This is a genomic window from Janthinobacterium sp. EB271-G4-3-2, from assembly GCF_020858035.1.
GTDB classification, from domain to species: domain Bacteria; phylum Pseudomonadota; class Gammaproteobacteria; order Burkholderiales; family Burkholderiaceae_D; genus Janthinobacterium; species Janthinobacterium aestuarii.
This window is the reverse complement of record NZ_JACYMG010000012.1, coordinates 172,505-221,254: the sequence shown is the minus strand read 5'-3', so window position 1 is coordinate 221,254 and position 48,750 is coordinate 172,505. Positions and strand designations below refer to the sequence as shown.

Here is a 48,750-nt window from a genome sequence, read left to right as displayed (position 1 = left end):
GACAAAGCGTTGTGTTTGTCAGCTGCGAAGAAGGAAGAGTATGAAGCATTTCACTACATCCGTCAACTCCTTCTTTTTCTCGCCGTACTCGGCATTTGCATGCGTCGTTCAGCGAGGGGGCGAATTATAGCCAAGGTGCGGCGGCTCCGCAAGAGCCATTTATGGCAAGACGAACGATTTCACCAAGGTCAGCTCGCCGGCGGCCCGCATCGGCACCTGGAAGCTCTGCAGCTTTTCACGCGGCGTGCCTTCATTGGTGATGATCGATATGCGCGCGACGGTCAGCATGGCGCTGTTCTCGCCGCTGCCGTAGTAATTGACGTAGGCGTGATAATTGCCCTTCAGGGGCGCCGCGCTGGAAAAGATTTCCGGGCCATAGCCGGTCGTCACGTCCACATCCAGCGCGCCGCCATCTTTCAAGACGCGGTTACCGTACCAGGCGTGGCCGCCGTCCGGCGTGACCACATGCAGATCGAGGTCGGTACCGGCGCTGTCCCACGACAGCACGATGCGCAAGCGCGCCTGCGTCTTGCCCTGGTAGCTGTCGACAAACTGGGTGCGCGCGCGACTCCTGCCATCGGGCGAGCGCACTTCCACGCTGTTCGAGCCGCTGCCGAAGCCATACGGGCGGCCGTAGCTGCCGTCTTCGCCCACTTCCATCGGCATCGCCACGCCATTGACCACCAGGGTGGCGGGCTTGCCCTTGACGGCGCCCGCGATGCGCCCCCGTATCTGCGCCGTCTCGGCCTGGCCCGGCTGCAGGTTGACCGACGCGGCGGGGTAATTGACCGCTTGCGTATAGTCCTCGCGCGCGCCGGCCGAATTGCGCCAGCCGCCCTTCGGTGCATCGATGGTGACCTGGGCCTGCGCCCACAGTGGCAACAGCATTAGCGGAATCGCGCAACGGATATAAAAACTCACAGAGCCTCCAGGTTAAGGTCGACGAGCCGGCGTGCCAGCCGCTCGACATATTCTTCGTCCTGTCCACGCGGATGACGGCGCAGGCCAAGGTGTAAATATTCATGGGCCAAGGTAATGCGGTCTTCGCGCGTGGCCAGCGACCGCATGAAGATACGGTTGCGCGACTGCTCCGAATACGGCGCACCGCTCTGCAAGGCGCAGACCAGCGGCGCTTGCGGCGGCGCCTCGTAGCCGGCCTCGCGCAGCAACACGCGCTGCCAGCGCGGCACGGACCGCGCCAGCCAATCCTCGTTCTGCGCCAGGCGACGGCAACGCGCGCCGGTATTACCAAAGGTACTCAGCGCGCCGCCGGGGTAAGCCGCCGCCAGCAATTCATCATAGTACTTGCCTTGTTTCGCCTGGCGCACCGCCTCGCTCCACGCCATCGTGCCCTCGGACGCCTGGTTACTGTGATAGCGCACGGTAACGCCATCGACGATCAGCTGGTCGGTCCACCGCGCAATCGCCAGGGCCGCCGGCGTGGCGGGGCTGGGACTGACACGCTGGGTGGCGCTGCTGTCGGCGATCTGCTGGCAACCCGCCACCGTCACCGCGTTCTGCTGCAGATACGTGCGCGCGGCAATCGCCAGCGCCTTGGCCGCTTCCGGCTCGTTGGCGTTCGCTTCGCGGTCAAGCACGCGCGCCACATATTCATTGACGCCGAAGCGGCCGCGCAATTGCGGACGGCCGCCCTTCTCTTGCAGCAGCATCAGCTCGCCGGTGCTACGCAAGGCAAGATTCTGGCCATTGTCGAATTGCACATGGTAGCGGCCATTGAGAGGCCCAGGTACGGCTACGCCACGTTCGCCGCGCACGGCGCGGATCGGATAGCGCTTGAAATAATCGACCACCACGCAGCCGCCATCGTCTGCCGCACCCACTGGCGGCAGAGTGGCAGCCAGCCTGGGCGCCCACTGCTCAAAGACATTGCTGCTGCCGCCCGCGCCGCCAAACCAGATCGGCGTGCCGTCGGCCAGCCAGCCGGCCGCGCCGCCGATACGTTGGTCTGCCCGGCGCTGCGCGTGCCAGGAATACGTTTTGACGCGCAACTGGCTGCCGAACCAGCGGGCAGTGCCGGCGCCGCGTCCATCGAGCACCACGCGCAGCAGCGCCGCTTCGGCGTCCACGCGGCCGGCGGCCGGTATGCTGCCCAGCGCGCGCAGCAAGCTATCCAACCGTACCAGCCGCCCAGGCGAAAGCTGCGCAGGGTCGGACAGCCAGGCAAAGTCGCCTGCGGGCGCCGCACCCAGGCGGCCGGTCCAGTACTGGCGCCATGAAGCCGGCGCGATCATCAGGCGCTTGGGCGAGAAAAACGGGCCGCACGATTGCGCCAGTGCCGCGCCGTGGCCGATGCTCTGGCCCGCATCGCAGCAATACACTTCTTCCGGATCGCGGCCGCCGCAGCGGTAATCCGGCATCGCCACCTTGTTATCGCTCGCGTACACATACACGAACAGTTTCCACAAGCTGGCCAGCGGCACTTGCCGCGCACCGTCGAACGGCGGTGGCGCCGCACCGCCCTGGCGCAGCTGCCGCACTTCGATTTTGCCGTCGCGCCACCAGGCCACATCCAGCGAGGCTGAAAAAGCGGGCGTCGCCAGCAGCGTGGCAAGCATCAATGCCGGACGTGCAAAGCCCATCACTCGACCTTCAGCGCGCGCGTGGTCTTGCCGCCGCCTTCGAAGGCTTTCTGCTCCGGCTGGTACATGCGGTAAAAGCGCGCCGGCGGCAGCACATAACTGCCCTTCTGCGCAAAGCGCAGCAAGTGGCGCACGGTCACGTCACCTTCCATCGGCTCGATCGGTACAGCGTAGCCGTCACGGCGCTCGGTGTGGCGCGCGCGTTCCAGCGCGGCCGGCTTGTCGCCCGCCATGACCATGCCCCAGGTCGTCGATTCGACCATGGCACCGGGCGGCAGCGCCACTTCCAGCAAGCCAAAACGGTGCTTCGCACCCGGCCCCGCTTTCAAGGTGATTTCATCGAGGTAGAGCGCGTCCGTGCTGAGCGCTTCGCCCGGCTTGACCAGCTCCGTCGTGTAGCCGCCTTTGCCCGCCTTCATGCGCAGGATGCGGCGCTCGACGGCGACCGGCAAGGTTTGCGCCTCGGCGGCGTGGCTGTCGTACTGCAGCACGGCCACCGTGCCCGCAGGCGCGGGCGCAGCAAGACGCAGTTTGTCAGGCATGCCCTTGGTGTCGCTCCAGCGCCACAGCGCCTGGCCGCTGCGGCTGTCGCGCTTTTGCCAGGCGCCGTCCAGCGCGACGGCCGGTCCCTTGCCAAACGATGCGCCACCCAGCTTCTTTTGCACCCATAGCAAGGTCATCGCGCGGTCCAGGGTCGGCATCTCGGCGCGCACGCCGGCCAGCACCGCCTCAGCCTGGGTAGCCGGCACTTCGCCGGCCAGCATCAGCAGGGCTTGCGCCACCGGCGCTTTGGACTCGCGCAGCACCTGCCACGAGCTGGCCACCTGCAGCTGCAGCGAATGCGGCAGGGCGATGCCGTTCTGGGCGGCGATCAGCGCCACCAGGCCCAGCGACATCGCTTGCGCTTCGCGGTCAGACGCTCCGCCCAGCAGCAGGCTGCTCGTGTCGCCAGGCTGGCGCGGCTTGCCGCCCAGGATGGCGATGGCGCTGTCGTCCACCAGGCCGGCCGCCAAGGTCTGCGTCGGTAACCCCATCTCGTGCGCCATCCACAGCACCAGCGCGCGGTCGCCCATCGCATCCTTCAAGCCATGTTCGCTGTAGACGGCCAGCAGTTTATTCCAGTGTTCGGGCGGCAGCTCGATGTGCAGCGCGCGTGCCGCGTACCAGTCGGCGTAATAGGCGTAGGCCGTCATCAAGGCATTGCCGGCCGTGGCGTTGCCCCACCAGCCGAAGACGGCGTTCGGGCCGGCCATCGATACCAGGCGCAAACGCTGCGCCGTCAGCAGCGTTTGCAGGGCGCCGGCGTCCGGCCCCAGGCTTTGCGTGGCCAGCGCCAGTGGAATCAAACGGCTTGCCGTCTGCTCGACGCAGCCATACGGATAGTCGATCAAATCGTCGGCGATGCGCGCGAACTGGCTGGCTGCTCCTTGAACGAACGAAACGCGGATATTGCGCGCGTCCGCCGGCAGCTTGAGCGGCATATCAGCGGTGGCGCCATCGAACGGCAGCACCAGCGAGCGCGGGCTGCTCCAGGCGGCGGGCAAGGTGTGCATGGCCGTGTCGAGCGCATCGACCACTTTGCCGTTCTGTTTCAGCTCCAGGCGCAGCGGCCCGCTACCTCCCGCCAGCGGGAATTCGACGTAGTTGACGCCCGGTTTGGCGGACAGTTTTTCCGTCTTCGGCTGCGCCCCGCCGGAGAGAACGACGTCGAGCGCCTGCTCCTTGCCCGTCTGGTTGAACACGGCCACCGAAGCGCGCGGCGCATCGCCGGCGCGCATCCAGTCGGGCGCCGTCCACTTGGCATAGAAGTTTTTATCGGAACGCAGATAGGCAGTGCGCTGGCCGACGCGCCCCTGTTCATCCATCGCGCGGCCCGTGATCCTCCAGCGGGTCAGCGCGTCGGGCATGGTGAAGCTCACGCGCGCATTGCCATTCGCGTCGGTCTTCAGCGATGGCGCCCAGTACGCCGTATCGATATTGTCGCGGCGCGGACGTTCGAGCACCTTGACGCCACGCTCGTTGTAGTTGTGGCGCGCGGGCGCGCCGGCAGTGCGGCCCTGCGCCATGTCGTAGCTGATGAAGGACAGGCTGGCCGTCGTGCGCACGTTGTTGCGGCGCGGATGGTAGAAGAAGTCACCGATATCGGGCGCGATTTCCGGCTGCAGCACATAGATCATTTCATCGACCACGCCCAGCGCCACCAGGGTGCTCAATGGCTTGCCATCGAGGGTAGCCTTCACATCGAGCGTGACCTTCTCGCCCGGCTGGTAGACCTCCTTGTCGCTCTTGAACTGCAGCGCGATGCGCGGCTCGATCACTTGCAGGCCGGCGTTCTCGAAGACGAAATCGCCATTGCGCGTGTACGCCACCGAGAACGTCATGTTCGGGCCATGCTCTTCTTTTACCGGGATGCGCACTCTCCACTGCCGCGGCGCCACGCGCTTCGCCTGGTACCAGTCAGCGGCGCCGGCCATCAAGCCATGGTGTTCCACCTTGTCACGCTCGAGCGTCAACAGCGCCTGGTCGACCTTGTCGGAGAACGTGATCAGGGCTTCGGCCGTGTCGCCCGGACGATAGCGGGCGCGGTCCAGCACGATCTCGATGCTGCCCGGCGTCGTCTGCACGCCATCGCCGGCAACCCAGTGGCTGGCGGCGGCCAGCAGGTTGCCCCGTTCGTCGCGCAGCGCCAGCTGATACGAGCCGGAGGCGGGGAATGTCACGTCCCAGCCCTTGGCGTTTGGATCGAAGGCGCCGTCGGTCTTACTCTGTTTTTCCAGCTGCACCATCTCCCAGCGCACGGGCTTGGCCGCGCCCTGGCCATCGGCCAGCAAGTCGAAATGCACGGCCTGGCCCGGATCGGAAAACTGGCGCGTCGCCTTCAGCTGGTAGCTGCTGCTCGAGCGTTCGATCATCAGCTCGCGCGTCGCCTTGACGCGGTAGGCCGCGCCATCGGTCGCCAGCACGGTCAAGATGTAGCGCGAGGGATCGGCGGCGGGCGGCAAGCTGAAGTCCACATTGCCGCTGCCGTCGCTCGTCACTTCCTCGGTCTTCAAGGCCACCGGGAACAGGCCGCTGTAACGCAGCTCCCCCTCGACCATGGTGTTTTGCTGGCCGCGCAAGGACAGGGTCATCTTCGCGTTTTTCACCGGTTTGCCATCGGGGTAGCGCAGCGCGATGCTGCCTTTGACCGCCTCGCCCGTCTTGAATTCCGGCTTCGATGGCTGGACGTTGATTTCAAAATGCGGCTTGACGTATTCGGCCACGCGGAAAGCCGCGCCATACACGCCATCCTTGTAGTTGAAGCGCAGTTCATAGCCGCCGGCCGTGGCTTCCGTGGGCAGGCGGAAGCGCGTGTCGGCACCCGTGTCGCCGGACAGCTGCAGCGTTTGCGTCAGCAGCGGCGTGCCGTTCGGATTGAGCACCGTCAGGCTGACCGGCGCCGCGCTTGCTGCCTGCGAGTTGCGCGCGGAGGTAAATTCGCGGCCCAAAAATTTGACGTTGACTTCATCGCCAGGCCGATACAAGGGCCGGTCCGTCACCGCATAGATCTTGGTGTTATAGATCTCGCTGTCATAGTAAAAATTCTCGGACACGAACACGCCGCCGGCGCCGTCCTGGCCCAGAACATATGTGTGTTCCGGGCTGCCGCGTTCGAGCGAGGCGACGCCATCAATGCCCGTCACGGCCGACTGCAGCACGCCGGTACCGTCCGTCCACGCCACATTGGCGCCCGCCACGGCGGCGCTGTTGTCGCGCCGCGCCGTCCATACCAGCATCTGGCCGGACGATACCTTGGTCACAGCCACCGTGTCCGACACGAACACCAAAGTGGTGGCGCGGTGTTCGCCGATGATCGCTTCGATCAGGTACAGGCCCGGCTTGCGCTTGCCCAGCGGGATCATCACGTTGCCGGCGCCGGCGACGATGAAGTCGCTGCTCGAGCCATCGAGCTTGACGCCTTTGGGCGGCGCGATGGCCTTGGCTTGCCAGATCGGATAGCGGAAGCTGTCGACCAGCTCCATGCCCTTGATCGGCTTGTACTGTGGGTGGTTGGCGAATACGGTGCGCCGGCGGATCGCGTCATTGGTCGCCAGCTGCGGCTGTTCTTTTGTCACCGCGAGGCGCGCCTCGCCGGAAAACAGCTTGCGCCAGGCCAGGCGCGACTGCTTCCACCAGCTATCCCACAGAAAACTCAAGGTGTTGGCCAGGCCTTCGCCCTGGTAATTGCCCTCGACCTGGATGCGGTGCAGATTGCGCTGTTTTTTGAGGAACTCCATCGGTTCGGGCACACGGTAGACGACGATGTCGGCGCCCGAATACGCTTCCAGGTTCATGCGTCCCATGTCGCGGCCCGGTACCTCGAGGCGCACGCGCGCTTCATCAAGGCTGCCGTAACTGGCGTCCGACAGCAGGAAGAACGGCTCGCCCTTGAAGGTCGTGTAATTGCTTGGTTCGCGCTGCTGCGCGGAGGCGCTGCCCAGCATGAGCAGCGCCAGAAGGCCCATGAATAACAGCTTCATGACAAAAATCGGCTTCATGATAAAAACGCCAGCCGGAACACCCCGGCGAAATTGGGATTGTTGACCACAGGTTGCCACCGCGTGTCCTTCCAGCTCGTGAGTTCTTTGATATCGACGGTCCGCAGACCATTGTCGTCGGGGGTGACGGTGCCGGTGTGGTAGGCGATGCGCGCTCCCATCCAGACCATCAAATGCTGTTCGTCTCCCTGGTCGAAAAACAGCAGGTCGCCGGGCAGCGCCTGGCTGATTTCGCGGGCGATGAAACGGCTGTTGTGCTGCACCAGCGCCAGCGCCGTGACGAAGTGGCCGACATTGCCGCCTGTCTGCACCCAACGGTTGCGCAAGGCGGCCTGAGCCGCGCTCAATTCCAGCTCGGGCGGCAGGCGCCGGTCGCTGGCGATGCCGTTCGCATGCAGCCACTTCGCGTCATGCACGGTGAGCGCCTCATTGACGGCAAAGCGCACCAGGCCGGCGCAATCGCGGTGCGTCCAGCGCGGCGACGGCCCCCGTTCGATCTGCGCGTTGACGATGCGCAGCATCCAGGCCTGGAAGGCGCGGCTTTGCGCCTGCGACAGCTGCACCTGAGGGTCGGCAGCCGCGCGCAAGGCCCAGGCGGGCATTGCCACGGCGGCGGCGCAAGCCGCCAGCCAGCGCAAGGCGGCACGGCGTCCAGGACAAAACGTCATCGCCCGGCCTCCTGCCATTCCAGCGTTTCCCACGACGTACCGCTGGCCGGCTGCCGCTTGAGCACCATGCGCAGCGGCGGATATTTTTTCAAGGCGTTCAGGCGCGGCACCAGGTGTTCGTTGGCGGCCGCGCGCAAGACCTGTTCGTTATTCGCCGGCAGGGTATCGAAGGTTTCCAGCTGAATCAGCCGGGCCAGCGAGGCCGGTGCGATCAGGCCGATCGTGCGCGCGCCATCGGGCAGCAGGTCGCTGGCGGCCGGCGCCTGCTTGCGGCGCACGGCCAGCACCTGGTCCACCAGCTTGCCGTCGGTGGAAAAGACAACGGTATTGCCGGCCACGGCCAGCGCCGGCGTGGACTGGCCCAAGGCCGTGGCGACGCTGCGTTCCCAACGCGTGGCGCCATCTTTACCTGTCGTTTTGCGCACGGGGTCCTTGCCGCCGATGGCCGCCTCGAACAGGCTGCCATACAGAGCGTCATCACCGGCCTGCGCACTGCGGGTGGCAACAAAAACTGGTGTATGCAGGCGTGAAGTGCCATACCAGCAGGCTGCGGCGGGGCCTTGCAAGTGCCCGGCCAGCGGCGCCACCGGCTCCGATGTCTTGCTGCCCAGGCGCTTGAGCACGGGCTGCAGCGCGGTCCAGTCGACCGGCACGCTGAAGCAGGCGCTCGGGTTGTGCGGCAGCACGGACCACAAGGCGCTGCTGTCATAGCCGCCGTTTTTCAGCTTGTCGGCATTGAGCAGCACCTTCGATTGCCAGGCGCCCTGTTGAAAATCGAAGCGCAGCGCTTCGAGCGCGCCAAAGAAAGGCTGGTAGCCGAAAGACAGGAAGTCCGCCTTGACGGCGATGCTGTGGCCATCGGGCGCGGCGCCGTCGAGATGGAATTGCGCATGAAAGACGTTCTGTTTCGCCGGCTCCGGCGCCAGCAGGCTGGCCACGGTGTTCTCGGCCGTGCCATCGCCATGCTTGCCGTCGCTGCCGCCATACAGCATGCCGGGATGGGACAGGATGACCAGGCGCTGGCCATGCGCAGCAAACAGCAAGGTGCGCTGGTAGGCATAGTTCAGCGCATACACGGGCACCTGGCCGCCATCGACGCGCAAGCTGCCGGCCACGCGCATCTGCGTATCTTTCAAGGCGATCTTGCCCGCTTCCTCCAGCAACCGCGTGAGCTGGCTGCGCGACACGGCGATGGCAAAATGCTTGAGCGAGCCGTCGGCGTCGCGCCACAAGGCCACTTCCGCCGGCTGGTCCAGCACCATGCGCAGCAGCTGGTCGCCCCAGCCCAATTCATGCTCATAAGCGATGCGGCGCAAGCTGCCCTTGAGCCCCAGCCGGTCTTCGCTTTGCTCGTAATAGAACAGGAAATCCTCGCGCAGCACGTCGCGCGCCAGCGGCACCGTCAGCAAGTCGCGCGGCAAGGCCGACAGGCTTTTCGTGCGGACCAGCGCGTCGGGCCGGGATAAATCGAGCTTCAGGCCGTTGACCGGACCCATCGCGCCCCAGCCAAAAACCCGGTAGCCGACCAGTGCGGCGGCTACCACGGCCACGCCGGCAAGCGTCCCGAGCAGGACTTTTTTATTGCGTACTTTTTTCGCCAGCACCTTATATCCCTTTTAGCCTGCCGTAGCATTGACAAGTTAGTAATTATTGACAAATGGTAACATGGCATTTGTTGCCGCAGCGCACAGCTGACGCGACAGCGTAAAATAGCGGTTTCGCCGTTTTCATCGCCGCCATGACCATCCTGCTCTCCACCCTGAACGCCCGCTACACCCACGCCTCGCTGGGATTGCGCTATCTGCTGGCCAATATGGGGCCGCTGCAAGCGCAGACGCGGCTGCAGGAATTCGTCATCGGCACGAAAACCACGGAACTGGTCGAACGCATCCTCATCAACAAACCGCGCATCATCGGTTTTGGCGTATACATATGGAACGTCGAGGAAACGACAAAACTGGTGGCCATGCTCAAGCGCGTGGCGCCCGAGGTCATCATCGTGCTGGGCGGGCCGGAAGTGTCGCATGAGGCGGGCGAGCAAGAGATCGTCAAGCTGGCCGATTACCTGATCACGGGCTGGGGCGACGTCACCTTCCCCAAGCTGTGCGGCGAGATACTCAACGGACCGAAGCCGCTGATGAAGATCCATGCGGGCGTGCAGGCGCCGCTGGCGGAACTGCAGCTGCCCTACTCCTTGTATACAGACGACGATATCCGCCACCGCACGATTTACGTGGAAGCGTCGCGCGGCTGTCCGTTCAAGTGCGAATTCTGCCTGTCGGCGCTGGACAAGACGGCCTGGCCCTTTGCGCTCGAGAACTTCCTGGCCGAGATGGAGTCATTGCATGCGCGCGGCGCGCGCCTGTTCAAGTTCGTCGACCGCACGTTCAACCTGAATATCAAGACCAGCTTGAAGATCATGCAGTTCTTTCTGGACAAGATCGAGGCCAATCCGGACGACCCGATCTACGCCCACTTCGAACTGGTGCCCGACCACCTGCCCGACGCCTTGAAAGAAGGCATCAGCAAATTCCCGCCTGGCGCGCTGCAGTTCGAGATCGGCATCCAGAGCTTCAATCCGGACGTGCAATCGCTGGTCAGCCGCAAGCAGGACAACCAAAAGGCGGCCGACAACATCCGCTGGCTGTGCGAGGAATCGAACGCCCACCTGCACGTGGACTTGATCGCCGGCTTGCCGGGCGAGGATGAAGCAAGTTTTGCGGCCGGCTTCAACAAGCTGGTGGCCTTGAAACCGCATGAAATCCAGTTCGGCATATTAAAACGGCTGCGCGGCACGCCCATCATCCGCCATACGGAAAACTATGGCATGGTGTTCGACCCGCACCCGCCGTACACCATCCTGGCGAACAAGCAGCTCGATTTCATGAGCATGCAGCGCCTCGTGCGCTTTGCCCGCTACTGGGACCTGGTCGCCAACTCGGGCCGCTTCGCCAATACGGTGCAATGGATGCTCGGCGATGCGCCATTTGAAAACTTCATGGATTTTTCGAACTGGCTGTATGCCCACACGGACGCCACCCACCGCATCGCCATGGAGCGCCTGGCCAAGCTGGTGGCGCAATGGCTGCAGACGCGCGGCATGAGCGCGGTCGAGGCCAACGCCCTCGTGGCCAGCGACTATGCGGGCGGCGCGCAAGCGGCCGCTCACGCCAAGCCAGCCGAAGTGAGTACTGGCAGCGCCAAGGTGCGCCCGGACGTCGCCCTGCCGCAGCGGCAGGCGCGCCACCTGGCATCCTGAGGGGCCGGCGATTGAACAGCGGTGGCGGTCTGCGCCATTCTCCCTTAAACTGGCACGATGCCGACTGTACAATCGCCGAAACTGACCCTCTCCCAGACCAGCTCCCAACAGGGAGCCCTTGTCACTGCCAGCGGCACCTGGCAGGTGCACGCGCTGGCGCATGACAATGCCATCAAGGCCATCGACGCCCAGCTCAAGCCCTTGCGGGGCGATGCCAAGACGCAATGGGACTTGTCGGCCATCGACAGCATGGACCATATCGGCGCCCAGCTGTTCTGGAATGCCTGGGGCAAACAGCGCCCCGCGCAGCTGACCCTGGCGCCGTCGCAGGAAGAGTTTTTCCGGCGCATCGAAGAAACGGGGCCGTTGACGACGCCGCCCTCGCGCGCCAACCGTCTTACGCCCGTGATGAAGCTGGGCATGGCCATCCTGCTGTTTTTCGAACATTTGAAGGGCTTTATTGCCTTGGTCGGCCAGGTGACGCAGGATATCGGCCGCTTCGCGCGCCATCCGATGCGCGGGCCATGGCGTGAAATCTCCGCCAATATCTTCCATGCGGGCTTCCAGGCGCTGGGTATCACGGCTCTCGTCGGCTTTCTGATCGGCGTCGTGCTGTCCTACCTGTCCGCGCAGCAGCTGCGCGCGTTTGGCGGCGACATCTACCTGGTCAATCTGCTGGGCATGAGCGTCATCCGCGAACTGGGGCCGTTATTGGCCGCCATCCTCGTGGCCGGGCGCTCCGGTTCGTCCATCACGGCCCAACTGGGCGTCATGCGCGTCACGGAAGAACTCGACGCCATGCTGGTGATGGGCATTTCCCACGGTTTCCGCCTGATCATGCCGAAAGTGCTGGCCCTGGCCATTTCCATGCCCCTGCTCGTCATCTGGACGGATACGGCCGCGCTGATCGGCGGCATGGTGGCGGCCAAGGTGGAACTGAACCTGTCGGCGCGCTACTTCATCCAGAAGCTGCCCGACGCCGTACCGCTGGCCAACTACATGATCGGCCTGGGCAAGGGCGTGATTTTCGGCATGCTAATCGCGCTTGTCTCGTGCCATTTCGGCCTGCGCATCAAGGCCAACACGGAAAGCCTGGGGCGCGGCACCACCACCGCCGTCGTCACGGCCATCACCGTCGTGATCCTGGCCGACGCCGTGTTCGCCATCGTCTTCAATGGAGTGGGCTACTGATGGCGGACGACACCAATATCGCCTGCGGCACCGGCAAGGAAGGCCAGTTCAACCTGCACGGCAGCGCGCCCGTGGTGGACATCACCAATCTGTGGACCAAGTTCGGCCGCACCGTCGTGCACCAGGACTTGAACCTGGAAATCGAGCGGGGAGAGATCCTTTCCATCGTGGGCGGTTCCGGCACGGGCAAGACGGTGCTGCTGCGCCAGATGCTGGGCCTGGAACATCCGGCGCGCGGCTGCGTCAAAGTCTTTGGCGAAGATATCAACAAGGCAAGTTCAGACCAGCTGCAACAGTTGCGCAACCACTGGGGCATGCTGTTCCAGCAAGGCGCCCTGTATTCGGCACTGACCGTGTTCGACAATGTGGCCCAGCCGATGCGCGAATTGCGCGTGCTGCCCGAAGCGCTGGTGCACGACGCGGTATTATTGAAGATGAATATGGTGGGCCTGGGTCCGGAACATGCGCTCAAGATGCCGTCTGACTTGTCGGGCGGCATGATCAAGCGCGTGGCCCTGGCCCGCGCCCTGGCGCTGGAACCGAAGCTGCTGTTCCTCGACGAACCGACGGCGGGCCTGGATCCGGACTTGTCGGAAAGTTTTGTCGCCCTGATCCAGTCGCTGCACCGCGAGCTGGGCTTGACGGTGGTGATGGTCACGCATGACCTCGACACCTTGTTCGCCCTGTCCACGCGCATCGCCGTGCTGGCGGAAAAACATGTGATCGCCATCGGCCCCACGCGCGAGGTGATCGAAGTCGACCACCCGTTCATCAAGCAATTTTTCCTCGGCGACCGCGGCAAGCGCGCGCTGGCCGTCCTCGATGAGAAACAGGCGGCGGCAGGCAATGCGGCGCAGCCAGGCGACGACGCCGGCACAGACACGAAAGCGGAGAAGTAATGGAAAACAGATCACATGCCCTGATGACGGGATTTTTTACACTGACCTTGCTGGTGGCCGCCATCCTGTTCGGCGTCTGGTTCAACCGCGACCGCGTGGAACGGGTGCCGTATCTGCTCGCCACCACCCTGTCCGTGCCGGGCCTGAACCCGCAGGCGACCGTGCGCTACCGGGGCCTGGAAGTGGGCAAGGTCGACGCCATCGACTTCGACACGCAAAAGGCGGGGCAAATCCTCGTGCACATCAGCGTGGCGCCCGATACGCCCGTCACGAATACCACGTTTGCCACCCTCGGCTACCAGGGCGTGACGGGCATTGCCTACATCCAGCTTGACGATGAGCACGTCGGCTCCAAGTTGCTGGGCACCAGCAAGGACAAACCGTCGCTGATTCCCCTGCGCGCCGGCTTGCTCGATCAGCTGGAAAAACGGGGCAAGCGCATCCTCGACCAGGCCGAGCAGATCACCAACAAGGTCAATAATCTGCTCAGCCCCGACAATCAGGCGGCCATGCTGGGCGCCTTCACGGAAGTGGGCAAGGCAGCCAAGGCCTTTGGCGCCATTCCGCAGCAGCTGGAACCGACCCTGACGCAATTGCCGCAACTGACGGAACAGACGCGCCAGACCCTGACGGCTGTCAGTACGGCCAGCAAGAACGTATCGGACCTGACGGCCACGTGGAAAAAACTGGGCAACGACATCCAAGCGCCCGGCGGCGTGCTCGACAAGGTCAATGGCACGGTCGACCGGGTCGGCAGCTCGGTGGAAACGGTGGCCAATGGGGTGTCGCTGGAAGTCTTGCCACAGGTAATCGAACTGAGCGGCGAAGCGCGTTCCTCGATGCGCGCCCTGAAAACCACCATGAGCACGCTCAATGAACAGCCGCAAAGCATCTTGTTCGGCGCCCCAGACATCCCGCCCGGCCCGGGCGAGCCCGGTTTTTCGGCACCGGGCAAATAAGGAGAACATCGCATGCCTATCCCACGCAATCTCACCGCAGTCATCCTGGCCGGCGCCGTCCTGCTGGGCGGCTGCGCCAGCCGCGGCCCCGTCCCCACTTTCTATGATTTCGGCCTGGCCGCACCGCTGACAGCCGCGCAGCCGGCCGCGCCAGCCGTGCCCGTGCTGGTGATCGCCGACGCCAACGGCCCGTCCTGGCTCGACAGCCAGCGCATGTATTACCGCCTGCTGTACGCCGATGCGCAGCAATCGCGTCCGTACGCCTACAACCGCTGGAACACGCCGCCGCTGCAACTGCTGAGCCAGCGCCTGAAAACGCGCGTGGCGCAAAGCGGCGTGAAAGTGCTGTCGACCACGGACGCGGCCGCCGGCATCCCGCTGCTGCGCATCGACGTCGATGATTTTTCGCAAGCGTTTGACACGCAGACGCAAAGCAGCGGCCATGTGTCGCTGCGCGCCTCGCTGTTCCGCGGCCACCGCCTGATCGACCAGAAAACCTTCAGCCGCAGCGGTCCGGCCGGCAGCGCCGATGCGCAAGGCGGCGCGCAGGCGCTGGCGGCGGCATCGGACGCCATCGCCGCCGACCTGCTCACCTGGCTGGGCACGCTGAATATTCCGAAAGAATGACCGACCCCGCATCCCCAGCCAGCCCGGCGGCGCCGCTGCCGCCCGTCCGTTCCTCGCCCGTGTCGCGCGCGACCTTGCTCGCCTACGTCTTCCTGATCGTGTACGCAAGCTGGTTCCCGTTCACGGGCTGGCACAGCAATGGTTTGTCGCCGCTGACGTTCCTGGAAAACACGCGCATGCCCCGCTACTGGACGGGCTTTGACGTGGGCATCAACGTCGTCGGCTACATTCCGCTCGGCGCGCTGATCGTGTATTCGCTGTTTCCGAGGATCACCGGTTTCTTTGCCGTCGTCGTCGCCAGCCTGTGCGGCATGTTGATTTCAGGCGGCATGGAAGCCGTGCAAACCTATTTGCCCAGCCGTGTATCGTCGAACCTGGACTTTTATACGAATGCGGCGGGCTGCTGCATCGGTTCCATCATCGGCGCCCTGACGGCGCGCAAGCTGCTCGACCAAAGTCATTTGTTCCGCTTGCGCCAGCGCTGGTTTGCCCAGCACGCCAGTCAGGGTCTGGTGCTGGTGGCCCTGTGGCCGCTGGCGCAAATCTATCCGCAAGGCTATCTGTTCGGCCTGGGCCAGCTGCTGCCCATCCTGTCGGACTGGCTGTCGCAGCTGGCGGGCATCGACATCGACCTGGCCACGTATCTGCGTCCCGACGTCGTATTGACGGTCGAGCAATATTGGCTTTCGGAAACCATCATCACGGCTTGCGGCATGACGGGCGCCGTGCTGACCTTGCTGTGCCTGCTACGCCGCGCCGCGCCGCGCACCATCTTGATGCTGGCCCTGATCGCCGCCGCCTTGATCGTGCGCTCGATGGCCAGCGCGCTGCTGTTTTCGCCGGAAAACGCCTTCGTCTGGATCACGCCGGGCGCCCAGGGCGGCTTTTTGATCGGCCTGATCATGCTGGGCGGCCTGGCGTTCGCGCCGCACGTGGCGCAGCGCCGCATCGCGGCCGCCACCTTGCTGCTGAGCCTGGTAATGGTGAATACGACACCGATCAACCCGTATTTCATGTCAACCTTGCAAGGCTGGTTTCAAGGCAAGTTCCTCAACTTCAATGGCGCGGCGCAATTTTTGGCCTTGCTGTGGCCCTTCATGGCCCTGTGGTTCCTGTGCCTGCCCTCGCACCGCCTGAACCGGCAGGAAGATGTGCAGCGCCAGCGTCGCGAAGACCACCCATAAGCGTTATCATGGCGCATTGATGATTCCGCAGGAGCATAGTATGAGCGACGCACCGTATTTTGAACGCCACGTTTTTTTCTGCATGAACAAACGTGAAGACGGCCGCAACAGCTGCGGCGACCATGGCGCGGAAGCGGCGCAAAAGCATTGCAAGCGCCGCATCAAGGAACTCGACATGAATGGCGCGGGCAAGATCCGCATCAACCAGGCCGGCTGCATGGACCGCTGCGAGGAAGGCCCGCTGCTGGTGATCTACCCGGAAGCGACCTGGTACACCTACGTCGACACCAGCGATATCGATGAAATCATCGATACGCACCTGGTGGGCGGCAAGGTCGTCGAACGCCTGAAAATCTGAGCCGCATATTTAATTTCAACGTTTTAACTTCAAATTAAGCCTACGCCACCAGTATGAGCATCATGAACAGAAACTCGGAAAAATTTACCCTCGCCGGCCATGCAGGCAGCATGGAAGGCTTGCTCGATTTCCCGGCAGACACTCCGCGCGGCATCGCCCTCGTTGCCCATCCGCATCCGCTGTACGGCGGCACGATGGATAACAAGGTCACGCAAACCCTGGCGCGCGCGTTTGTCGCGCTCGGTTACGTGGTGGCGCGCATCAATTTCCGCGGCGTCGGTGCGTCCGAAGGCGTGCACGACCATGGCGTGGGCGAGACGGACGACATGCAGTTGCTGTATGAACACATGCGCGGCCTGTATCCGGGCTTGCCCGTGGCCTTGTCCGGTTTCTCGTTCGGCACCTTCGTGCAGTCGAAACTGCAGGAACGCCTGGCCGCCGCAGGCACGCCCGTCGAGCGCCTGGCGCTGATCGGCAGCGCGGCCGGCAAGTGGGCCATGGCCGACATTCCCTCCGACACCATCTTGATCCACGGCGAACTGGACGACACGATCCCCCTGTCCGCCGTCTTCGACTGGGCCCGTCCACAAGACATACCCGTGATCGTGATCCCCGGCGCCGACCACTTTTTCCACCGCAAGCTCAATCACATCAAGAACCTCGTGATTGCCCTGTGGCATGGTGACAAACCCGCAATTGCAGCAGATGATCATTGAAGTGTGGGCTTACTAGCGCCTCCACGGCTATAATTGATCCGTTTTTTCCACGCGGCCATGCAAGCAGCAACAGCATGGCCCTCAGCCTTCATCTTTTTCTCGCAGACCAGCCTCCATGAAAAAACTTTTAGCGGCACTGGCCTCCAGTGTATTTTTCTTTTCCGCCGCCTACGCCCAGAGCGTTCCAGCCCCGACCATCGCCGCCAAGTCCTGGCTGTTGCTTGACGCCACCAGTGGCCAGATCATTGCTTCGCAAGATCCGGACGCGCGCATCGAGCCGGCTTCGTTGACCAAGATCATGACGGCTTACCTGACGTTTGCCGCCATCCGCGAAAAGAAACTGGCGCTGGACCAGAAAGTGAACGTGTCCGTGCGCGCATGGAAAGTCGATTCGAGCAGCTCGAAGATGTTCATCGACCCCGCTACCCCTGTCTCGATCGACGACTTGCTGCACGGCCTGATGATTCAATCGGGTAACGACGCCGCCGTGGCGCTGGCGGAAGCCGTTGCCGGCGATGAAGGCACGTTCGTCGTGCTGATGAACCGCGAAGCCCAGCGCATGGGTCTGAAAAACACGCGTTTTGCCAATCCGCATGGCTTGCCTAGCCCAGACAACTATTCCACGGCGCAAGACCTGTCCGTGCTGGCCAAGCGCGTGATCGCCGACTACCCGGAATTCTACAAAATCGATTCCATCAAGAGCTTTACGTACAACAAGATCACCCAGCCTAACCGCAACCGCCTGCTGTGGCTGGACCCTACCGTCGATGGCATGAAAACGGGCCACACGGAAGCGGCCGGCTATTGCATGATCGCGTCGGCCCGCCGTCCAGGCGGCACCGGCGAGCGTCGTTTGATCTCCGTGGTGCTGGGCACCTCGTCGGACCAGGCCCGCACGCAGGAAAGCCAGAAGCTGCTGAACTGGGGCTTCCAGAACTTCGATACGGTCAAGCTGTACTCGAAGGGCCAGGCCGTGGCCACGCCGGAAGTGTGGAAAGGTTCGAAAGGCACCGTGAAAATCGGTTTCGCCCGCGATGTGCTCGTCACCGTACCGAAAGGCACGGCTGCCAAGATGAAACCTGTGCTGGAACGCAAGGACCCGCTGGTCGCGCCATTGGCTGAAAACGCCCCTGTCGGCAAGCTGAAAATGATGGTCGACGACAAGGTCCTGCTGGAACTGCCTGTCGTGGCGCTGGAAACCATCAACCAGGCAACGATCTTCGGCCGCGCCTGGGATTCGATGCGCCTGTGGATGAAATAAGTCTTTAGCGTTTCCCCATAAAAAATGCCCGCAGATGCTGCGGGCATTTTTTTCGTCCGTCCCGCCGCCGCTTTCTCCACAACATGCTGTAGCGTAGCTGGCTATAATCGTGGCGTCACCTTCGTCTCCACCATCAGAAAGCCAGCCCATGAGCCATGTATTTCCCGCCAGCCTGCAAGCGCCGCGCAGCCGTTTGAGCAGCAACGGTCCCGAACTGTCGCGCATCGTCGCCGGCATGTGGCGCATCGGCGAGTGGAATATGTCGGCGCAGCAGCGCCTGGCTTTCATCGAGCAATGCCTGGCGCTGGGCGTGTCGAGCTTCGATCATGCCGACATCTATGGCGATTACAGCGCCGAAGGTTTATTTGGCGAAGCGCTGGCCCTGCAGCCGGGCTTGCGCGACAAGATGGAGCTGGTCAGCAAGTGCGGCATCAAGCTGCTGTCGCCGCACCGTCCCGGCCATGCCATCCAGCATTACGACACGAGCGCGGCGCACATCACCAGTTCCGTGGAGCACACTTTGCGCCAGTTGCAGACGGACCGCCTGGACTTGCTGCTGATCCACCGTCCCGACCCGCTGATGGATTTCGACGAGATCGCCGGCGCCTTCACCCAGCTGCAACAGGCGGGCAAGGTGCTGCACTTTGGCGTGTCGAACTTCAGCCGCCACCAGTTCGAGTGCTTGCACCGGCGCTTCCCGCTGGTGACGAACCAGGTGGAATTTTCGCCGCTGCACGTGGCGCCCCTGTTCGATGAAACCTTCGACGGCTTGCAGGATCTGAAAGTGGCGCCGATGATCTGGTCGCCGCTGGCGGGCGGCCGGCTGTTCCAGGGCGGCGATGCGAATGTGGAGAACTTGCGCAATGTCATCAAGCAGATCGCCGACCAGCTGCAGCGTCCGTTTGCCAGCGTCGTGTTTGCCTGGATCATGCAATTGCCTTGCCGCCCCCTGCCGCTGACGGGCACGGGCCGTATCGAGGCCGTGGGCGTGGCCGTGGAAGGCACGCAGTTTACGCTCAGCCGCAGCGACTGGTTCGCCATCCTGCGCGCCGCGCGCGGGCACGAGGTGGCTTAGTCTATTTCATCCACATCGTTAAATACCTGGGGCAGCGCAATGCCGCGCCAGCCCAGGTACCACGCCAGGTTGAGCAGCAGGGTGGCGGCGATGTAGACGGCGAAGAACAGCGCGAAGAAGCTCGTCTTGAGCCACACGAGCAGGGCGATGGCCACGATGAGCACCAGCAGCGCGGCCAGGCTTTTCTTTTGCTTGGAGCTGGGGAACCGCAAGGTCGACACCATCAGGCTGCCCACGCCCACGAGCAGCAGCATCAGCAGATAGCTGTGCAGCATGGAATCGATGGGCGCCGGCCAGGCCACCACCACGGCCGCCACGCAAGCGGCCCCGGCCGTGATCGGCATGCCGACGAAATACAGGGGATCGGTACGTCCCACGTTCACATTGAAGCGCGCCAGGCGCATCGCGCCGCACGCGACAAAGAAGAAGCTGGCCATGCCGCCAAAGCGCAGCAGCAGCGGATCGTGCACGCCCATCTGCACGAAGCCGTAGCAGTACAGCAGGACGGCCGGAGCGCAGCCGAAATTCATCACGTCGGCGATGGAATCGAGCTGCACGCCGAACTGCGAACTGGTGTTCGTCAGGCGCGCGACATAGCCGTCGAGCGCATCGAACACGCCGGCCAGCACCAGCAGCGCCGCCGCCAGGCGGTAGGCATCCGCGTCGCCCACGGCGGCGTTATCGACGGAAATGACGATGCTGGCAAAACCGCATGCTATCGAAAGCAAAGTCACCATGCTGGGCAAGGCGTATTTGGCGCGCTGCAGGCGCGACTTGGGCAATGTATTCAAATGTATGGGCAATCAAAGTAGCGGAAATAAGGCAATGCAGCGGCAAACGCTGCGCTACGCTCATTCTACCCTGCGCCGCTGCGGCACCGTCCGCGCACAAGCGCGACATATCTTTTCATGGATGCGCTACGCGGTATCAAAATACCTTAGAATCGTTTTACAGGACAGCACGCTGGCCCCACCGCTGTCCGCCTACCTATACAGGAGCCGACTTGATTGCCTCGTCACTGCGTTGGAAATACTGGATACCCACCCTGCTGAGCGCAGCACTGCTGAGCGCCTGCGGCGGCGGCGATAGCGGCAGCAATACGTCGCTGAGCACCTCGACCCCGGCCGGACAGCTGACACAGGAGCCGGGCGCTCCCGTCCTCAGCAACAATATTGCCACCGATGGCTTTAACTGGTTCAACTACCGGCGCAGCCAGATCGGCCTGTCGCCTATGGTGCGCAATAGCCTGATCGACAGCGCGGCCCTGGGCCATTCCAGCTATCTCAATCTCAACAGTACGGTGGCGCACGAGCAGGTGCAGGGCAAGCCCGGCTTTACGGGCGTCAAACTGGGCGACCGCCTGGCCAAGGCCGGCTACGTCGTCACCTCGCTGCAGGGCGAAGTCATCGCCGGCGCGGGCAACACATCCGGCTTTTACCTGGCCGAAGAGCTGGTCACGGCCATCTATCACCGCTTCGTCATTTTCGAGCCGCTGTTCAAGGAAGGTGGCGCGGGCGCGGCCGTGAGCGGCGCCGGCTATGCGTATTTCACCACCGACATGGCCGGCAACCGCAACTATGGCCCCGGGCTGGCGGCGGGACAGATCGTCACCTATCCTTTCGGCGGACAGCAGAAGGTGGCCGTCAGTTTTTCCAGCGATAACGAATCGCCCGATCCCGTGCCGAACCAGGACGTGGTCGGCTACCCGATCAGCGTGCATGCCAACTACGGCACGCCCGTCAGCGTGACGGCGTTCAGCGTGCGCCAGCGCGGTGCCGCCACGGACCTGGCGGTGCGCCTGCTCACCAGCGGCAACGATGTGCATACGCCGGTCTCGGCCGCATCCATCATCCCGCTGGCGACCTTGAACGCGAACACCAGCTATGACGTGAGTTTCATCGGCAAAGTCAATGGCGCGGACGTCACGCACAGCTGGTCATTCACGACGCGCTAGCCATGCCAAGCGGGCGCGGCGTCGAAGATGACTGGATGTAGAATAGCTGTTCCTGCTTTACGGCAATTGAGAAGTTTTGGGGCGCTCTGTACAGCATGCTGAAACCACACGCCACTTGCGATGATGACGCCGCCGTTGCGGCATCCGACATGGTCCGTATTCTCGATGTCGAGAACGGACTGGGCCGCATCATGGGCGACCGCATCCTGTACCTGAAAATCCTGCGCCGCTTCCTGCACGACCACGGCACCACGCCGTGCCAGATCCGCGCCGAATTCGACACGGGCAACTACGCTTCCGCGCGCCTGAAGGCGCATACCCTGAAAGGCGCCGCCGGCATGATCGGCGCGCGCCACGTGCACAGCCTGGCGGAAACCCTGGAATCGGCACTGCGTGCGCAGGCGCCCGACCTGGCCCAGCAGATGCTGCAGCTGGAACTGGCGCAGGATCAATTGCTCGGCGCGGTCAGCAGCATGCTGGGCACGCCGGAAGCGGCCCATACGGCGGCGCAGGACGTGGCGCCCGACCCGGCCGCACCGGCCATCCAGCTGCTGCTGGCGCGCCTGGCCAGCCACCTGCGCGAAGGCGACGGTGCGGCCATCGATATCCTGGAAAACTCGGCCAGCCTGCTCGCGGCCAGCCTGGGCGTCAACGTCTACCAGGAAGTGGCCGCCGCCGCGCACGAGTTCGATTTCGAAGGCGCCCTGGCGGCACTGCTGCGGCGCCGCTAGCGCTCAGCTGTTGTACTGCGCCTCTTCCGCATACGCCACGCAACAACTCTTGCAACAGAAACGGCGCACGGCATCGAGCGGCTTGTCGCAGTACCAGCATGCGCCTTTTGGCGGCAGCGCTGCGATCAATTGCGGCAGGGAAGGCAATGGCGGCGCCACCATTGCCCTGCATTCCACGACTTCCGGCTGTTCGCTGTCCATGGCGCTTCCTTTCCTAGCGGCACTTCAAGGCCGCTCAGCAAGATTACGTCAGCGTCGTTTGAAGCCCATGACATTTCTCAACCGGGGCCACGCTTGCCCCATCGGCCCCTTGAAATTTCCAAACGACAACGTTGTCACTTCACACTACAATCAGTGTTACGTTCACTTGCACGCTCGCCATGAAACACATTCCCCTGCTGCTGCTCTCCTGCTTGCTGCTCAGCGCCTGCGCCACGCGCGCGCCCACCGCCTACACCCTCAATTCAGGCGCCGAACGCACGCCGGAACAATTGGCGGTGGTGTTCGAACACGCCGACCTGACCCTGCGCATCGACCCTGCCAGCCGCAGCATTGCCGGCGATGCGCGCCTGACTTTCCTGGCCACGCAGCCGATCTCGCGTTTCGCGCTGGACCTGGACCGCAACCTGCCCGTCGATGCCATTGAAATCGACGGCAAGGCGCTGCGGCCGCAAGACTATGCCAACCCGGACGGGCGCCTGAGCATGACCTTGCCTGCCACACTCGCGGCAGGCGCGCGCACCACCATCCGCATCGTCTACCACGGCGTGCCGCACGTCGCCGTGAAAGCGCCGTGGGATGGCGGCATGGTCTGGTCGAGCACGGCCGATGGCACGCCGTGGATCGCCAGCGCCGTGCAAGGCGAAGGCTGCGACCTGTTCTGGCCGTGCATCGACCACCCGATGGGCAAGGCCCGGCTGATCGACCAGCACATCATCGTGCCGGCGCCGCTGGTGGCGGCCGGCAATGGCATTGCGCTCGGCATGGACGAGGCCGATGGCTGGCGCACCTGGCACTGGCGCGCCAAGCATCCGAGCACCTACGGCATCGCCCTCAACGTGGCGCCCTACCGCGGCATGCAGAGCGAGTATGTGAGCCGCTACGGCAACCGCATCCCCCTGCAATTCTGGTATCTGCCGGAAAGCGAGGCCAAGGCGGGCGCCCTGTTCGCGGAATTGCCGCCCATGCTCAACTTTTTTGAAAGCGTCATCGGCCCCTACCCGTTTGCCGATGAAAAGGTCGGTATCGCCGAAACCCCGCACAAGGGCATGGAACACCAGACCATCAATGCCTATGGCAACAAATTCGCCAAGACCAGCTATGGCTACGATGAATTGCTGCAGCATGAGTTTGCCCATGAATGGTTCGGCAACCAGCTGACCAACAGCAACTGGGACGATATGTGGCTGCACGAAGGCTTCGGCACGTATATGCAACCGCTGTACATGCAATATCTGCGGGGCGAGCAAGAGTATTTTGCTTCGCTGCAGCAAATGCGCGCCGGCATCGTCAACAAGGCGCCCATGGTCTCGGGCAAGCCGAAAAGCGAGGAAGAAGTCTACGACCTGAAAAAGGGCGGCCCGGGCGGCGACCTGTATGTGAAAGGGGCGCTGGTGCTGCACACCTTGCGCGGCCTGATCGGCGACGACGCCTTCTTCCGCGCCGTGCGCCTGCTCGTCTACGGCACGGAACAGCCGCAGCCGGGCCAGTTCCAGCCGCGCTATGGCAGCACGACGGAATTCATGGCCATCGTCAACAAAGTCACGGGCAGCAATTACGACTGGTTCTTCCAGGTCTATCTGTACCAGGCGGCATTGCCCGAGCTGTCCGCCGTGCGCGACGGCGACACCTTGCGCCTGCTATGGAAGACGCCGGCCGACATCGCCTTCCCGATGCCGGTGGAAGTGCGTATCGGCAAAGAAATCCATACCGTTCCCATGTCGCTGGGTTTTGGCGAACTGTCCCTGCCGGCTGGCGCCACATACACGCTCGACCCGCACTCGCGCGTGCTGCGCCGGGCCGAGCATATCGAGACGTTCCAGAAATTCAAGGAAGAGCAGGCGAAGGGGAAGAAGGGCTGAACCGCCGCAAACCAGCAGCTATTTCCGGAAACTGCGCACCGCGTCATTGGCATTGTCAGCAATGACTTTTTGCAGCTTCGGCTGTCGCGCATACTTGGCGGCCAGCCGCTTCCACTGCCGCTGCGCCTGGCCGCAAGCATCGTCCACGGCAGCGATGATCTCGCGCTGGCGCGCCTTGTCGTTGTCATCCCACTCGCCGGCAAAGTGCTCGCACACCTGGGCGTTCTCGACGAACCGCGCCACGTCTTGCGGCAACTTTTCCTGCGCGCCAGCCAGCATGGGCAGGCCACTGAACAGCAGAACAAGCAGCAGCTTCATCGAGCCTCCTTATTTGCCGATGCAGAAACGGCTGAAGATCACGCCCAGCAGATCGTCAGGCGAAAACTCGCCCGTGATGCTCGACAGCTGCACCTGCGCCAGGCGCAGCTCTTCGGCGAACAGGTCCAGCGACTGGTCGTCCTGCGCCGCGTGCGCGGCCGCGATATCGAGATGCTTGCCGGCCGATTTCAAGGCGATCAGATGGCGTTCGCGCGCCAGGTACAGCGATTCGCCCGTCTGCTGCCAGCCGGCGATGCGCAGGAGTTCGGCGCGCAGCAAGTCGATGCCGATGTGCTCGTGCGCCGACAGATACACGTGGGTAGCGTCCGGCATGCTGTCGACGCCGGGCTTGTGGCCAGAGAGATCAATCTTGTTCCACACGCGCACCACGGGCACGCCTTCGGGGAAGGCGGCGACGATGGTTTCATCGGCCAGTGTCGGGCCGTGGTCGGCATCGAGCAGGTGCAGGATCACGTCCGCCTTGCCAATTTCTCCCCAGGTGCGTTCGATGCCGATGCGCTCGACGGCGTCGATGGTGTCGCCCGCGCTGCGGATGCCGGCCGTGTCGATGATGTTGAGCGGAATGCCTTCGATCTGGATGGTTTCGCTGACCTTGTCGCGTGTGGTGCCGGCGATCGGCGTGACGATGGCCACGTCGGCGCCCGCCAGCGCGTTCAACAGCGACGATTTACCCACGTTCGGCTGGCCGGCCAGCACCACGTTCAGCCCTTCGCGCAGCAGCGCGCCCTGCGCCGCCTGGGCAAACACTTTGTTCAAGGCTTCGATGACGGCTTTCAATTGGCCGCGCGCATTCGATTTTTCCAGGAAGTCGATTTCCTCTTCCGGGAAATCCAGTGTCGCTTCGACCAGCATGCGCAAGCCCGTCACCTGTTCCACCAGCGCGTGTATCGTATTCGAGAACGCGCCCGACAGCGATTGCGAAGCGGACTTGGCCGCCGCTTCCGTGGACGCGTCGATCAGGTCGGCCACGGCTTCCGCTTGCGCCAGGTCCAGCTTGTCATTGAGAAAAGCGCGGCGCGTGAATTCGCCCGGTTCGGCCAGGCGCAAGCCGCTGTCCCTGCCCGCTTCGAGCACGCGCGCCAGCAGCAACTGCAGCACGATGGGGCCGCCGTGGCCCTGCAATTCCAGCACGTCTTCGCCCGTGTACGAATGCGGACCCTTGAAGTGGATGGCGATGCCCTGGTCGATGATGCCGCCATCGGCTTCCGTGAATGGCAGGTAGGTGGCGTGGCGCGGCTTCAGTTGCTGCGCGCCGAACAGGGCCGTCATTAAAGGAGCGAGGTTTTTGCCGGAGGCGCGTACCACGCCGATGCCGCCGCGACCGGGAGCGGTGGCAATGGCGGCGATAGGGGAAGAGTCGAGTTTCATGGGGATATTGTAATAGGTACGGCAAGGGAAGTGCAGCAACGTAGGTCGGCTTGGCGCGCAGCGCGTAAGCCGACGCAGCACACGCTGGCGATAGTGTCGGCTTACGCGTGGTCTTGCCACGCTAATCCGACCTGCAAGAATTAAAAAGCCCGCACGAGGCGGGCTTTCGATTCGCTGGCCGGACTTACTTGACGGCAGGCGCGTATTTCTTGGTGATCACCCATTGCTGGCCGATCGACAGGACGTTGTTGACGACCCAGTAGAGTACCAGGCCCGACGGGAAGAAGAAGAACATCACCGAGAATGCCAGTGGCATGAACAGCATCATCTTCGCTTGCATCGGATCGGCAGGAGCCGGGTTCAGCTTGGTCGTGATGTACATCGAGATCGCGTACAGCACCGGCAGGATGCACCATGGGTCATGCTGGGCCAGGTCGGTGATCCAGCCGATCCATGGCGCGCCGCGGATTTCCACGGACGCGTTCAATACCCAGTACAGGGCGATAAAGACGGGCATCTGGATCAGGATCGGCAGGCAGCCGCCCAGCGGATTGATCTTTTCCGTCTTGTACAGCTCCATCGTGGCCTGGTTCATCTTTTGCGGATCGCCCTTGTAGCGCTCGCGGATCGCCTGCATCTTCGGCGTGACCAGTTTCATCTTGGCCATGCTGCGGTAGCCGGCGGCCGACAGCGGGAAGAACGCCAGCTTGATCAGGATCGTGAAGGCGATGATGGTCCAGCCCCAGTTGCCCAGCACGCTGTGGATCTGTTCCATGACCCAGAACATCGGCTTGGCGATGATGGTCAGCCAGCCGTAATCCTTGACCAGTTCCAGGCCAGGCGAGACCGGCTCGAGCAGGTGGGCGATTTGCGGACCCGAATACAGCTTGCTGTCCATGCTGGCCGAGGCGCCTGGCGCCAGGGTAGGCAGTGGCAGCACGTTGCCGATGGCGTACAAGTTGGTGCCGACCTTCTTCGTGAAGATGTCGCGCTTGGCGTTTTCAGGCGGAACGAAAGCCGAGACGAAGAAGTGCTGCGAAATCGCAAACCAGCCGCCATTCGCCGTGGCCGGATGCAGGCCCTTCATGGCGTTGTCGTTGCCCTTCTTCTCGTCTTCCACGGCCGCTTTTTCGATTTTCTCGAACGTCAGTTTCTGGTACTTGTCTTGCGGCGTGTACAGGGTCGGACCCGTGAAGCTGCTGTTGAAGAAGGAGTCGCCGACCGGCTTGTTGCCGTCATGCGTCAGTTGCAGATACAGCTGCGGCGTGACTGGGGCTGCGCCCACGTTGGCCACGTCGTGGCGCACGTCGATCACGTAGTCGCCGCGCTTGAAGGTAAACGTCTTGGTCAGCTTGACGCCGCCTTCGACCGCTTCCATCACCAGTTGCACTTGCTTGCCGTCGCCGAGGGTGCGCACGCCAGGCTGCACGGTAAAACCGCTCGCATGGGTGGGGAATGGACCGCCGACCAGGCCCGACTGCGCCAGATAAGTACGGTTCGCGCCTTCGTCGAACAGCACTTCGTTTTGCTTGCCATCGTCAGGCTGGCACCATTTGAACAGGCCGAAGCAGCCGCCGAACCAGCCCGGATTGCCCGCGCCCTTGAACTTCAGCAATTCCAGACGCTTGACCTGGCCGCCCAGGGTGTCGATGTCGACCTTGATGACGTCGGTGGTGATGGTAATCACTTCGCGCTTGAACGCGGCGGGATCGGTCGCTTCGCCAGGCACGGCGGCGGCGCCGGCAGCCGCGGCAGCCAGGGCATCCGTCTTGGCCGGGGTGACAGGCGCCTTGGCGGTTTGTTCCGTGTTCGCGGAGAACATCGACGGCTTGCCGTTCGAGATCATCCATTCGTTCCAGAGAATTACCAGCGAGACGGAAAACACGATCCACAGGATGGTACGTTTATTGATATCCATTAGGGTATTTGTCAGGAGTGGTTGCAACCGCAAGCGGTCGTTGAAGATTGTTTACCGTCGGCCGGCGGCACCGGGTCGACGCCCCCTTCATTCCAGGGGTGGCAACGGCACAGGCGCTTGGCAGCCAGCAGGCTGCCCTTGGCCGTACCGTGCACGCGCAGCGCTTCCATCGCGTAATGCGAACAGCTCGGATAGAAACGGCAATTCTGTCCCAGCATGGGGCTGATCAGCAACTGATAAGCGCGCAGCAGGAACAGCAGCAGGGTTTTCATGGCGCGGATGGTGGTGGCGCAGCAACAGAACGGGCCTGGGCGGCGATTTGCGCCGCGAACAGGCGGCTCAATTCTTCACGCAGCTCGGCTTTGAGCTTGGTCGTGGTGGCCGGGCCATCCTTGCTGTTGACGGCGCGCGACAAACGCACCACGCAGTCGACCGGCGGCATCGCGCTGTTGCGAAACAGCTCGCGCGTGACGCGCTTGATCGTGTTGCGGGTCGCCGCGCGCGGCGCGAAACGCTTCGCCACAACGACGCCCAGCCGCGCATGCGGCAATTGATTGTGTCGGGTGTACAGCACAAAATGCGCTGTTTTTTGCGAAGGGCGCAAACGAAAAACGGATGAAAATTCATCCGTTTTAACGATACGCCGAACGCGCGCGAAGTCGTGTGAACCTTCGCGTTGATTGCCGACTGGAGTACAGCTAGCCACGCGATCAGCTGTCAACGACAAGCCTAGACGGCCAGACGTTTGCGGCCCTTTGCGCGACGTGCGTTGAGCACATCACGGCCACCACGGGTAGCCATACGAGCGCGGAAGCCGTGCGTACGCTTGCGGCGAACGACGGAAGGTTGGTAAGTACGTTTCATGTTGGTCTCGCTAAAAACAAAAAAAATGCAAAATCGGGTCTGACGTCCCGTCAGTTTTTGGTGCCAATGACAATCGCGCACTTATGCCAAGGCACAAGCTGGCCAATCTCATCGCCCGCTTAATCCACGCTTAGTCCATATTGTCGTTCCAAATGAATAAACACGGAATACGGGCGGGGAACCCTGAATTATTCAGCATATGCCCCCCTCTTGTCAAGGATTGCCGTGATCGCCTGGAAATTTGCGCGCCGGCCCCCATCTGCTTGCAAGGCCCCGCCACAGGCCGCGCCAGCACTGCTTGTGACGGGATAACCGGGGGATAAGTCGCCTCTTATGCACATGGCGCCCCACCCCGCCACAGAAAAATAAGCGTCGTGCCTGTGGATAACTTTCTCAGTCGGGAGTAGAATAGCGCGTTACGTGTGGCGAGCCCTCGCGCGACGCCGGCCTTGCAACACGGTGAACGCAGGGCAGAATCGATACGCCCTCCCACACCTTTTCACATAGACATACATGGATAATTTCTGGCAGGCCTGTTCCGCGCAGTTGGAACTGGAGCTGACACCGCAACAATTCAGTGCGTGGATCAAACCGCTTATCCCTCTCGATTACGAAGAGGGCAAGCTGCGCATTGCTGCGCCCAATCGCTTCAAGCTCGATTGGGTCAAGACCCAGTTCGCCAGCCGCATCACTGCCCTGGCCATTCAGTACTTCGAAGCGCCGACGGAGGTGCAGTTCGTGCTCGACCCGCGCCTGGCCTTGCCGAAAAAGCCAGTCACCGCCAGCACCCCGGCCAGCGATCCGAATGGCGGCGCGCCCAGCGCGCGCCCGGCGGAACCGCAGCCCAGCGTGCCGGAACTGAGCATCGGCGCGGCGCCGCGCCGCGAACAGAGCCGCATCAACACCGACCTGACCTTCGACAGCTTTGTGACCGGCAAGGCCAACCAGCTGGCGCGCGCCGCCGCCATCCAGGTGGCGAACAATCCGGGCGTGTCGTATAACCCGCTGTTCTTCTACGGCGGCGTCGGCCTCGGTAAAACCCACTTGATCCACGCCATCGGCAACCAGGTGATGGCCGACAATCCGGGCGCAAAAATTCGCTACATCCACGCGGAACAGTATGTTCGCGACGTAGTGACCGCTTACCAGCGCAAGGGTTTCGACGATTTCAAGCACTACTATCACTCGCTCGACATGCTGCTGATCGATGATATCCAGTTCTTTGGCGGCAAAAGCCGCACGCAGGAAGAGTTCTTCTATGCGTTCGAGGCATTAATTGCAGCGAAGAAACAGATCATCATCACCTCGGATACGTATCCGAAGGAAATCACGGGCATGGACGACCGCCTGATCTCGCGCTTCGACTCGGGCCTGACGGTGGCCATCGAACCGCCGGAACTGGAAATGCGCGTGGCGATTCTGTTGAAAAAAGCCAAGCAGGAAGGCGTGACCTTCTCCGACGACGTGGCCTTCTTTGTCGCCAAGCACTTGCGCTCGAACGTGCGCGAGCTCGAAGGGGCGCTGCGCAAGATCCTGGCGTACTCGCGTTTCCATGGCAAGGACATCACCATCGATATCGTCAAGGAAGCCCTGAAGGACTTGCTGTCGGTGCAGAACCGCCAGATTTCCGTGGAAAACATCCAGAAAACGGTGGCCGACTTCTTCAATATCAAGGTTGCCGACATGTATTCGAAACGCCGCCCCGCGAATATCGCCCGGCCGCGCCAGATCGCCATGTACCTGGCCAAGGAATTGACACAGAAGAGCCTGCCGGAGATCGGCGAGCTGTTCGGCGGCCGCGACCACACCACGGTGCTGCATGCCGTGCGCAAGATCGCGCTGGACCGCACCAAGAATCCGGAATGCAACCATGAATTGCATGTGCTGGAGCAAACATTAAAAGGCTAAGCGCCGCTTGAGCAAGACTGGCTCAAAACGTGCTTTACCCTTATCATCTGGGAGGGCACCGCAGCCGGTCTGTCGGGGCTCCCTATGGTAACAATTGTTAAATTAATACGTTAAACGTCGTACTGTTCAACCTATACATTGAGGATAAATATGCAATTGGTCAAAACCACCCGAGATACCCTTCTCCGGCCACTGCAGATCGTGAGCGGTATTGTCGAGCGTCGGCACACTATGCCGATTCTGGCCAATATCCTCATCCGCAAAGACGGTGAAAATGTCTCCTTCCTGTCGACCGACACCGAAGTGCAGATCACCACGCACGCGGAAATCGGTTCCGGCGCGGACGTCACCGGCACCACCGTGGCCGCGCGCAAGCTGCTCGACATCCTGCGCGCCCTGCCCGAATCGGGCGACGTCACGATGACCTTGCTGAACAAGCGCCTGACCGTACAAACGGGCAAGTCGCGTTTCGCCCTGCAAACCCTGGCGGCGGAAGAGTTTCCAACCGTGCAACAGGCGGAAAGCTACAACGCGTCCGTCACCCTGCCCCAGAAAACGCTGAAGCACCTGTTCAACATGGTGCATTTCTCGATGGCGCAGCAAGACATCCGCTATTACCTGAACGGCTTGCTGCTGGTTCTGGATGGCAATAATGTGATCGCCGTGGCCACCGACGGCCATCGCCTGGCGTTTTGCCAGGTCGCCACCGAGCAGACCTTCGCGCGCCAGGAAGTCATTATTCCGCGCAAGACCATCATCGAACTGCAGCGCTTGCTGGAAGAGAACGATGAGCCGGTGCAATTGGATATCGCCGCCAACCAGGTGAAACTGACCTTCGCCGACATCGAGCTGATCTCGAAGCTGGTGGAAGGCAAGTTCCCCGACTACACGCGCGTGATTCCAAAAGGCTACAAAAACGACTTCACCATCGGCCGCGATGAATTGCTGCGCTCGCTGCAACGCGCCGCCATCATGACCAGCGACAAGTTCAAGGGCGTGCGCTGCATCATCACCCCGGGCAGCATGAAGATCAGCTCGACCAATGCGGACCAGGAAGAAGCCGTCGAAGAGCTGGAAATCGACTACGGCGGCGACTCCGTCGACATCGGTTTCAACGTGACGTATCTGCTGGATGTACTGAACAACCTGAAATGCGAATACGTCAACATCGCGCTCGGTGATTCGAACTCGTCCGCCCTGATCTCCATCCCCGACAATGCCGACTTCAAGTATGTCGTCATGCCGATGCGCATCTAAAGACCACAGCAGTGACGTAGGTCGGATGAGCGCAGCGTAATCCGACATGCTGAAACGCCGCCTGTCGGGTTACGCCGTTCCGGCTAACCCGACCTGCGGTCATCAGCCAGCAGCCCCGAATCAATCAGCAATCGTTATTTGAGAAAGCAGTCCATGTCCGAGAATCCACAAGACACCCCGATCCAGGCCAAAACGGAAGAATACGGCGCCTCCTCCATCCAGATCCTGGAAGGCCTGGAAGCCGTGCGCAAACGCCCGGGCATGTACATTGGCGACACCTCGGACGGCACCGGCTTGCACCATCTGGTATTCGAAGTGCTGGACAACTCCATCGATGAATCGCTGGCCGGCCACTGCACGGAAATCCACGTCACCATCCACAGCGATAATTCGATCTCGATCACCGACAATGGCCGCGGCGTGCCGACCGGCCTGAAAATGGACGACAAGCACGATCCGAAGCGTTCGGCGGCGGAAATCGTCATGACCGAATTGCACGCCGGCGGCAAGTTCGACCAGAACTCGTATAAAGTATCGGGCGGTTTGCACGGCGTGGGCGTGTCCTGCGTGAATGGCCTGTCGAAACTGCTGAAACTGACCATCCGCCGCGATGGCAAGATTCACCACATGGAATTCGTGCGCGGCGTGCCGCAAGACCGCCAGATCGTCATGGTCGGCGACATCGCCACCTCCCCGATCAAGGTCATCGGCGAAACGGACAAGCGCGGTACCGACGTGCATTTCTGGGCCGACGAAGAGATTTTCACGCACGTCGAATTCCACTATGAAATCCTGGCCAAGCGCATCCGCGAACTGTCCTTCCTGAACAATGGCGTCAACATCAAGTTGTCCGACCAGCGCACGGGCAAGGAAGAAGTGTTCGCCTTCGAAGGCGGCACGCGCGGCTTCGTCGAATACATCAACAAGGCCAAATCGGTCTTGCACCCGACCATTTTCCAGGCCACGGGCGAGCGCATGTCGGACCAGAACACGAACATCTCGGTCGACGTGTCGATGCAGTGGAACGATGCCTACAATGAACAGGTGCTGTGCTTCACGAACAACATCCCGCAACGCGACGGCGGCACCCACCTGACGGGCTTGCGCGCGGCGATGACGCGCGTGATCAACAAATACATCGATGAACACGAGTTCGCCAAGAAGGCGAAAGTGGAAATCAACGGCGACGACATGCGCGAAGGCTTGACCTGCGTCTTGTCCGTGAAAGTGCCGGAGCCGAAATTCTCGTCGCAGACGAAAGACAAGCTGGTATCGAGCGAAGTGCGCGGCCCCGTCGAAGAAATCGTCGCCAAGACCCTGGCAGACTACCTGCAAGAAAAACCAAACGACGCCAAGATCATTTGCGGCAAGATCGTCGAAGCGGCGCGCGCCCGTGAAGCGGCCCGCAAGGCCCGCGATTTGACCCGCCGCAAAGGCATCATGGATGGCCTGGGCCTGTCGGCCAAGCTGGCCGATTGCCAGGAAAAAGACCCCGCCCTGTGCGAACTGTACATCGTCGAGGGTGACTCGGCAGGCGGCTCGGCAAAACAAGGGCGCGACCGCAAGTTCCAGGCGATCCTGCCGCTGCGCGGTAAAGTGCTGAACGTGGAAAAAGCCCGTTTCGAAAAAATGCTGTCGTCGGAGCAGATCACCACCCTGATCGCTACCCTCGGCACCTCGATCGGACCGGACGAATTCAACGTCGAAAAACTGCGCTACCACCGCATCATCATCATGACCGATGCGGACGTCGACGGCGCCCACATCCGCACCCTGCTGCTGACCCTGTTCTACCGCCAGATGCCGCAACTGGTCGAGCGCGGCCACATCTACATCGCGCAACCGCCGCTGTACAAGGTGAAAGCGGGCCGCGACGAGCGCTATCTGAAAGATGACGCGGAAGAAGCAAGCTACATGATGACGGTGGCGCTGAACACGGCCGTGCTGGTGCCGCGCGAAGGCGCGGAAGGCATTTCCGGCGAGACCCTGACGGAACTGGTGCGCAAGTTCAACCTGTCGAACACCATCATGACCCGTCTGACGCGCGTCATCGACCGCGCCGCCCTGACGGCCATCATGACGGGCGTGCAGCTGGACCTGTCGACCCTGGACCTGGCGGAAACCTCCGCCCTGGCCCTGCAGACGGCCATCAACGACAGCGCCGTGAAAGTGCACGTGCGTTCCGACGACTTGTCGGAAAAACACAAGCTGCACATCGAGCGCATGTACCACGGTAACGTCAAAGTGACGGCCATCGACGCCGACTTCGTGCAAGGCCCGGACTACGCCGTGCTGAGCAGCGGCGCCGCCACCTTCGAAGGCCTGATCGGCGAAGGCGCGTTCGTACGCCGCGGCGAAGGCGAGCGCATGAAGGAAATCGCCGTGGTCGACTTCCACCAGGCCATGCAATGGCTGCGCGACGAAGCCGAACGCACGGTCTCGAAACAGCGCTACAAAGGTCTGGGCGAAATGAACCCGGATCAATTGTGGGAAACGACGATGGACCCGACCGTACGCCGCCTGTTAAAAGTGCAGATCGAAGACGCCATTGCGGCGGATCAAATCTTCACGACCTTGATGGGTGACGACGTGGAACCACGCAGGGCGTTCATCGAAAACAACGCGCTGAGGGCCGGGAATATCGACGTCTAAAAGTACAGTTAATGACCGTATGCTAATTAGATGAAAAGATATCTTTCTAGCGTTTCCTAAGATAGAAAAAGCCCAAGCACTCTTGGGCTTTTTCTTTTTTCACGTAGTAATAACAAAATCCAGCATTAGATTCCCAGCGAACTTTTCTTTTTTCTTAGACGAATTATTCGCCAATCGTTCAAGTAGTTTAGATGCTGGTTCATCTTTGTATCTTGCCGTACGAATTCCGAAGCGCCATAGGATTGCTTTTCGTCCCTGCACGCTCGACACAATGTGGCGGCAACAGAACAGTGACTGCTACTTTCTCTGCCAGCATCCCCACTCCCCCCAAGAAACCAGTACACTAGTTCCTGAGCGCAACTAATTTTGTACGCGCGCCATGCCGCCTGCCGTTGCCGGGAGGCGTCCCTGCCGCAAGGCGTGTTGTCTGCCTGGACGAATGGAATGTTCACTTCGCGCAGCCTGTCTCCTGCCTTCTATTACCTGTTCTTTTCAGGAGAACGGGAGCAGCAGCAGCGCTTTTTCAAGGAACTGCATTTCATTTCGATAGCCATCCTGACGTTTGGCCTGGCTTGCTGGCTGGTCACGTTCAGCCTGACCTTGTCGCGCGCCTCGCTCGATCATGCGCAGGCGGCGCTGGGCGTGACGGGCATGCTGGTCGGGCTGCTGCTGACCATGTATGCGAAGTCGCTGCAGGCCATCATCGTCAGCGGCGCCATCAGCGTGCTGTTCATCAGCTTCGGCTTTCGCGTGCTGATGCTTGGCACGGAAGACCCCGCTTTTTGGGTATTGCCGCTGGGCGTGATGATCACCCTGACGACGGCGCCCATCTTCAGCGGCATCGCGTATTACCTGGGCGTGTCGCTGTGCGTGTGGGCCATGCTGGGGCTGGGCCAGTTTCCCGTGCATGCGGGCCAGGCCGACCAGTATTGGCCCGTGCTGGCCGTCACCATCAGCGTGATCATCGGCCTGGCGCTGAATATCTATTTCCTCGTCTTGCGCATCCACAACTACCGCTCCCAGCGCGAACTGGCGACGATGGCCTACAAGGATGGCTTGACCGGGCTTAACAATCGCCGCATGTTCACGCAAAGCGCCCGCACCTTGCAGCGCACGGCGCGCACGCCCGCGTATTTCCTGATGATCGATATCGACGACTTCAAGCAGATCAACGACATGCATGGCCATGACGCGGGCGACGAAGTGCTGAAAAGGATCGCCGAGGTGATCGCGGGACTGTCGGGCGAGCACCTGTGCGGCCGCCTGGGCGGCGAGGAGTTTGCCGTGATTTACCTGGGCGAAAAGAACGCGGCCTGCGCCTTTGCCGCGCAGCTGGTCGATGCCGTCGAGGCGGCTTTCGTGCCGGAACGCAAGGTGTCCGTCAGCATCGGCATGGCGGAACTGATCAAGGAAGCGGACTTGTCGCACAGCTATCGGCGCGCCGATGAATCCTTGTACCAGGCCAAGAAAAGCGGCAAGAACCGCTACGTGCTCAACGCCGCTTGAAAAGCGTACTGTACGCATGCAATGCTAAGATCGCGGCCCGCGCATGCCGGCAACCGCTCCGGCATGGCGTCTCGACAAGGATGTCCATTGAACACCCCAGGAAACATCACTTTTCGCATGCTGTCGCTGTGCGCGGCGCTGTGCCTGCCGCTTTCAGCCGTGGCACAAGCCGTTTCCGCCGAAGATGCCGCCTTCGTGGCCGCCACTGTGCCCGTCTCCGTGCCGTCGCCGCCGCTCAGCCTGAACGAGCATCCGCAAATCCGCGCCGACGTCTTCAGGCTGCTCGGCTATGCGCGCGGCAACTATACGCAGGGCGATACCCTGATCGCGCTCCAGGTGCTCGACAGCATGCGCTCACTGGAACACATCCAGCGCACCATGTTGCCCGACGGGCGTTCGGTGCTGGCATCCATCAACCCCGGCACACACGGTGCGCAGCGGGCCGCCATGCTGTTCGACCCGCAACGCAAGCTGTTGGCGCTGGCCTTGGTCAACGGCCATTGCCAGGCCGCCATCGGCGACGCCGTGCCCGCCTGCCTGCCGTCCACCCACGCCGTGCTGACGGTGTTTGTACCGCCGGGCGCGGACGACGAGATGGCCGCGCCGCTGCTCGTGTGGGCGCGGCAACTGCCGCCCATGCTGGCGCAGGCTGCGCCGGAACAGCGGCAAAGCATTGCTGCGATGGAATACATCACCACGCGTCCCGGCCAGCCCGGCTGGGAGCCGCGCGACGTGCCGCCCGGCTTTCCTTCCAGCTTGCTGCACCTGCTGCTGCCGAACGCGGAACTGAACAGCAGCGCCAGCGGCGGCAAGCTCATCGCACAGGCCGGCCTGACCGGCTTGCCCATGCGTACACCCACGGAAGCGGCCGAGGCGGGCGACGAACCCATGCCCGATGCCAGCATCACCCTGCGCAGCTATGCCGATTTCCACTGGGTGCTCAACACCTATGCCAAGCTGGCCAAGGGAGCGCAAGTGCAGGGCCATGACGACAAGGTCGTGTTCACGGGCAGCGACACGAGCGGCCGCTACACTGTGACCCTGCGCGAACCGGGCAAGAAAGACAGCGTGCTCATCACCGTGGCCAGCTGGCGCACAAAATAAGGAAGGCGATCAAGGAAAGCATTGCCATTACGCACAAGAACATGGCATTTTGGCATTTTGCGGTATGATTTCCGGCCGTGCGGCGCGGCCCCATCCCTGCCTTGCCCACCCTGCCCTTCAAGCCAGCCACGCTTGCGTCGCATCCTGCCCCTAAGGAATTCATATGTTCGGTTTTAACTTGCGCGTTGCCAAGATGGTGTGGACGGCTTTCCTCATCGCCTTCCTGCTGTTCCTCACCTACAAGGTGTCGTCGACCCTGATCGTCGTGGTATTTGCGATTTTCTTCAGCTACCTCGTGTATCCGCTGATCGGCCTGCTGGAGCGGTACGGGCCGAAGCGCTTGCCGCGCACGGCCGCCATCGGCATCGTCTTCCTCGTGGTGATCTTGCTGGTGGCGATACTGGGCTCCATCTTCGGCGCGCGCATCGAGGAGGAAGCGATCAAGCTCAGTAATCAGTTGCCGACCCTGCTCAAGGGCAACAACTTTGCCGAGCGCATCCCTTTGCCGGAATTCATGGAACCGTTGCGTGCGCGCCTGCTGTCGTTCATGCAGACGCAGCTGAGCAGCGGTACGGGACAAGCGATGCCGTTGGCGAAAGAACTGGGCCTGACCGTCATGCATGCGGCCAGCAACCTGATCTATCTGGTGCTGGTGCCCGTGCTGAGCTTTTTGCTGATCAAGGAAGGCCCGGACATGCGCGACGGCTTGCTGTCCCTGCTGAACCGCCCGAACAAGAAGCTCTGGGGCGCCATCATCGATGACCTCGACATCCTGCTGTCGCGCTATGTGCGCGCCCTGCTGCTGTTGTCGATCGCCACGTTTGTGTCCTACAGCATTGCCTTTTCCCTGATGGGCGTGCCGTACAGCCTGCTGTTGGCCGGTGCGGCCGCCTTGCTGGAATTCATCCCGTTTGCGGGCCCGCTGGCGGCGGCCGTCATCGCCGTGGTCGTGGCCGGTTTCAGCGGTTTCGAGCACGTGTTCTGGCTGATCGGCTTTATCGCCGCCTACCGTTTGTTCCAGGATTACGTGGTCAACCCGTATTTGATGAGCGAAGGCGTGGAAGTGAGTCCGCTGATGGTGATCGTCGGCCTGCTGGCCGGCGACCAGCTCGGTGGCGTGGTCGGCATCTTCCTGTCCGTGCCCGTGATGGCGGCCATCAAGATCGTCTTCGTGCGCGCCCGGGCAGCCTTGCAGGCGCGCCATGATGCGCTGGAGAAAGCGGAACAGGCCGCGGAAGAAGCGCGCGCCCAGGCCCTGGCCGAGGCGGCGATGCTGCAGGAACAGGGCGGCAAGGCCACCCTGGAAGCGCGGTAACTTAAGCAGTAACTTAGAACTCTTCCCACTCGCCGCTGTTATCGGCGGCCGGTTTCGCTGGACGCGGCTTGGCGGCGGCAACCGATGCCGGCGCCAGGCGCAACGCCGGGCGTTTCAAGGCCGTGCTGGCGGCGGCCACGACAGGCTTGCGCAAGGCGGGCTTGGCGGGGGCCGGGCCGCTGTGGGCGGCGTCGAGTTTGAAAATGCTGACCATTTCGGCCAGTGCCGCCGCCTGTTCCTGCATGGATTCCGAGGCGGCTGCCGCTTCTTCCACCAGGGCCGCATTCTGTTGCGTCACGGTATCCATTTCCGCCACGGCCTGGTTGATCTGGCCGATGCCCAGTTCCTGCTCGCGGCCGGCGGCACTGATTTCGCCCATGATGTCCGTCACGCGGCGGATGCTGGCCACGATCTCGTCCATCGTCGTGCCCGTTTGGCTGACCAGCGCGCTGCCCGCGCCCACGTTCTGCACCGACGCTTCGATCAGCAGCTTGATGTCCTTGGCGGCGGAAGCCGAGCGGTGCGCCAGGTTGCGCACTTCCGTGGCGACGACGGCAAAGCCGCGGCCCTGCTCGCCGGCACGCGCCGCTTCCACGGCCGCGTTCAGGGCCAGGATGTTCGTCTGGAAGGCGATGCCGTCGATCACGCCGATGATGTCGGCAATCTTCTTCGACGATTCGCTGATGGTGCCCATGGTATCGACCACTTGCGCCACCAATGCGCCACCTTTCACCGCCACGTCCGATGCGGACACGGCCAGCTGGTTCGCCTGGCGCGCATTGTCGGAATTCTGCTTGACGGTCGAGGTCAGCTCTTCCAGCGAGGATGCCGTTTCTTCCAGGCTCGACGCTTGCTGCTCCGTGCGGCTGGACAGATCCAGGTTGCCCGAGGCGATTTCATTGCTGGCCGTGGCGATGGCGCCGCTACCGTCGCGCACGCCGCGCACGGTGGTCGACAGGCGTTCCTGCATTTTCTGCAAGCCCGTCAGCAAGGCGCCCATCTCGTCGTGGCGCGTGATGACGATGTCGTTGGCCAGATTGCCGTCGGAAATGGCGCCGAAATGGCGCAGGGCCTGGTCCAGCGGGCCGAAGATGGCGCGCAGCAGCAAGATGCTGGAGATAATCGTCAGCAAGGCGCCGACAATCATGCCGCCGATGGCCATGGCCACCTGAGTACGGTAGCTGGACTGGCTTTCCGCATACATGCGGGCGGCCGAAGTGGTCTGGTATTGCGTCAATGTTTCGGCGGCCTGGTCCAGACTGCGGTACAGCGGCGTCAGCCCCGTCATCATCAAACCGTCCGCTTGTGCGACGTTACCTTCACGCAAAGCCTTGCTCATGACCAGCAAGCCGTTGCTCATGTACTCGCTGCGCTTCTTGTCCATGTCGTCGGACAGGCGCTTTTCGTCAGTGCTTTGCGGCAAGCCCAGGTAGACCTTCCAGAACTTGTTGGACGCTTCCATGAATTGTTCGGCACGGGCCAAGGTATCCTTGGCGTCGGCCGCTTCCGGGTGCACCATCACGCGGTCCATCGTGAACCGGGCGCGGCCCAGGGCAATTTGCGATTCGCCGATCGCTTGCGTCGATGCCAGCTGATTACTGTAGACCTCGTTAAGGCTGTTGTTGGCCGATTTCAGGCTGATGATACTCATGACGCCCAGCACGGCGATCAGCACACCCAGCACACTCATGGTGGCAATCAGGCGCATTTTTATTGTTATGTTAGACAGCATGCAGTTTTCCTTGGTAGGGGCGCAACCATGCCTGCGCCCGCCAAACGGGATAGCAGCAAACGCCTGATGGGCGGGTCACGTGAATTGTTCAGGACAGATCGATACGGCGTGTGCGGCGGCAGGGGGAAGGCGGCCCGCGCGTATCGTCAGGAGTGCAAGACAGGGCAACGAGGTCGAGGTTTCCTGTACTTTTATTTCCTGACTGCAAGATACAGGGAAAGATTACTAGTAGCAACATCCAGCATGGATTTTCACGCTTTGTAACAAGTGGATGATGTTTTTTGCGCAGAACTGGCATTCCGCAATCGTGCGCGCTCGCGTGGGAATGCCAGTTATGTTAATAGACGGTTTCTGCAATCAAGCATGGTCAGCATTTGCCAGCCACCGTCCGGCGTCGCCTTTTACGGCTCCTGTTTCACGTCATCGACATACAGGCCGCCACCGCCAAGTTCCACCCACTGGCCCTGCTTCTTGCCGTTGACATAGTTGCCCTGCCATTGCACCACACCGTCGATGCGGCGTTCGCTGGGGCCGTTCAAGCGGTCCTTCACAAACGTGTCGTAGCCGGTGAAACTGTGCATGTCCACTTCGCGCCATTCGTCCACGCCAGTGCTCACTTCCCAGCGGCCCGTGCGCTGGCCACGCTGCATCATGCCCGTCGTCGTTTCATCGCCGCTTTCATACGTCCACGGCCCTTCGGCCTTGTCATCGACAAAGGCGCCAAACGAGCGGATGGTGTTCGGCTCCTCGTAGTGCCACTGCCCCGTGCGCTTGCCCTGTGCATACTGGCCGCGGGCATACACGCTGCCCACGCAGCAATTCACGTTGTACTCGATGAATAGCCCATCCTGGCTGGCGGCAAAGCGCTGCGGCTGCGTTTCCCATGTGATCCACTTGATGTGATAGCTGGGTGCGCGGTTCCCTTTCCAGCCCTTGCCCAGCAGATACGTGACCGTGAGGAAATGGCCATCCTTTTCCACGAAGGTTTTTTTATAGGCAAACGCCGGCGCATCGGCTGGCTTGCCGGGCAATAAATCGCCATCGATATTGAAATAGCCGACCAGCTTGCCATGGCCATGCTCGATGGCATCGAACTCGGCCACGCCCGTGGGTGCGTAGGCTATGCTGTGGTCGATCTGCGGCACATGGGCCAGCGCCGTGCGCACCTGCGCCTCGTCCATGGTTTTCGCGCCGCGCTCGACGGTGCTGGCGGTGGCCATCGGTTCACCGTCGTAGAACCGCGCCGCCTGCGCTGGCGCCAGAGTGCCCAGCGCCAGCAGCGCCACCATCGTGCTCATCCAGAATATTTGCCGCATGCCCACTCCACTGCCGAAAACCGCCATTATGCATGGCCATTCAGGCAAGACCCGACACCCCAGCACGCCGGCCAAACAGGGGCCGCTGCACCGTCTGCGCCAGCAGCACGCCCAGCAGCGAAATGCCGCCGCCGACCAGGTGGTACACATGCATGCTTTCGTGCAGCCAGACGATGGCCAGCAAGGCCGTCAGCAGGGGCAGCAGGTTGACGTAGATGCTGCAACGGTTCGGCCCCAGCAGTTTGACGCCTTCGATCCACAGATAGGACAGCACGATGGACGAGCCGATACCCGCATAGCCGATCAGGGGCAAGGTGGTGGCATCGAGCCTGGCGCTGCCGGGCGGCAGCAGCAGGAACAGCGGCAGCATGCACGCCAGGGCCGCCAGCGCCTGGCAATAGATGGCTTGCCAGGCGGGAATGGACAGGCGCCAGCGACGCAGCAGCACGCCGTACAGGGCAAAGCTCAGGCAGGCCAGCAGCATCAGCGCATCGCCCGCATGCACGCCCTGCTGCAGCAAGGCCAGCACGTCGCCGCGCCCCACCAGGTACAGCAGGCCGCCGAACGACAGCACGCCGCCGGCCGCCATGCCGACCGTCAGGCGCTCGCCCAGCAGCAGCACGCTGAGCAGGGCCGTCATCAGGGGCGCGAGCGCCGTGACGATGGCCATGTTCGTCGCCGTGGTGCTTTCCGCGGCGCGGTAGGACAAACTCTGGAACAGGGCCATCGACATCAGGCCGCACAGGGCCAGTTGCCACCACTGGCGGCGGATGGCGGCGCGGTTGCGCCACAGGGGACGGGCGATAAACGGTGTCATCACCAGCAAGACCAGCACCAGGCGGTAAAAGGTGATGGCCGTGGGGGCGATGCTGGACGCGGCCAGCTTGGACACGACGACGTTGCCGGCCCACAGCAACATGGCCAGAAACGGATACAGATAGGCGCGCACAGGCATGCGAAACTCCGGGAATAGTTACGGGAATCCATCATGCCGCAGGCGCGTCGCGCCTTCTCGCGCTAAGATGTCCGAACCTATCGCAAAACTGACCTTATTTGATGGATTGTTCCTCTCCGGCCTTTCAGGAATTGCTGCCCGTCACGGCGCGCGCCATGGCGCTGGCCGTCGACTATGCGCACGGCCACGTGATTTCCGCGCACCGCCACACGCATGCGCAACTGCTGTATGCCATCGAGGGCGTGATGACCATCGAGGCGCAGGGCGGGCGCTGGGTGGTGCCGCCCACGCGCGGCGTGTGGCTGCAGCCCGGCATCGCGCACCAGGTGCGCATGAGCGGCGCCGTCAAGATGCGCACGGTGTTCGTCAACTGCGCCAATTCGCCATTGCTGCCTGGTCACAGCTGCGTGCTCGACATCAGTCCTTTGCTGCGGCAATTGATCGTGGCGGCCGTCGACATCGCGCCCGATTTCACGGAGGGCAGCCGCGACTGGCATCTGCTGCAATTGCTGTTGCATGAGCTCGACAGCCTGCCCGTGCTGCCCCTGTATCTGCCGCTGCCCATGGATGCGCGCCTGCGCGGCATTTGCGCGCGGCTGATGGAACAACCGGGCGAACAGCAGACGGTGGCGCACTGGGCGCAGGAACTGGCGATCACCGAGCGCAGCCTGCACCGTTTGTTCCAGAAGCAGACGGGCATGCGCTTTGGCCAGTGGCGCCAGCAGGCGCGATTGCTGCGGGCGCTCGAGCAATTGGCGCAAGGCGTCAAGGTCATCGACGTGGCCATGGACAACGGCTACATGAGCCAGAGCGCGTTTACGGCCATGTTCAAAAAGCACTTCGGCACGACGCCGACCGCGTTTTACCAGGCTAAAGTCATCGCCGCGTAAAAAAAATGCTGCTATGCATCAATAATCATGGGCGATTGGGAGCAGGCTTGTTATCATCGCAAGCCTTATCGCACCGCGCCCATCCTGGCAGCGGTGTTGACCTCAGCCCACGCCACCATGACACAGAATTTCTTCCAGACTTTTATCCTGCTTTTGCTCGTCACCGATCCGTTCGGCAACGTTTCCCTGTTCGTCAATGCCCTGAAACGGGTGCCCATCGAGCGGCGCTGGAAAGTCGTGGTGCGCGAGTGCATGATCGCCTTTGGCATCTTGCTGCTGTTTATGTTCTTCGGCCGCCATTTCCTGAACGCCTTGCAATTGTCGGAAGTGGCGCTGCGCATCGGCGGCGGCGTGATTTTGTTCCTGATCGCCATGCGCATGGTGTTTCCGCAGCCAAACGCGGGCAATAGCGACCACGAGATGGGCGGCGAACCGTTCATCGTGCCGCTGGCCATCCCCGCGCTGGCCGGCCCGTCCGCGCTGGCCACCGTGCTGCTGTTTTCCTCGCATGAAATGAATGAAGTGATCGCCCACGTGGCGGGGCTGACGGCCGTGGCCGTCGTCTGGCTGGCCGTCTTCCTGTGCGCCGAACGCTTGCAGCGGGCGCTCGGTCCAAGGGTCATGACGGCGTTCGAGCGCCTGATGGGCTTGATCCTGACGGCCATGGCCATTGAGATGCTGCTCGCCGGCATACGCGCGTTCCTGAAATCCGTTTAACATCAGCATTCATCCACTGAAGGAGTCCAGCATGAGCCGTTGCGCCCACATTTGTCTGATGGCCGATTACAACCAGTGGATGAATGCCAAGGTCTATGCGGCGGCGGCCGGCCTGCCGCCCGGCGAGCTGGAGCGCGAGCGGGGCGCCTTTTTCGGCTCCCTGCTGGCCACCTTGAATCACGTGATGGTGGGCGACACCCTGTGGCTGCAGCGCTATGCGAAGCACCCGGCCGGTTTCCCCCTGCTCGACCCCATCCGCGCCATCACGCCGCCCGCGTCGCTCACGCACCCGCTGTTCGCGGCCGACGATTTTGCCGCCATGCACGCGCACCGGCAATGGCTGGACCGGCTCATCGTCGACTGGGCCGCCTCGATCACGGAAGCGGACCTCGACCATTTGCTCGACTACCGCAACAGCAAGGGGCCGAACCGGCGCGAGTTTTTCAGCCTGCTCATGCATTTCTTCAACCACCAGACCCATCACCGGGGCCAGGCCAGCACCCTGCTGTCGCAAGCGGGCGTGGACATCGGCGACACGGATTTACTGTTTCGCATCCCCAACCATCTTGCCGACTGACGGCGCACGGTACAGCCACGCTTTCCCGGCAATCGCCGCCAGCGCCAGTGCCCCCAACAGCGCGCCGCAAGCCAGCGCCCCCTGCATGCCGTAGTGGGCAATCGCCATGCCGCCGGCCAGCGCGCCCACCGTCACGCCCAGGTTGATGGCGGCGATATACACGCCGATGGCAAAGGCCGGCGCCTCGCGCGCTTCGCTGCTGAGCCACACTTGCGTGACGATCAGCCCGCTCGTATGCGCCGCGCCCCAGAACAGCAACAGCAACGCCATGGGCGCCCAGCCGATACCAGTGCCCGCATAGCGGTACAGCAAGCAATACGCCAGCCCCAGCAGCACGGGCTGCAGCAACACCGTGCGCAGCACGTGCGTGCCCAGCTGGCGCCCCGCGAACAGATTGCCCGCCACGCCACCGGTACCAAACACCACCAGCGCCAGCCCCGTCTGGCGCGCCGACAAGCCCGCCTGATGCTGCAGATACGCGGCCGCATACGCATACACGGCAAACATGGCGGCAAACACCAGCACGGCGGCGGCAATGGTCAGCCACAGGGCGGCTTTGCGCAGCACGGCCAGCTGGCGGCCGTAGGCCATCGGCGCTTCCTGCGGCGTGTCCGGCAGGAACAGGTATAGTCCCAGCGCCGCCAGCGCGTTGACGAGGGCGCAGGCAAGGAACGATGCCTCATAACCATATTGTGCGGCAATCCAGGTGGTCAGCGGGATGCCCAGCACCATGCCCATGCTGGTGCCCGTGAACGCATGCGCGCCGGCCCGCGCCGCATCCTGTGGCGGATACAGGGCGGCGGCGGCCACCATGGCCAGCGAGAAATACACAGGATGAAACAGGGCCGGCACGATGCGCAGCGCCAGCAGCAACCCGAAGCGGGGCGCATACGCCGACACCACGCTGCCCAGCGCGAACACGAGCAGAGAAACGATCAGCACGCGCTTGCGGCGCCAGCGCGTGGCCAGCAGCACGAGGAAGGGGCCGCCCACGGCGATCACGAGGGCGAACAGGCTCACCAATGACCCAGCCTGCGCGGCCGTCACGCCGTAGCGCTGCATGATCATCGGCAAGATGCCGACCACGCCAAACTCGATGCAGTACACGCCGAACAGGCCCAGCGCGAGGAAGACGATCGGGTGCGGGCGGGTCATGGCGTTTCCTTGGCGCCATACACTGCCTGGCACAATTCCGCCACGAACGGCCCCGCCATGCCTTCCAGTGCCGTATTCGTAAACGCCACTACGGACAATTCTTGCGCAGGGTCGACAAACCACGAATGGCCATACGTGCCGCCCATGCGCCACGTGCCCACGGACTCCGGCGTGGCGGCGGCAAGCGGGTCCGTCAACACGGTAAAGCCGAGGCCAAAGCCCCGCCCCGGCCAGAACGGCAAATCGAAAGCCCCCGTCTGGCTCGTGCCCATCTGCTGCGCCAGATCGGCTGGCAGCAGAGGCGCGCCGCCCTGGCGCAGTGTTTCCAGCAAACGCATGAAATCGGGCGCCGAGCCGACCATGCCCGCGCCGCCGGACGGATAGACGTGCGCGTCGCGGGCGCGGGCCGGAGAGAGCACAAACCCTGCCATGCCATCGAGAAACGGCAGATGGTCGTCCCCCGCATCGAGCAAGCGGCGCGGCCGGGCTTCTCCCGCGGCCCGGTCCGCATACGCGACGGCCAGGCGCGCCGCGTCGGTGCTGATAAAGCCCGTGTCGCGCATGGCCAGCGGCGCCGTCACCAGCTGTGCCACGGCATGCGCCAGCGGCAGATCAGTCACCGCTTCGATCACGGCGCCCAGCACGTCGGTGGCGATCGAATACGCCCAGCGCTCGCCCGGCGCAGTCGCCAGCGGCACCGTGGCCAGGCGGCGCAGGTTGTCCTCGAGGGAAATGCGGGACGCATCCATGCCGTCGGACACCCCGGCCTGCGCATACGCGCCGCCCGGCGGCTGGAAAAAGCCATAGTCGAGCCCAGCCGTATGCGTAAGCAAGTGGCGCACGGTGATCGCCGCCACGGCGCCGTCCGGCTGGCGCGGTGCAAAATACGGCAGCCAGCGCGCCACCAGGTCGTCCAGTCCCAGGCGGTTCTGTCCCACCAGCGCCAGCGCGGCCACCGAGACGATGGGTTTGCTGACGGACGCCAGGCGGAACAGGGCGTCTTCAATCATGGGCGTGCCCGCCTCGCGGTCCAGGTGGCCGGCCGCGCGGCGGTACACGTCCTTGCCGCGCTGGCGTACCAGCACGACGGCGCCCGCCATGCGCTGCTGCTGCAAAACGGCGTCCAGCAAGGGATCAATGCGGGCGGACAGGGCCGCGGGAGAGAAGTTGTACATCATGGCGTAGCCTTTCAAATGATCAGGCTGCCAAGGTAAGGCAGGCGCGATCAAAGAAAAACAGGCTATAGTTTCTGTCTGTGCGGACGTTGGCATCCGCAATCAATGAGGATCGACATGGATAACCTGGCGGGATTCACGGCCTTCGTGCAGGCGGCGGAAATGCGCAGTTTCGTGGCGGCGGGGCGGGTGCTCGGGATTTCCGCCTCGGCCGTGGGCAAAAGCATCGCGCGGTTGGAAGAGCGGCTCGGCGTGCGCTTGTTTCACCGCAGCACGCGCAGCATCGCGCTCACCAGCGAGGGTACCGTGTTCCTGGAACGCTGCCGGCGCATCCTCGGCGAGATCGAAGCTGCCGAACTGGAGTTATCGAACAGCAAGAGCGCGCCGCAAGGCCGGCTGCGCGTCAGCTTGCCGCAAGTTGGCAGCCTGCTCAATCCCGTGCTGGCCGCGTTCGCGCGCGCCTATCCGCTGGTGGAGCTCGATCTCGACTTCAGCGACCGCCGGGTCGACGTGATCGAGGAAGGCTACGACGCCGTCGTGCGCGCGGGAGAGAGCGCCGACAGCCGTTTGATGAGCCGCCAGCTGGGCCAGTTCCAGCTGCAACTGGTGGCCGCGTCCGATTATTTGATCCAGCACGGCACGCCGCTGCTGCCGGCCGATCTGGCGCAGCACACTTGCCTGCTGTACAAATTTCCCAGCAGCGGCAAGGTCGAGGCGTGGCCCCTGCCCGAATGGCCCGCCCTGCACGCGGCCGGCTTGCCGGCCCTGCTCCACTGCAACAATGTGGAGACCCTGCTGCACTTTGCCGAAAGCGGCCTGGGCATCGCCGCCCTGCCCGACTTTGCCGTGCGCGCGGCGCTGGCCGCAGGCCGCTTGCAGAGCTTGCTAGAAGGCCACCGCCAGCACGACGGCGCCTTTCGCATCCTGTGGCCCAGCAGCCGCCACCTGACACCGAAACTGCGCGCCTTCATCGATTTCCTCGCCACCCGCGTATTTCCGGAAAACTGAGCCGCATCCAGCGCCGCGCTCGTTGTTTCCACACGACAACTTAGTTAAGTTGCTACCAGTTTTTCAGCTTTTCACGGACTTGATACAAGTTTTTGTATTGCAGTGCGGAATTTTGAGGAACAATTACAGGCTGGCCGCCGCTACGTATAAACCCGTAGCCCCGGTCTGTCCGATGTTTTCCCTCACTTCCGCAACACGAAAGCAATCATGTCACTCACACAATTCAAAATCGGCACCCGGCTCGGGATCGGGTTTGCTGTCGTCCTCGGCCTGCTGGTCGCCGTCTTGCTCGTCGGCTTGTATTCCATGGGACAACTGAGCGCGCGCACGCACGACATCGTGGCCGACAAGAACGTCAAAATGGCGGCCGCCAATACCATGAGCGACAACGTGCGCAACATTACCCTGGCGATCACGAGCATTGTGGTGGCGCCGACGGAAGCGCTGGTGCAGGCGGAACTGGCAAAAATTGGCGAAGCGCGCAAGAAATACGGCGCCGCCAAGGAAACCTTGCAAAAGAAAATCTCGACGGACAAGGAAACGGCCTTGATGGCCGAGCTGGACGCGGCCCTGAAATCGGGCGCACCGCTGAACAACAAGGTCATCGAGCTGCGCAATGCGGGCCAGACGGAAGAAGCGATCGCTTTCCTGACGCAGCAGGCGGCGCCGAGCCTGAAACGCGTGCTGGGCGCGCTCGACAGCCTGGTCGCGTATGAAGGCGAGCAGGCGGCGCAAGCGGCAACGGAAGCCGAAACGCTGAGCAACAGCGCGCGCGCCTCCATGATTACCTTGGGCAGCCTGGCCGTGCTGCTGGGCGCTTTTGTTGCGTGGATCATCACGCGCTCGATCACCCAGCCCATCAATACGGCCGTCAGCGTAGCCGAAACCGTGGC

At 62.7% G+C, this 48,750-nt stretch carries 42 protein-coding genes (1 of these 42 running past the window's edge); 24 read left to right on the top strand and 18 right to left on the bottom strand.

Going from position 1 to position 48,750, the window contains the following annotated elements; genetic code table 11:
* Positions 1–159: 159 nt before the first annotated feature.
* From IGS55_RS22890 to IGS55_RS22870, 5 genes are read right to left on the bottom strand one after another with little or no spacing between them, the layout of a single operon-like run.
* A complete protein-coding gene (locus tag IGS55_RS22890) occupies positions 160–888 on the bottom strand; it encodes a YfaP family protein (RefSeq protein ID WP_230519393.1) in 729 nt (242 codons plus the stop codon).
* A gap of 29 nt (positions 889–917) precedes the next feature.
* Positions 918–2,600 carry a DUF2300 domain-containing protein gene (locus IGS55_RS22885; protein WP_230519392.1) on the bottom strand — a complete coding sequence of 561 codons (1,683 nt, stop codon included), beginning with the start codon at positions 2,598–2,600 and terminating at the stop codon, positions 918–920.
* Complete coding sequence (locus IGS55_RS22880; RefSeq protein ID WP_230519391.1) at positions 2,600–7,138, bottom strand: alpha-2-macroglobulin family protein; 4,539 nt, start codon at positions 7,136–7,138, stop codon at positions 2,600–2,602. Before IGS55_RS22880 ends, IGS55_RS22885 begins: the two co-directional genes overlap by 1 nt.
* A complete protein-coding gene (locus tag IGS55_RS22875; RefSeq protein ID WP_230519390.1) occupies positions 7,135–7,806 on the bottom strand; it encodes a DUF1175 family protein in 672 nt (223 codons plus the stop codon). The genes IGS55_RS22880 and IGS55_RS22875 overlap by 4 nt, the downstream gene beginning before the upstream one ends.
* A complete protein-coding gene (locus IGS55_RS22870) occupies positions 7,803–9,410 on the bottom strand; it encodes a DUF2138 family protein (RefSeq protein ID WP_230519389.1) in 1,608 nt (535 codons plus the stop codon). Before IGS55_RS22870 ends, IGS55_RS22875 begins: the two co-directional genes overlap by 4 nt.
* A gap of 134 nt (positions 9,411–9,544) precedes the next feature.
* Between IGS55_RS22870 and IGS55_RS22865 the strand changes: the two genes are divergently transcribed.
* The 10 genes from IGS55_RS22865 (at position 9,545) to IGS55_RS22820 (ending at position 19,335) form a co-directional block, all read left to right on the top strand.
* The gene (locus IGS55_RS22865; RefSeq protein WP_230519388.1) at positions 9,545–11,065 is read left to right on the top strand and encodes a B12-binding domain-containing radical SAM protein; all 1,521 of its coding nucleotides are present in this window, start codon (positions 9,545–9,547) and stop codon (positions 11,063–11,065) included.
* 57 nt (positions 11,066–11,122) lie between these two features.
* On the top strand, positions 11,123–12,256 hold the full coding sequence (locus IGS55_RS22860) for an MlaE family ABC transporter permease (protein WP_230519387.1): 1,134 nt from the start codon (positions 11,123–11,125) through the stop codon (positions 12,254–12,256).
* Positions 12,256–13,155, top strand: a complete 900-nt coding sequence (locus tag IGS55_RS22855; protein ID WP_230519386.1) for an ABC transporter ATP-binding protein — start codon at positions 12,256–12,258, stop codon at positions 13,153–13,155. The genes IGS55_RS22860 and IGS55_RS22855 overlap by 1 nt, the downstream gene beginning before the upstream one ends.
* Complete coding sequence (locus IGS55_RS22850) at positions 13,155–14,114, top strand: MlaD family protein (protein ID WP_034754305.1); 960 nt, start codon at positions 13,155–13,157, stop codon at positions 14,112–14,114. Before IGS55_RS22855 ends, IGS55_RS22850 begins: the two co-directional genes overlap by 1 nt.
* Before the next feature lie 12 nt (positions 14,115–14,126).
* Entirely contained in the window at positions 14,127–14,741 is a 615-nt protein-coding gene (locus IGS55_RS22845) for an ABC-type transport auxiliary lipoprotein family protein (RefSeq protein ID WP_230519385.1), read from the top strand.
* Entirely contained in the window at positions 14,738–15,925 is a 1,188-nt protein-coding gene (locus IGS55_RS22840) for a VanZ family protein (RefSeq protein WP_230519384.1), read from the top strand. Before IGS55_RS22845 ends, IGS55_RS22840 begins: the two co-directional genes overlap by 4 nt.
* A gap of 40 nt (positions 15,926–15,965) precedes the next feature.
* The gene (locus IGS55_RS22835) at positions 15,966–16,283 is read left to right on the top strand and encodes a (2Fe-2S) ferredoxin domain-containing protein (RefSeq protein WP_070310269.1); all 318 of its coding nucleotides are present in this window, start codon (positions 15,966–15,968) and stop codon (positions 16,281–16,283) included.
* 62 nt (positions 16,284–16,345) lie between these two features.
* On the top strand, positions 16,346–16,999 hold the full coding sequence (locus tag IGS55_RS22830) for an alpha/beta hydrolase (RefSeq protein ID WP_230519383.1): 654 nt from the start codon (positions 16,346–16,348) through the stop codon (positions 16,997–16,999).
* Between the two features lie 115 nt (positions 17,000–17,114).
* Positions 17,115–18,260 (top strand): D-alanyl-D-alanine carboxypeptidase family protein, encoded by a 1,146-nt coding sequence (locus tag IGS55_RS22825; RefSeq protein ID WP_034754313.1) that lies wholly within the window; start codon positions 17,115–17,117, stop codon positions 18,258–18,260.
* Positions 18,261–18,408: 148 nt separating this feature from the next.
* The gene (locus IGS55_RS22820) at positions 18,409–19,335 is read left to right on the top strand and encodes an aldo/keto reductase (RefSeq protein ID WP_230519382.1); all 927 of its coding nucleotides are present in this window, start codon (positions 18,409–18,411) and stop codon (positions 19,333–19,335) included.
* Here IGS55_RS22820 and pssA read toward each other — a convergent pair.
* Positions 19,332–20,072, bottom strand: a complete 741-nt coding sequence (gene pssA / locus IGS55_RS22815; RefSeq protein ID WP_230519396.1) for a CDP-diacylglycerol--serine O-phosphatidyltransferase — start codon at positions 20,070–20,072, stop codon at positions 19,332–19,334. The genes IGS55_RS22820 and pssA overlap by 4 nt on opposite strands.
* Before the next feature lie 266 nt (positions 20,073–20,338).
* Here pssA and IGS55_RS22810 point away from each other — a divergent pair, with 266 nt between their 5' ends.
* Both IGS55_RS22810 and IGS55_RS22805 read left to right on the top strand, forming a co-directional pair.
* The gene (locus tag IGS55_RS22810; RefSeq protein WP_268992076.1) at positions 20,339–21,289 is read left to right on the top strand and encodes a CAP domain-containing protein; all 951 of its coding nucleotides are present in this window, start codon (positions 20,339–20,341) and stop codon (positions 21,287–21,289) included.
* Positions 21,290–21,384: 95 nt separating this feature from the next.
* On the top strand, positions 21,385–22,020 hold the full coding sequence (locus tag IGS55_RS22805; RefSeq protein ID WP_128140533.1) for an Hpt domain-containing protein: 636 nt from the start codon (positions 21,385–21,387) through the stop codon (positions 22,018–22,020).
* A 3-nt stretch (positions 22,021–22,023) separates the two neighbouring features.
* Here the strand turns inward: IGS55_RS22805 and IGS55_RS22800 are convergent, their stop codons facing one another.
* Complete coding sequence (locus tag IGS55_RS22800; protein ID WP_230519381.1) at positions 22,024–22,221, bottom strand: hypothetical protein; 198 nt, start codon at positions 22,219–22,221, stop codon at positions 22,024–22,026.
* Between the two features lie 179 nt (positions 22,222–22,400).
* Here IGS55_RS22800 and IGS55_RS22795 point away from each other — a divergent pair, with 179 nt between their 5' ends.
* On the top strand, positions 22,401–24,101 hold the full coding sequence (locus IGS55_RS22795; RefSeq protein WP_230519380.1) for a M1 family metallopeptidase: 1,701 nt from the start codon (positions 22,401–22,403) through the stop codon (positions 24,099–24,101).
* Between the two features lie 18 nt (positions 24,102–24,119).
* Here IGS55_RS22795 and IGS55_RS22790 read toward each other — a convergent pair whose 3' ends face one another.
* The 6 genes from IGS55_RS22790 to rpmH all read right to left on the bottom strand — a co-directional run bounded on the left by IGS55_RS22790 (position 24,120) and on the right by rpmH (position 28,590).
* A complete protein-coding gene (locus tag IGS55_RS22790; protein ID WP_230519379.1) occupies positions 24,120–24,419 on the bottom strand; it encodes a hypothetical protein in 300 nt (99 codons plus the stop codon).
* 9 nt (positions 24,420–24,428) lie between these two features.
* The gene (gene mnmE / locus IGS55_RS22785; RefSeq protein ID WP_230519378.1) at positions 24,429–25,808 is read right to left on the bottom strand and encodes a tRNA uridine-5-carboxymethylaminomethyl(34) synthesis GTPase MnmE; all 1,380 of its coding nucleotides are present in this window, start codon (positions 25,806–25,808) and stop codon (positions 24,429–24,431) included.
* 184 nt (positions 25,809–25,992) lie between these two features.
* Positions 25,993–27,726, bottom strand: coding sequence for a membrane protein insertase YidC (gene yidC / locus IGS55_RS22780; protein WP_034754333.1), 1,734 nt, complete (start codon positions 27,724–27,726; stop codon positions 25,993–25,995).
* Positions 27,727–27,737: 11 nt separating this feature from the next.
* A complete protein-coding gene (yidD, locus tag IGS55_RS22775) occupies positions 27,738–27,998 on the bottom strand; it encodes a membrane protein insertion efficiency factor YidD (protein ID WP_034754335.1) in 261 nt (86 codons plus the stop codon).
* Positions 27,995–28,432, bottom strand: coding sequence for a ribonuclease P protein component (gene rnpA / locus IGS55_RS22770; protein ID WP_099403828.1), 438 nt, complete (start codon positions 28,430–28,432; stop codon positions 27,995–27,997). The genes yidD and rnpA overlap by 4 nt, the downstream gene beginning before the upstream one ends.
* A gap of 23 nt (positions 28,433–28,455) precedes the next feature.
* Positions 28,456–28,590 carry a 50S ribosomal protein L34 gene (gene rpmH / locus IGS55_RS22765; RefSeq protein ID WP_010401996.1) on the bottom strand — a complete coding sequence of 45 codons (135 nt, stop codon included), beginning with the start codon at positions 28,588–28,590 and terminating at the stop codon, positions 28,456–28,458.
* Positions 28,591–29,103: 513 nt separating this feature from the next.
* On the opposite strand from rpmH, the gene dnaA reads away from it, so the two are divergent.
* The 6 genes from dnaA to IGS55_RS22735 all read left to right on the top strand — a co-directional run bounded on the left by dnaA (position 29,104) and on the right by IGS55_RS22735 (position 38,332).
* Positions 29,104–30,498, top strand: coding sequence for a chromosomal replication initiator protein DnaA (gene dnaA / locus IGS55_RS22760; RefSeq protein ID WP_070224767.1), 1,395 nt, complete (start codon positions 29,104–29,106; stop codon positions 30,496–30,498).
* A 150-nt stretch (positions 30,499–30,648) separates the two neighbouring features.
* On the top strand, positions 30,649–31,755 hold the full coding sequence (gene dnaN, locus IGS55_RS22755; RefSeq protein ID WP_034754341.1) for a DNA polymerase III subunit beta: 1,107 nt from the start codon (positions 30,649–30,651) through the stop codon (positions 31,753–31,755).
* A 153-nt stretch (positions 31,756–31,908) separates the two neighbouring features.
* Positions 31,909–34,407 carry a DNA topoisomerase (ATP-hydrolyzing) subunit B gene (gyrB, locus tag IGS55_RS22750; protein ID WP_230519377.1) on the top strand — a complete coding sequence of 833 codons (2,499 nt, stop codon included), beginning with the start codon at positions 31,909–31,911 and terminating at the stop codon, positions 34,405–34,407.
* Between the two features lie 444 nt (positions 34,408–34,851).
* Positions 34,852–35,913 carry a GGDEF domain-containing protein gene (locus IGS55_RS22745; RefSeq protein WP_230519376.1) on the top strand — a complete coding sequence of 354 codons (1,062 nt, stop codon included), beginning with the start codon at positions 34,852–34,854 and terminating at the stop codon, positions 35,911–35,913.
* A gap of 87 nt (positions 35,914–36,000) precedes the next feature.
* Entirely contained in the window at positions 36,001–37,017 is a 1,017-nt protein-coding gene (locus tag IGS55_RS22740) for a hypothetical protein (RefSeq protein ID WP_230519375.1), read from the top strand.
* 163 nt (positions 37,018–37,180) lie between these two features.
* Positions 37,181–38,332 carry an AI-2E family transporter gene (locus tag IGS55_RS22735; RefSeq protein WP_230519374.1) on the top strand — a complete coding sequence of 384 codons (1,152 nt, stop codon included), beginning with the start codon at positions 37,181–37,183 and terminating at the stop codon, positions 38,330–38,332.
* A gap of 13 nt (positions 38,333–38,345) precedes the next feature.
* On the opposite strand, the gene IGS55_RS22730 is transcribed toward IGS55_RS22735, so the two are convergent.
* From IGS55_RS22730 to IGS55_RS22720, 3 genes are all read right to left on the bottom strand, one after another.
* Positions 38,346–40,064, bottom strand: coding sequence for a methyl-accepting chemotaxis protein (locus tag IGS55_RS22730; protein ID WP_230519373.1), 1,719 nt, complete (start codon positions 40,062–40,064; stop codon positions 38,346–38,348).
* Between the two features lie 401 nt (positions 40,065–40,465).
* Entirely contained in the window at positions 40,466–41,380 is a 915-nt protein-coding gene (locus IGS55_RS22725; RefSeq protein WP_230519372.1) for a toxin-antitoxin system YwqK family antitoxin, read from the bottom strand.
* 40 nt (positions 41,381–41,420) lie between these two features.
* Entirely contained in the window at positions 41,421–42,335 is a 915-nt protein-coding gene (locus IGS55_RS22720; RefSeq protein ID WP_230519371.1) for a DMT family transporter, read from the bottom strand.
* Between the two features lie 101 nt (positions 42,336–42,436).
* Here IGS55_RS22720 and IGS55_RS22715 point away from each other — a divergent pair, with 101 nt between their 5' ends.
* From IGS55_RS22715 to IGS55_RS22705, 3 genes are all read left to right on the top strand, one after another.
* Positions 42,437–43,225: an AraC family transcriptional regulator gene (locus tag IGS55_RS22715; protein ID WP_230519370.1), complete on the top strand. Its 789-nt coding sequence runs from the start codon at positions 42,437–42,439 to the stop codon at positions 43,223–43,225.
* 117 nt (positions 43,226–43,342) lie between these two features.
* Positions 43,343–43,942, top strand: coding sequence for a MarC family protein (locus IGS55_RS22710; RefSeq protein WP_034754361.1), 600 nt, complete (start codon positions 43,343–43,345; stop codon positions 43,940–43,942).
* A 31-nt stretch (positions 43,943–43,973) separates the two neighbouring features.
* Positions 43,974–44,519 carry a DinB family protein gene (locus IGS55_RS22705; RefSeq protein WP_230519369.1) on the top strand — a complete coding sequence of 182 codons (546 nt, stop codon included), beginning with the start codon at positions 43,974–43,976 and terminating at the stop codon, positions 44,517–44,519.
* Here the strand turns inward: IGS55_RS22705 and IGS55_RS22700 are convergent.
* Entirely contained in the window at positions 44,484–45,674 is a 1,191-nt protein-coding gene (locus IGS55_RS22700; protein ID WP_230519368.1) for an MFS transporter, read from the bottom strand. The two genes, IGS55_RS22705 and IGS55_RS22700, sit on opposite strands and share 36 nt — an antisense overlap.
* Complete coding sequence (locus IGS55_RS22695) at positions 45,671–46,849, bottom strand: serine hydrolase domain-containing protein (protein WP_230519394.1); 1,179 nt, start codon at positions 46,847–46,849, stop codon at positions 45,671–45,673. The genes IGS55_RS22700 and IGS55_RS22695 overlap by 4 nt, the downstream gene beginning before the upstream one ends.
* 117 nt (positions 46,850–46,966) lie before the next feature.
* Between IGS55_RS22695 and IGS55_RS22690 the strand changes: the two genes are divergently transcribed.
* Positions 46,967–47,857 carry a LysR substrate-binding domain-containing protein gene (locus IGS55_RS22690; RefSeq protein ID WP_230519367.1) on the top strand — a complete coding sequence of 297 codons (891 nt, stop codon included), beginning with the start codon at positions 46,967–46,969 and terminating at the stop codon, positions 47,855–47,857.
* 207 nt (positions 47,858–48,064) lie between these two features.
* On the top strand, positions 48,065–48,750 hold the 5' end (the start) of the coding sequence (locus tag IGS55_RS22685) for a methyl-accepting chemotaxis protein (RefSeq protein ID WP_230519366.1). The gene runs 1,021 nt beyond the window's last position; 686 of the gene's 1,707 nt are visible here — the first part of the coding sequence; its start codon is at positions 48,065–48,067; the stop codon falls past the right edge of the window.

Excerpts from the sequence above, each read along its gene's own strand:
- IGS55_RS22890 (WP_230519393.1), bottom strand. The coding sequence starts at position 888 with ATGCTGTTGCCACTGTGGGCGCAGGCCCAGGTCACCATCGATGCACCG.
- IGS55_RS22885 (WP_230519392.1), bottom strand. The coding sequence starts at position 2,600 with ATGGGCTTTGCACGTCCGGCATTGATGCTTGCCACGCTGCTGGCGACG.
- IGS55_RS22880 (WP_230519391.1), bottom strand. The coding sequence starts at position 7,138 with ATGAAGCCGATTTTTGTCATGAAGCTGTTATTCATGGGCCTTCTGGCG.
- IGS55_RS22875 (WP_230519390.1), bottom strand. The coding sequence starts at position 7,806 with ATGACGTTTTGTCCTGGACGCCGTGCCGCCTTGCGCTGGCTGGCGGCT.
- IGS55_RS22865 (WP_230519388.1), top strand. The coding sequence starts at position 9,545 with ATGACCATCCTGCTCTCCACCCTGAACGCCCGCTACACCCACGCCTCG.
- IGS55_RS22860 (WP_230519387.1), top strand. The coding sequence starts at position 11,123 with ATGCCGACTGTACAATCGCCGAAACTGACCCTCTCCCAGACCAGCTCC.
- IGS55_RS22855 (WP_230519386.1), top strand. The coding sequence starts at position 12,256 with ATGGCGGACGACACCAATATCGCCTGCGGCACCGGCAAGGAAGGCCAG.
- IGS55_RS22850 (WP_034754305.1), top strand. The coding sequence starts at position 13,155 with ATGGAAAACAGATCACATGCCCTGATGACGGGATTTTTTACACTGACC.
- IGS55_RS22845 (WP_230519385.1), top strand. The coding sequence starts at position 14,127 with ATGCCTATCCCACGCAATCTCACCGCAGTCATCCTGGCCGGCGCCGTC.
- IGS55_RS22840 (WP_230519384.1), top strand. The coding sequence starts at position 14,738 with ATGACCGACCCCGCATCCCCAGCCAGCCCGGCGGCGCCGCTGCCGCCC.
- IGS55_RS22835 (WP_070310269.1), top strand. The coding sequence starts at position 15,966 with ATGAGCGACGCACCGTATTTTGAACGCCACGTTTTTTTCTGCATGAAC.
- IGS55_RS22830 (WP_230519383.1), top strand. The coding sequence starts at position 16,346 with ATGAACAGAAACTCGGAAAAATTTACCCTCGCCGGCCATGCAGGCAGC.
- IGS55_RS22825 (WP_034754313.1), top strand. The coding sequence starts at position 17,115 with ATGAAAAAACTTTTAGCGGCACTGGCCTCCAGTGTATTTTTCTTTTCC.
- IGS55_RS22820 (WP_230519382.1), top strand. The coding sequence starts at position 18,409 with ATGAGCCATGTATTTCCCGCCAGCCTGCAAGCGCCGCGCAGCCGTTTG.
- pssA (WP_230519396.1), bottom strand. The coding sequence starts at position 20,072 with ATGGTGACTTTGCTTTCGATAGCATGCGGTTTTGCCAGCATCGTCATT.
- IGS55_RS22805 (WP_128140533.1), top strand. The coding sequence starts at position 21,385 with ATGCTGAAACCACACGCCACTTGCGATGATGACGCCGCCGTTGCGGCA.
- IGS55_RS22800 (WP_230519381.1), bottom strand. The coding sequence starts at position 22,221 with ATGGACAGCGAACAGCCGGAAGTCGTGGAATGCAGGGCAATGGTGGCG.
- IGS55_RS22795 (WP_230519380.1), top strand. The coding sequence starts at position 22,401 with ATGAAACACATTCCCCTGCTGCTGCTCTCCTGCTTGCTGCTCAGCGCC.
- IGS55_RS22790 (WP_230519379.1), bottom strand. The coding sequence starts at position 24,419 with ATGAAGCTGCTGCTTGTTCTGCTGTTCAGTGGCCTGCCCATGCTGGCT.
- mnmE (WP_230519378.1), bottom strand. The coding sequence starts at position 25,808 with ATGAAACTCGACTCTTCCCCTATCGCCGCCATTGCCACCGCTCCCGGT.
- yidC (WP_034754333.1), bottom strand. The coding sequence starts at position 27,726 with ATGGATATCAATAAACGTACCATCCTGTGGATCGTGTTTTCCGTCTCG.
- yidD (WP_034754335.1), bottom strand. The coding sequence starts at position 27,998 with ATGAAAACCCTGCTGCTGTTCCTGCTGCGCGCTTATCAGTTGCTGATC.
- rpmH (WP_010401996.1), bottom strand. The coding sequence starts at position 28,590 with ATGAAACGTACTTACCAACCTTCCGTCGTTCGCCGCAAGCGTACGCAC.
- dnaA (WP_070224767.1), top strand. The coding sequence starts at position 29,104 with ATGGATAATTTCTGGCAGGCCTGTTCCGCGCAGTTGGAACTGGAGCTG.
- dnaN (WP_034754341.1), top strand. The coding sequence starts at position 30,649 with ATGCAATTGGTCAAAACCACCCGAGATACCCTTCTCCGGCCACTGCAG.
- gyrB (WP_230519377.1), top strand. The coding sequence starts at position 31,909 with ATGTCCGAGAATCCACAAGACACCCCGATCCAGGCCAAAACGGAAGAA.
- IGS55_RS22745 (WP_230519376.1), top strand. The coding sequence starts at position 34,852 with ATGTTCACTTCGCGCAGCCTGTCTCCTGCCTTCTATTACCTGTTCTTT.
- IGS55_RS22735 (WP_230519374.1), top strand. The coding sequence starts at position 37,181 with ATGTTCGGTTTTAACTTGCGCGTTGCCAAGATGGTGTGGACGGCTTTC.
- IGS55_RS22730 (WP_230519373.1), bottom strand. The coding sequence starts at position 40,064 with ATGCTGTCTAACATAACAATAAAAATGCGCCTGATTGCCACCATGAGT.
- IGS55_RS22725 (WP_230519372.1), bottom strand. The coding sequence starts at position 41,380 with ATGCGGCAAATATTCTGGATGAGCACGATGGTGGCGCTGCTGGCGCTG.
- IGS55_RS22720 (WP_230519371.1), bottom strand. The coding sequence starts at position 42,335 with ATGCCTGTGCGCGCCTATCTGTATCCGTTTCTGGCCATGTTGCTGTGG.
- IGS55_RS22715 (WP_230519370.1), top strand. The coding sequence starts at position 42,437 with ATGGATTGTTCCTCTCCGGCCTTTCAGGAATTGCTGCCCGTCACGGCG.
- IGS55_RS22710 (WP_034754361.1), top strand. The coding sequence starts at position 43,343 with ATGACACAGAATTTCTTCCAGACTTTTATCCTGCTTTTGCTCGTCACC.
- IGS55_RS22705 (WP_230519369.1), top strand. The coding sequence starts at position 43,974 with ATGAGCCGTTGCGCCCACATTTGTCTGATGGCCGATTACAACCAGTGG.
- IGS55_RS22700 (WP_230519368.1), bottom strand. The coding sequence starts at position 45,674 with ATGACCCGCCCGCACCCGATCGTCTTCCTCGCGCTGGGCCTGTTCGGC.
- IGS55_RS22695 (WP_230519394.1), bottom strand. The coding sequence starts at position 46,849 with ATGTACAACTTCTCTCCCGCGGCCCTGTCCGCCCGCATTGATCCCTTG.
- IGS55_RS22690 (WP_230519367.1), top strand. The coding sequence starts at position 46,967 with ATGGATAACCTGGCGGGATTCACGGCCTTCGTGCAGGCGGCGGAAATG.